At 71.7% G+C, this 57671-nt stretch carries 41 protein-coding genes (2 of these 41 only partly in view); 21 read left to right on the forward strand and 20 right to left on the reverse strand.

Translation table 11 applies throughout. The features are described 5' to 3' along the window. On the forward strand, positions 1-736 hold the 3' portion of the coding sequence (locus tag OHS59_RS08715; protein ID WP_328492803.1) for an acyl-ACP desaturase. Its footprint begins 245 nt before the window's first position; the window shows 736 of its 981 coding nt (coding positions 246-981); its start codon lies beyond the left edge, outside the window; the stop codon is at positions 734-736. A 40-nt stretch (positions 737-776) separates the two neighbouring features. Here OHS59_RS08715 and OHS59_RS08720 read toward each other — a convergent pair whose 3' ends face one another. Both OHS59_RS08720 and OHS59_RS08725 read right to left on the reverse strand, forming a co-directional pair. Continuing rightward, positions 777-4229, reverse strand: coding sequence for a hypothetical protein (locus OHS59_RS08720; RefSeq protein ID WP_328492804.1), 3453 nt, complete (start codon positions 4227-4229; stop codon positions 777-779). 110 nt (positions 4230-4339) lie between these two features. After that, positions 4340-4585 (reverse strand): WhiB family transcriptional regulator, encoded by a 246-nt coding sequence (locus OHS59_RS08725; protein WP_328492805.1) that lies wholly within the window; start codon positions 4583-4585, stop codon positions 4340-4342. 416 nt (positions 4586-5001) lie between these two features. Here OHS59_RS08725 and OHS59_RS08730 point away from each other — a divergent pair, with 416 nt between their 5' ends. Both OHS59_RS08730 and OHS59_RS08735 read left to right on the forward strand, forming a co-directional pair. After that, a complete protein-coding gene (locus OHS59_RS08730; protein ID WP_328492806.1) occupies positions 5002-5793 on the forward strand; it encodes a VOC family protein in 792 nt (263 codons plus the stop codon). 293 nt (positions 5794-6086) lie between these two features. Beyond that, positions 6087-7313: a glycoside hydrolase family 64 protein gene (locus OHS59_RS08735; protein ID WP_328492807.1), complete on the forward strand. Its 1227-nt coding sequence runs from the start codon at positions 6087-6089 to the stop codon at positions 7311-7313. Positions 7314-7579: 266 nt separating this feature from the next. Here the strand turns inward: OHS59_RS08735 and OHS59_RS08740 are convergent, their stop codons facing one another. Beyond that, on the reverse strand, positions 7580-8641 hold the full coding sequence (locus OHS59_RS08740) for a LacI family DNA-binding transcriptional regulator (protein WP_443061407.1): 1062 nt from the start codon (positions 8639-8641) through the stop codon (positions 7580-7582). 374 nt (positions 8642-9015) lie between these two features. Then, positions 9016-9984 carry a multicopper oxidase domain-containing protein gene (locus OHS59_RS08745; RefSeq protein WP_328499128.1) on the reverse strand — a complete coding sequence of 323 codons (969 nt, stop codon included), beginning with the start codon at positions 9982-9984 and terminating at the stop codon, positions 9016-9018. A gap of 335 nt (positions 9985-10319) precedes the next feature. Here OHS59_RS08745 and OHS59_RS08750 point away from each other — a divergent pair, with 335 nt between their 5' ends. Both OHS59_RS08750 and OHS59_RS08755 read left to right on the forward strand, forming a co-directional pair. Beyond that, positions 10320-12824, forward strand: coding sequence for a ThuA domain-containing protein (locus OHS59_RS08750; RefSeq protein WP_443061408.1), 2505 nt, complete (start codon positions 10320-10322; stop codon positions 12822-12824). Between the two features lie 38 nt (positions 12825-12862). Next, entirely contained in the window at positions 12863-15061 is a 2199-nt protein-coding gene (locus OHS59_RS08755) for an OmpL47-type beta-barrel domain-containing protein (RefSeq protein WP_328499130.1), read from the forward strand. Between the two features lie 26 nt (positions 15062-15087). Here the strand turns inward: OHS59_RS08755 and ligD are convergent, their stop codons facing one another. Continuing rightward, positions 15088-16101 carry a non-homologous end-joining DNA ligase gene (gene ligD / locus OHS59_RS08760; protein ID WP_328492809.1) on the reverse strand — a complete coding sequence of 338 codons (1014 nt, stop codon included), beginning with the start codon at positions 16099-16101 and terminating at the stop codon, positions 15088-15090. Between the two features lie 93 nt (positions 16102-16194). Here ligD and OHS59_RS08765 point away from each other — a divergent pair, with 93 nt between their 5' ends. Continuing rightward, a complete protein-coding gene (locus OHS59_RS08765; protein WP_328492810.1) occupies positions 16195-17265 on the forward strand; it encodes an ATP-dependent DNA ligase in 1071 nt (356 codons plus the stop codon). A gap of 348 nt (positions 17266-17613) precedes the next feature. Then, positions 17614-18579 carry a DUF3048 domain-containing protein gene (locus OHS59_RS08770; RefSeq protein ID WP_328492811.1) on the forward strand — a complete coding sequence of 322 codons (966 nt, stop codon included), beginning with the start codon at positions 17614-17616 and terminating at the stop codon, positions 18577-18579. 187 nt (positions 18580-18766) lie between these two features. Here the strand turns inward: OHS59_RS08770 and OHS59_RS08775 are convergent, their stop codons facing one another. Next, entirely contained in the window at positions 18767-19243 is a 477-nt protein-coding gene (locus tag OHS59_RS08775; RefSeq protein ID WP_328492812.1) for a MarR family winged helix-turn-helix transcriptional regulator, read from the reverse strand. Positions 19244-19450: 207 nt separating this feature from the next. On the opposite strand from OHS59_RS08775, the gene OHS59_RS08780 reads away from it, so the two are divergent. From OHS59_RS08780 to pcaDC, 7 genes are all read left to right on the forward strand, one after another. Further along, a complete protein-coding gene (locus tag OHS59_RS08780; protein WP_328492813.1) occupies positions 19451-20233 on the forward strand; it encodes a CoA transferase subunit A in 783 nt (260 codons plus the stop codon). Further along, positions 20233-20904 (forward strand): CoA transferase subunit B, encoded by a 672-nt coding sequence (locus OHS59_RS08785; protein WP_328492814.1) that lies wholly within the window; start codon positions 20233-20235, stop codon positions 20902-20904. Before OHS59_RS08780 ends, OHS59_RS08785 begins: the two co-directional genes overlap by 1 nt. After that, positions 20901-22103 carry a thiolase family protein gene (locus tag OHS59_RS08790; protein WP_328492815.1) on the forward strand — a complete coding sequence of 401 codons (1203 nt, stop codon included), beginning with the start codon at positions 20901-20903 and terminating at the stop codon, positions 22101-22103. Before OHS59_RS08785 ends, OHS59_RS08790 begins: the two co-directional genes overlap by 4 nt. 8 nt (positions 22104-22111) lie before the next feature. Further along, complete coding sequence (gene pcaH, locus OHS59_RS08795) at positions 22112-22882, forward strand: protocatechuate 3,4-dioxygenase subunit beta (RefSeq protein WP_328492816.1); 771 nt, start codon at positions 22112-22114, stop codon at positions 22880-22882. 2 nt (positions 22883-22884) lie between these two features. Next, positions 22885-23457, forward strand: coding sequence for a protocatechuate 3,4-dioxygenase subunit alpha (gene pcaG / locus OHS59_RS08800; RefSeq protein ID WP_328492817.1), 573 nt, complete (start codon positions 22885-22887; stop codon positions 23455-23457). 95 nt (positions 23458-23552) lie between these two features. After that, positions 23553-24839 (forward strand): 3-carboxy-cis,cis-muconate cycloisomerase, encoded by a 1287-nt coding sequence (gene pcaB / locus OHS59_RS08805; protein ID WP_328499131.1) that lies wholly within the window; start codon positions 23553-23555, stop codon positions 24837-24839. Next, positions 24836-25993: a bifunctional 3-oxoadipate enol-lactonase/4-carboxymuconolactone decarboxylase PcaDC gene (pcaDC, locus tag OHS59_RS08810; RefSeq protein ID WP_328492818.1), complete on the forward strand. Its 1158-nt coding sequence runs from the start codon at positions 24836-24838 to the stop codon at positions 25991-25993. The genes pcaB and pcaDC overlap by 4 nt, the downstream gene beginning before the upstream one ends. Positions 25994-26251: 258 nt before the next feature. On the opposite strand, the gene OHS59_RS08815 is transcribed toward pcaDC, so the two are convergent. Continuing rightward, entirely contained in the window at positions 26252-28933 is a 2682-nt protein-coding gene (locus tag OHS59_RS08815) for an ATP-binding protein (RefSeq protein ID WP_328492819.1), read from the reverse strand. A 271-nt stretch (positions 28934-29204) separates the two neighbouring features. Between OHS59_RS08815 and OHS59_RS08820 the strand changes: the two genes are divergently transcribed. From OHS59_RS08820 to OHS59_RS08830, 3 genes are read left to right on the forward strand one after another with little or no spacing between them, the layout of a single operon-like run. Then, complete coding sequence (locus OHS59_RS08820; RefSeq protein WP_328492820.1) at positions 29205-30593, forward strand: MFS transporter; 1389 nt, start codon at positions 29205-29207, stop codon at positions 30591-30593. Positions 30594-30597: 4 nt separating this feature from the next. Continuing rightward, positions 30598-31827 carry an anhydro-N-acetylmuramic acid kinase gene (locus tag OHS59_RS08825; protein ID WP_328492821.1) on the forward strand — a complete coding sequence of 410 codons (1230 nt, stop codon included), beginning with the start codon at positions 30598-30600 and terminating at the stop codon, positions 31825-31827. Between the two features lie 54 nt (positions 31828-31881). Next, positions 31882-32847 carry a DUF2510 domain-containing protein gene (locus OHS59_RS08830; protein ID WP_328492822.1) on the forward strand — a complete coding sequence of 322 codons (966 nt, stop codon included), beginning with the start codon at positions 31882-31884 and terminating at the stop codon, positions 32845-32847. 219 nt (positions 32848-33066) lie between these two features. On the opposite strand, the gene OHS59_RS08835 is transcribed toward OHS59_RS08830, so the two are convergent. Beyond that, positions 33067-33690, reverse strand: coding sequence for a TetR/AcrR family transcriptional regulator (locus OHS59_RS08835; protein ID WP_328492823.1), 624 nt, complete (start codon positions 33688-33690; stop codon positions 33067-33069). Positions 33691-33872: 182 nt separating this feature from the next. Between OHS59_RS08835 and OHS59_RS08840 the strand changes: the two genes are divergently transcribed. Both OHS59_RS08840 and OHS59_RS08845 read left to right on the forward strand, forming a co-directional pair. Next, positions 33873-34736, forward strand: a complete 864-nt coding sequence (locus OHS59_RS08840; RefSeq protein ID WP_328492824.1) for a phosphatase PAP2 family protein — start codon at positions 33873-33875, stop codon at positions 34734-34736. Further along, positions 34733-35707, forward strand: a complete 975-nt coding sequence (locus OHS59_RS08845) for a DMT family transporter (RefSeq protein ID WP_328492825.1) — start codon at positions 34733-34735, stop codon at positions 35705-35707. Before OHS59_RS08840 ends, OHS59_RS08845 begins: the two co-directional genes overlap by 4 nt. Before the next feature lie 72 nt (positions 35708-35779). On the opposite strand, the gene OHS59_RS08850 is transcribed toward OHS59_RS08845, so the two are convergent. From OHS59_RS08850 to OHS59_RS08900, 11 genes are all read right to left on the reverse strand, one after another. Beyond that, complete coding sequence (locus OHS59_RS08850; protein WP_328492826.1) at positions 35780-36601, reverse strand: phospholipid scramblase-related protein; 822 nt, start codon at positions 36599-36601, stop codon at positions 35780-35782. 127 nt (positions 36602-36728) lie between these two features. Then, entirely contained in the window at positions 36729-38780 is a 2052-nt protein-coding gene (locus tag OHS59_RS08855; protein WP_328492827.1) for a phosphocholine-specific phospholipase C, read from the reverse strand. A gap of 188 nt (positions 38781-38968) precedes the next feature. Further along, positions 38969-41944: an AfsR/SARP family transcriptional regulator gene (locus OHS59_RS08860; RefSeq protein ID WP_328492828.1), complete on the reverse strand. Its 2976-nt coding sequence runs from the start codon at positions 41942-41944 to the stop codon at positions 38969-38971. A gap of 455 nt (positions 41945-42399) precedes the next feature. After that, positions 42400-42930 (reverse strand): sigma-70 family RNA polymerase sigma factor, encoded by a 531-nt coding sequence (locus OHS59_RS08865; protein WP_328492829.1) that lies wholly within the window; start codon positions 42928-42930, stop codon positions 42400-42402. A 273-nt stretch (positions 42931-43203) separates the two neighbouring features. Next, positions 43204-43845, reverse strand: coding sequence for a hypothetical protein (locus tag OHS59_RS08870; RefSeq protein ID WP_328492830.1), 642 nt, complete (start codon positions 43843-43845; stop codon positions 43204-43206). Between the two features lie 44 nt (positions 43846-43889). Then, positions 43890-44900, reverse strand: a complete 1011-nt coding sequence (locus tag OHS59_RS08875; RefSeq protein ID WP_328492831.1) for a CHRD domain-containing protein — start codon at positions 44898-44900, stop codon at positions 43890-43892. A gap of 242 nt (positions 44901-45142) precedes the next feature. Beyond that, positions 45143-47488 carry a hypothetical protein gene (locus OHS59_RS08880; protein ID WP_328492832.1) on the reverse strand — a complete coding sequence of 782 codons (2346 nt, stop codon included), beginning with the start codon at positions 47486-47488 and terminating at the stop codon, positions 45143-45145. A gap of 232 nt (positions 47489-47720) precedes the next feature. After that, on the reverse strand, positions 47721-50726 hold the full coding sequence (locus OHS59_RS08885) for a hypothetical protein (protein ID WP_328492833.1): 3006 nt from the start codon (positions 50724-50726) through the stop codon (positions 47721-47723). A gap of 2 nt (positions 50727-50728) precedes the next feature. Continuing rightward, entirely contained in the window at positions 50729-52618 is a 1890-nt protein-coding gene (locus OHS59_RS08890) for an HSP90 family protein (protein ID WP_328492834.1), read from the reverse strand. Between the two features lie 76 nt (positions 52619-52694). Then, on the reverse strand, positions 52695-53681 hold the full coding sequence (locus OHS59_RS08895) for a hypothetical protein (RefSeq protein ID WP_328492835.1): 987 nt from the start codon (positions 53679-53681) through the stop codon (positions 52695-52697). 255 nt (positions 53682-53936) lie between these two features. After that, positions 53937-55142 carry an MFS transporter gene (locus OHS59_RS08900; protein WP_328492836.1) on the reverse strand — a complete coding sequence of 402 codons (1206 nt, stop codon included), beginning with the start codon at positions 55140-55142 and terminating at the stop codon, positions 53937-53939. Between the two features lie 302 nt (positions 55143-55444). On the opposite strand from OHS59_RS08900, the gene OHS59_RS08905 reads away from it, so the two are divergent. Both OHS59_RS08905 and OHS59_RS08910 read left to right on the forward strand, forming a co-directional pair. Further along, a complete protein-coding gene (locus OHS59_RS08905) occupies positions 55445-56425 on the forward strand; it encodes a hypothetical protein (protein WP_328492837.1) in 981 nt (326 codons plus the stop codon). Between the two features lie 223 nt (positions 56426-56648). Next, the gene (locus OHS59_RS08910) at positions 56649-57215 is read left to right on the forward strand and encodes a hypothetical protein (RefSeq protein WP_328492838.1); all 567 of its coding nucleotides are present in this window, start codon (positions 56649-56651) and stop codon (positions 57213-57215) included. Positions 57216-57238: 23 nt separating this feature from the next. Here OHS59_RS08910 and OHS59_RS08915 read toward each other — a convergent pair whose 3' ends face one another. After that, on the reverse strand, positions 57239-57671 hold the 3' portion of the coding sequence (locus OHS59_RS08915; RefSeq protein WP_328492839.1) for a MarR family winged helix-turn-helix transcriptional regulator. Its footprint extends 44 nt past the window's final position; the window shows 433 of its 477 coding nt (coding positions 45-477); the start codon falls outside the window, past its right edge; the stop codon is at positions 57239-57241.

The raw sequence follows: 57671 nt of genomic DNA on the forward strand, positions 1-57671 counted from the left end.
CGTGAACCTCCTGACCGAGGACAACCTGCCCAGCTACCACCACGAAATCGCTTCTCTCTTCGGCCGCGACGGCGCCTGGGGCACCTGGGTGCACCGCTGGACCGCCGAGGAGGGCCGCCACGGCATCGTGATGCGCGACTACCTGCTCGCGTCGCGCGCCGTGGACCCGGACCAGCTCGAAGCCTTCCGCATGATGCACATGAGCGAGGGCTTCGAGTCGGACAACCGCCACTCGATGCTGCACTCCGTGGCGTACGTCGCCTTCCAGGAGCTCGCCACGCGTGTCTCGCACCGCAACACCGGACACCAGTCGGGCGACCCCGTCTGCGACCGGATGCTGGCGCGCATCGCGACCGACGAGAACCTGCACATGGTCTTCTACCGCAACCTCCTCAAGGCCGCGTTCGAGCTCGCCCCCGACCTGACGATGCAGGCCGTGCGGGACGTCATCGTCCAGTTCCGGATGCCCGGACACGGCATGCCCGGCTTCGAGCGCGCCGCCGCGCAGATGGCCATCGGCGAGGTCTACAACATGCGCATCCACCACGACGACGTGCTGATGCCGATCCTGCGCCACCTCAAGATCCTGCAGATCGACGGGCTCGGCCCCGAGGGTCTCAAGGCGCAGGAGGAGCTCGGCATGTACATGGGCGGCCTGGACTCCGAGGCCGCCAAGTTCGACGAGAAGCTCGCGATCCGCAAGGCCCGCATGGCGGCCCGCGCCGCCGCCGTGTGACCTGCCGCCCCGGCGCGTGCGCCGGGGCCGGGGCCACCTCTCACTCGTACGCCGTCACCTGGGCCAGCGCCGCATCGCGGACGTCGGCCACCGGGTGGCGGCGCAGTGCTCTCAGCTGCGCCCGCCACGGCGGCCCCCAGTCCGTACGGGTGCCGAGTGCGCCGGTGACGGCCGTGGCGAGCAGTCCCTCGCCGTGACCGCCGTGAGCGGTGAGCCGCCGGGCGGCGCCGAGGAGGGTCTCGGCGCCGCCCTCGTGCGTCCCGCGGCGCAGCCGGTCGGCGAGGGCCGAGGCGGTCCCGGCCGCGAGCGCCGGCCGCCCGTCCGTCAGCGCGGCGAGGCGGGCCAGCGCCTCGACCACCTGCTCGGACTCCGCCTCGAGGTCGAGATGGGTCACCGTGATCGCGGCGGCCTGCGGCACGAACGCGTCGTACCGCGCCAGCAGCTCGGCGGCTCCGAGGGCCGCCGCCCGAACGGTCCCGGCGTCCGTTGCGGCCTGCCGCGCCAGACGGGCCACTAGGTGGTCGACGCGCTGCCGGGCGGGCCGGTCCCGACGGGGCTCGGCGTCGGCGAGACCTTCGACGGCCGGCCTCTCCTCCCCCTCCTGTTCGGCCTCTGCCGCCGTCTCGGCCTCCGCCAGCGCGCGGAGGGCCTCCCGTACTCCGGCGGCTCCCCGGTCCGAGCCCGCCGCCGCGGCCACCAGACCGTGGGCGGCGGCCCGCCAGCTCGTGCGGTTCGACAGGTCCGCCGAGGCGGCGGCCAGGACGGTGTGCGCGTCGGGGCACCAGGGCGCCCACCGGGCCAGGGCGTCATGGGCGAGGACAGCCGTCGGCGGGTCGTCGGTCGTGGACACGTCGCGGACGAGCCGGGCGTACCGCTCGCGGTGGCGTTCCGGCAGGTCGAGGGGCGTGACACGCAGTACGGCGGCGCGCAGCACGGGTTCGGCCCCGGCGGCGTCATGCAGCAGCGTCCACACGGGTTCCTCGGCGAGCAGCGAGCCCGCGAAGGCGACACAGGCGGCACGGACGTCGAGGTGGGTGCCCGGCCGCCGGTACACCTCGGCGAGAAGGCGGGCGGCCACCGGGGCCGGGAGCCGGACCGCGGCGAGGCGGGCGGCCTCCTTGCGGCTGGTCACCTTGGCGCCCGGCGCGGTCAGCACGTCACGCAGCAGGTCGGCGAGCAGGGAGGGCGCCACGTGCCGGGACGCCCGTGCGGCCGCGTACACGGCGACGCGGGCGTGATCGTCGCCGGCGTGCGCGAGCAGTTCGGGGAGCGCGTCACCGGGCCGGTCGGTGTGGGCGAGCGCGCCGAGCGCGGCCTCCGCGAGCACCGTGTTCCGCGAGCCGGTCCAGTGCCGCGCGAGTTCGGCACCCCGGCCCGGTACACGCGCCGCCTGTTCGACGGCGGCGGCCCTGGCATACGCCGGCAGCCCCGCGTCGGCGGCCGACTCGGCCAACCGCCGCACCACGGCCGCCTGTTGACGCGGCAGCCAGCGTCGTACGTCCTGGTCCACGGGTACGGTCCACGCGCTGCCCCTGGTGAGGAAGCGCCCGTACGGCGGGGTGTCCGCCAGGAGTACGTCGAGGAGGTCGGTACGGCGGCGGGTGATCACGGCCAGGACGGGCCACAGCGCGCCTGCCGAGGGGTCGAGGGCGAGGACGCGCGCGGCTCTTTCGTCCCGGGTGGCGGGTGGTTCCAGCCACAGCTCGACGGCGGAGCGCACGGTCGTGTCGTTCCCGAACCGGACGGCCTGCCACAGGAGTTCCTGGAGGTCGGTCATCGCGGCGGCGCGCCGCCCCACGGATCGGGCCAGCGCGAAGGCGAGGCCGTAGTCGGCCTTCTCCGCCCCGGCCTCGATCCATGGCCGCAACGCCTCGTACACCTGGTGTTCCTGTCCCCGGCGCAGTGTCGCGTCGAGTCGGCCGAGGTCGGCGCCACCGGTGTTGCCGGAGATCCGCACGAGGGTGCGCAGGGACCAGTTGACCAACTCCCGTGAGCCGCCCGCGGCATGCTCCCGGAGTACGGAGACGGCGAGCTCGCCGAGGTTGCGCCGGGTCCCCGGTGAGGAGTCCCGGGCTTCGACGGCGTCGACGGCGATCCTGTCGAGGTGCGGCTCGGCCTCCTCGGTGAGCAGGGCGGGCGGGATCCGGGACAACGCCCACAGGGCGGGCTGCCGCACCGGGTCCTGCTCGTTGCGCAGCCGCGCGGACTCCTCCAGTACGGAGAGGACGGCCGCGGTGTCGCCGGAGCGGGCGGCGTTGCCGATGAGCAACGGCCAGGCCCGGGCGCGGTCTTCGGCGGCGGGCCGACGCGTCGCCTCGACGAGCCGCTCGCGCACCTGGGCGACCGGCAGACAGGACTCGGCGAGCAGGACGGCGTCCCAGGCCGCACCGCTCTCGCGTGCCGCGGCGGCCATCCCTCGCGCCTCCTCCGCGACGCGACTGCGCGGCAGGGCATCGAGCATGGCGGCATCGACGGTGGCGCCCCGCGGGCCCCGGCCGGCCATCACGTCGGTGTAGAAGGCGTGGCGGCGAGCGGGTGGCAGCGCCGCCAGCAGGACGGGGAGATCACCGTCAGCGGCCAACGCGGCGCCGAGCGCGACGAGTTCACCGCCGTCCGATGGACGCGATCCACTCGATTCGCGCGATCTCTCCGCTCGCCCTGCCGCCTCCGGCCGTGCCAGTTTGCGCAGCAGCGAGCGGCTGAGCACGGCGCCGACCGAGGGGGTGTCGCCGGTGAGGAGCAGCCGGAGCACCCGTTCCGGCGCGACGGCCGCGAACGCGCCCAGCTGAGAGTGGAGTTGGTGCGGGAGGCTCACGGGTGCGAAGCGCTCGACCAGCTCCAGCGCACGCAGCGGCTCGACGGGCACGGTGACCGTCACGGCTCGCGCGTACCGTCGCCACCAGACCTCGCGCAGCGACGAAGGCAGGGCGCCCAACTCGCTCTCCACCGCGTCCAGCAGGGCGCCCGTGTGCCGTCTGCCGAGCGACGTCCAGCCCCGTACGGCGTGGAAGAGCGGGGGCAGCAGCCGGGCCACCGTCCCGGGCGAGCACCCCGGCAGCAGACGCGCCGCCTCCGCGTCGTCCCATGCGTCGCGCAGCGGCCCGACGAGCCGGTCGGCCAGCGCGGTGCGCCGCCCCGCGACCACGGCACACAGCAGGTCGCGGCGGATCGCCTCGGGGGCGTCGGCGAGCGCCGACTCGTAGGCGGAGTCGGGCACATGGAGGCTGTCGGCCACTCGCAGCGCGTGTCCGCGCACGAAGGAGTCCGGATCGGCGAGCCGTGCGCCGATCCACTCCGCGTCCCGGCTGACGGCCGCCGCCACGACGGCGAGCCCCCGCCCGTAGTGCCCGCGCGTCTCCAGCTCCTCCAGCAGCGGACGCGCTTCCGTCACCTCCCGTACTCTCGCGGCGAGTTCACGCATGCGCAGGGGGTACGGCAGCGGATCGAGGGCGTTGAGCAGGCTCTCGGCCTGCTGCCGCGGGGTGTGGACCATGCGGTGGATTGTGCCTGCCGGAAGCCGTGACGCGCGCCGAAGCGGGCAATCGTGCCGAAGCCGGAAACGGCGACGGCAGCGGCCACGGCCATGGCGACGAGGCGACGGTCTCAGTGCTGGGCGCGTCGGAGGCTGAGCCGCTCCTTCTCGGAGAGGCCGCCCCAGACGCCGAAGCGTTCGTCGTGGTTCAGCGCGTATTCGAGGCACGCGGAGCGCATCTCGCACAGTCCGCAGATCTGCTTCGCCTCACGGACCGAGCTGCCCGGCTCGGGAAAGAAGAAGTCGGAGCCGGTCTGGGCGCACAGTGCCTGTTCCTGCCAGGAGAGGTCGGGCGCGGCGGCGGTGTCATTGTGCATGCCCGGATCGTGTCGCGTATCGAAAAACGTTCGATCAACGCCGGATCAACGGGCGCCCGCCCGACGCCGCCCCGGACCACGGGACCGACGCCGAACGCGAGGTCCGGGGGCGTGCCAGGACCCGATGATGCACCCGCCGACAGCCAAGAGCACAGCGGCGCGCGGCAGGATCACGACGGATTCGCGGGACCGGCGGGAGGGCGTGAGGTCGCCGCCCACGCTGGGCCCTCCGCCCACGCTGGGGCGTGAGCGGGCGCGCGCCCGCTCACGCCCCAGCGGCGCCCGGTCACCTCGGCGGCCTCCTACCCCGCGCACCCCGCCGAGCCCGCGGCAGCGGCCCGCGCCCGGCGGCGGTTGTCAGTGGGCGGTGCAAGACTCGGCAGTGCAGACCACGGGACCCCTCAGAGGAGGGCAACATGCTCACCACCCGTTTCGTAGCCGGCGCCCCGAACTGGATCGATCTCGGCACCCCCGACATCGACGGCGCCACGTCCTTCTACCACGGTCTCTTCGGCTGGGACTTCCGGTCGGCGGGACCCGATTCCGGCGGTTACGGCTTCTTCCAGGCGGCCGGGAGGACCGCGGCGGGCGCTATGCAGACCACCCCCGAGCAGGGCCCGCCGTCATGGACCGTCTACTTCCAGAGCGCGGACGCCGACGCCACGGCCAAGGCCGTCGAGCAGGCCGCGGGCAGCGTGCTGCTGCCGCCCGACGACATCATGGACAAGGGCTGCATGGCCATCCTCGCCGACAGGGCGGGCGTCTCCTTCGGCATCTGGCAGCCCGCCGCGCTCCGGGGCCTCGACGTGGCCGGCGAGCCGGGCTCCCTGTGCTGGATCGAGCTCTACACGCCGGACATCGCGGCGGCGGCGGCGTTCTACAACCGTGTACTGGGCCTGGAGACCTCGGCCATGCCGTTCCCCGGCGGCACCTACACCTGCGTCAACCCCTCGGAGGGCGGCGAGGACGCCATGTTCGGCGGTGTCGTCCCACTGGCCGACGACCCGACGGAGCAGGAGGCGGGAGCGTACTGGCTGCCCTACTTCGAGGTCACGGACACGGACGCAGTGGTCGCCAAGGCCCAGGAACTGGGCGGCAGGGTCCGGATGCCCGCCACGTCCATGGAGGGCGTGGGCCGGATGGCCAAACTCTCCGACCCGTACGGGGCACGCTTCGCGGTGATCAGGAGCGAGCCGGCAGGGGGCTGACGGCCGGCACGGGGGCCGGTTGCCACCTCTGCCGACCGGCCGACACCGGACACGGGCGGTAACCGGCCGATGACCGCCCGCCCGACCACCTGACCACCCGATCGCCCGATCGCCCGATCGCAGCAGCGCCCGCCGCACCGGCCGTCAACTTCTGAAGGCACGAAGTTTTCGAGAGCGCTCTCAGTCATAACCCTTGACGCTTCAACTCCCCCTGGGAACAGTGGTGCCCCGCGGAGGACCGATGCCCCATACATCGGCCCCCTGCCGTTTCCCCCCACGTCTCAGGAGCCACCGTGATCTCACGCAGGACCTTTCTGACCGGAACCGCGGCCGTCACCGCCGCCGTCGGCTACCCCGTCTGGGGGAGCGCTCTCAGCCCGACGGCCGAGGCCGCCCCCGCGACCTGTGAACTCGCCCTCAAGAACGCCTCGTTGCCCGGTACGGTCCGCGCGTACGTCACCGGTCACGAGCAGTCGACGGGCAACTGGGTACTGCTGCGCGCGGACGGCAGCGTCTACCGGCCCACCTCCCCGTCGGCACCCCAGACCCCGCTGCCCGTCGACTGCGCCATCCCCCTCGGCGCCGCCGGCTCTGCCGCCAAGGTCCTGACGCTGCCTCAGATGTACGGCGCCCGGGTCTACTTCGTACGCGACAGCACGCTCGACTTCTTCCTCAACCCGGGGCCCTCGCTGGTCGAGCCCGCGTTCGCCACGCCCGCCGACGCGAACTACGGCAAGACGTGGTCGTTCTGCGAATTCACCTTCAACACCGAACAGTTGTACGCCAACATCAGCTACGTCGACCTGGTCACCGCGCTGCCCATCGGTCTGACCCTGGAGGGCGACGCCACGCACACGGTGGCCCCGCTGCCCGACGGTGCCGTCGACCGGATCGCGGCGGACCTCACGGCACAGGCCGCCAAGGACGGCCAGCCCTGGGACAAGCTGGTGACCCGGGGCAGCGACGGCTCCGTACTGCGGGTGGTCTCCCCGCAGAACCTGATGGCCCCGTACTTCGACCGGCCCGCCGAGATGCCGTTCCGCGACCTCTGGACCAGCTACATCGACCAGGTCTGGGACAAGTACCGTTCCACCGACCTGGGGATCGACCTCCAGGGCGGCCGGGGCGTGCTCACCGGCCGGGTCAGCGGGGACACGCTGACCTTCGCCGGTGGTCACACCTTCGGCAAGCCCACGTCGAAGGACATCTTCACCTGCAATCACGGGCCGTTCGCCAACAACCCGGGCGACTCCGACGACAAGAAGGCCATCCTCGCCCGCCTCGCCGCCGGCTTCAACCGCTCGATCATGCTCACCCACCCGACCCAGCCGAACGGGACGACCACGTCCGACTACTACACGGGCGCGGTCACCAACCACTGGGCGCGCGTCGTGCACGCCAACTCCCCCATCGGCTACGCCTTCCCCTACGACGACGTACGCCCCGACGGCCAGCCCGACGTATCGGGCGCGGCCCACGACGGCAACCCCCGCCGCTTCACGGTGACGGTGGGCGCGTAATCCCGAGCCCTGGGCGGGGCACCTTTGAGGGCCTGCCCCGCCCAGGGCGCCCCCGCCAGGGGCGCGGGGAACTGCGCGACCAGCCACGACGTACGTGCACCTGTCGACCGGCCCGCCTTCCGGGGGCGCGGGGAACTGCGCAACCTTCAGACCGACAGAGCCCCATCTGCAAAGCCCCGCCAGGCCATGGCACCCAAGGGGCGCGGGGAACGGCGCGACAAGCCCCCACCAACCCGCACCCAACCACCAAGCCCCCAGCGGAGCGCCTACGCCGAGACCCGCCGAACCAACGTCGTAGGCAACACAACACTGGCCGGCGCCCCCGCCAACCCCTCCGCGCCCCCCGCGGGAGCCCCCCGTTCCAGCCCCCGCAACAGCAACCGCGCCATCAGCCGCCCCATCTCCTCGATGTCCTGGCGAACCGTCGTGAGCGGCGGGTCGGCCTGCTCGGTGAACGGCAGCATGTCGTCGAAGCCGACCACCGCGACATCCTCGGGCACCCGCCGCCCCCGCTCCCGCAGCACGCGCATCGCGCCGACCGCCGTGAGGTCGTTGGCGGCGAACACCGCGTCCACGTCGGGGCAGCGGTCGAGAAGTTCCCGCATGGCCCGCTCGCCGCCACCCGGGGTGAAGTCGCTCTCCACGATCAGCCTCGGATCGGTGTCCACCATGACGTCACGGAACCCGTCGAGCCGGTCGGCCGCCGAGGTCTGGTCGAGGGGGCCGGTGATGTGGGCGACGCGCGTGCGTCCGAGCCCGACGAGGTGCTGGACGGCCTCGCGGGCGCCGCCCCTGTTGTCGCAGTCGACGTAGACCACGCCGCGTGACCCGTCGCTCCAGCCAGGGCGCCCCCCGTACACGGTCGGCACTCCGCGGATCAGGCCCGGCAGCGGGTCGTCGAGGTGCAGCGAGAAGACGAGCGCGCCGTCGACATGGCCGCCGGCGAGATAGCGCGCCACGCGGGCATGGTCGTCGCGTCCCTCCGTGAGCAGCAGGACGAGCTGCGAGTCGTGGGCGGTCAGCTCCTTGCTGATGCCCCGGAGCTGAAGGGCGAAGAAGGGGTCCGCGAAGACCCTGGTCTCCGGTTCGGCGATGACCACGGCGACCGCGTCGTGCCGTCGGGTGACGAGGCTGCGGGCGGCCTGGTTCGGGACGTAGCCGAGCTCCTCGACGGCGCGCCTGACCCGCTCTACCAGGGGTTCGCGTACGCCCTCGCCGCCGTTGACGACACGCGACACGGTGGCCCGGGAGACTCCGGCCCGGGCGGCCACGGCCTCCAGTGTCGGGCGTGGCTCTGTCGACTGCTCGGTCACCTCGGGGCTCCTCATGGCGGCGGTTGCCGCTCAGGATAGCCCTGGTTCAACGCTTCGTTGAGAGCGCTCCCCGATCGTGAAGCCGCTGGCTGTGGGACGTGCGCCGGAGTGGGCGTGGGTGCGCTTGCCCGGCGGGGCTTTACGGGGGAGGCCCTGTCGGTCTGCACGTTGCGCAATTCCCCGCGCCCCCAAAAAAGGCAGCCCGGCCGTCGAGTGGGGGCGTGCCGCTCCCCGCGCCCCTGAGGTGCCCTTGCCGGGCAGCGCCGAAGAGGTGCAGCCCCGCCGGTCCGAAGGTCGCGCAGTTCCCCGCATCCCCAAAAAGGCAGGCAGGCCGTCGAGTGAGGGCGTGCCGCTCCCCGCGCCCCCCTTTGCTGCTCGGCGCGGAGCGCTCAGTGCTCGTGGGGCTCGTAGCCCGGGATCGTGCCGTCCGTCTTCTTCACCAGGAACAGGCCCGCCATTCCCATGTCCGAGTGGCTCTGGACGTGGCAGTGGTACATCCACGCGCCCGCGCCGACGCCCTCGCCCGCGATGACCTGGAAGCCGAACGAGTCCGCGGGGCCCACGATCAGGTTGTCGACCACCCGGCTGGGGTCGTCGGGGCCGGTCAGCAGACCCGTGCGGTTGTCCGCCCAGCGGTGACCGTGCACATGGAACGTGTGGTAGTACTCGCCGTGCGTGATCGAGACGAACTCGACCCGATCCCCCACCGTGGCCTCGAAGTTGGGGCTGTCGTGCCCCGGCCTGTTGTTGATCGTCATGTCGTTGAAGACGATGGTGTGGGTCTTGTCCGGGAGGATGTCACCCTGTCGACGGACGATCACCGGCCCGTACAGGCCCTTGCGGATGCCGGTCGTGCCGTGTTCGGTGCCGACGACGTGGTCGTGGTAGTGCCAGTAGCCCGCGCTGCCCGCCCGCCAGGTGCCGTCCTTGCGGCGGCCGGGCGCGTGGGTGCGCCAGGTGTACGTCCGGGTGTCGCCCGGCTCGACATGGGACTTGCTCAGTTTCGTGCCGTCGCTGGACACCTCGTAGTCCAGGCCGTGGACGTGCAGGCTCGCCGCCACGTCCAGCGTGTTCTCGACCTCGATGTACGCGGTGTCGCCCTCGTTGAGCTCGATCAGCGGGCCGGGTATCGAGGCCGCGCCCTTCTCGAACCCGTAGCCCAGCTGACCGTCGGCGAGCTTCTCGATGTAGAGCTTGAAGCGCCTGACCTCGCCGCCCGCGGGGGCGGTCCGGAGCGCGGTGCTCGCGCTGTCGGCGGAGGTCGCGTCCTTCGCGGCGACGAGCGACAACGATGTCGCGACCGTGGCGACGGCGGCCCCGCCCAACATCATCCGACGACTGAAGCCCCGCCTGTCCATCGCGTTCGTGGTGGTCGCGACCGTGGTCACGTCTGTGGTGGCCGCATCCGTCGCGCCTTCATCCGTGGTGGCCATGTCGTCCGTGGTGCCCATGCCGAACTCTCCCAACCTGCAACGCGGTCAACGGAATTGACGGATCTGACGGCGGATCTGTTGGCGGATCTGACGGAACCGAGTGACAGAGACGAACTGGGGAGACGGTAGTGGCATCGCCTTCGTTTATCCACACTCAGGACAAAGTTTGTGCGATCCCGGTCATACCTATTGGCGAGTTCCGCGAAAAGGTCTAGCTTCCATGGCGCTGTTGCTGTGACCGAGGAGGATGGGGTGACCACATGCGGCCCACACCGCATCAAACGCCACTGACCGTACGGAAGTTGGGCAGAGCAAGACGCAGAGGCTGGGCAGCCGCGCTGGCCGCCGGAGTCGTCGCCGCCGGTGTCCTCTCGGGGCCGGCCGCGAGCGCGCGCCCGGCGCCCGAACCGCTGACAACGATGTCGATCAAGTCGCCGCCCGGCGGCGCCGACGTGAAGGTGCTGATCTTCCACGGGTCCGCGGCCGGCGGCGAGGAGTCGCCCGTCGTCAACGCCGGTATCGAGGCGATCGAGGACATCGGCCAGTCCGGCCCCACGGCCGGGCGTTTCGCCGTGACGGCCACGGACGACGCCTCGGTCTTCACGGACGAGACGAAACTCGGTCTCTACAACGCCGTCGTCTTCCTGACCGGCGGCGGAGACGTCCTCGACCCGGAGCAGGAGGCCGGTCTGGAGTCGTACATGGAGGCCGGCGGCGGCTTCCTCGGCATCCATGACGCGGCCCGTGCCGAGCCGTACTCGGACTGGTTCAGCGGACTCGTCGGCGCCCGTCCGGCAGCCGGCAGCCCGACCAACGTACAGCGGGCCACCGTCGAGGTCGGCGACCGCCGGCATCCGGCCACCAAGGATCTCCCGCTCCAGTGGAAGCGCCCCGACCAGTGGCTGAACTGGGCCAAGAACCCGTCCGGCGACGTGCACACCGTGGCCCGCGTCCGAGAGTCGACGTACACGCCGGGCACCGGTGCGAACGGCGCCGACCACCCGGTCTCCTGGTGCCGTGACTACGACGGCGGCCGGTCCTTCTACACCGGTATGGGCGGTACGGAGTCGTCGTACGACGAGACGGAGTTCCGGTCCCATCTGCGCGGGGCGCTCGCCTGGACGAGCCGGATCTCGCAGGCCGACTGCAAGGCCACGATCAACGCCAACTACAAGGCGGAGCGGCTGACCCAGCCCAACCAGCCCGGCCAGAACGACCAGATCGGTGAGCCGCACGGCCTGGTCACCGCACCTGACGGCCGGGTGTTCTACATCGGCCGCGGCGGCGCCGACTCCTCGCAGCCGGTCATCACGGACTGGAACAACCCGGACGTCGGCAAGGGCAAGGGCGAGATCCACGTCTACGACCCGAAGACCAAGAAGGTCACGCTGGCCGGCACGCTCAACGTCTTCGGCAACAAGGGCGGCGGCGACGAGCTGATCAAGGTCGAAGAGGGCCTGCTCGGGATTGAGTTGGACCCCCGGTTCGAGGACAACGGCTGGGTGTACCTGCACTACACGCCGCACTCCCGGATCGACCGCGACAAGCGGATGGCCGAGCGCTACGTCTCCCGCTTCACGTACAACTCGGCGACCAGCAGGCTGGATCTGAACAGCGAGAAGGTCCTGCTGAAGTGGCCGGTGCAGATCCACAGCTGCTGCCACGCGGGCGGCGGCCTGGCCTGGGACTCCAAGGGCAACCTGTACATCGCCACGGGTGACAACAACTCCAGTGGCTTCAGCGACGGTTACTCGGGCAACAACCCGCAGCCGAACTACAAGGGCGTCTCCTTCGCCGACGCGCGCCGCACGGCGGGCAACACCAACAACCTGAACGGCAAGATCCTGCGCATCCACCCGGAGCAGGACGGCACGTACACCCTGCCCGAGGGAAACCTCTTCACGGGCAAGGAGACCGCCGAGGGCGGCGGCAAGACGCGTGGCGAGATCTATGTGATGGGCGTCCGCAACCCGGCGCGCATCTCCATCGACAAGAAGACCGACACGCTGTACGCGGGCTGGGTCGGCCCCGACGCCGGGTCGCCGTCGACGACCTGGGGTCCGGCGAAGTACGACACGTTCGCCGCGATCACCAAGCCGGGCAACCACGGCTGGCCGTACTGCATGGGCAACAAGCAGCCCTACCGGGACCGCAATCTGCCCGATCCGACGAAGCCGCTCGGCTGGTACAACTGCGACGCCCCGAAGAACGAGTCGCCCAACAACGACGGTCTCGTCAACCTTCCGCCGGTCACCTCGAACACCATCTGGTACTCGCCCCAGGGCGGCGGCCCGGACTTCCCGCGTGACGCCAACGGCATCCCGTCGTACAAGACGGCGGAGCAGAAGTTCCTTCTGCCCTGGCTGAAGGGCGGCGGCCAGGCGGCCATGGACGGGCCCGTCTACCGGTACGACGCGAACCTGGCGAACGCCGCCAAGTGGCCCTCGTACTGGGACGGCAAGTGGTTCGTGGGCGACTTCTACGACGCCGACCAGCCGCGCCACGCCGTGCTCCTCGACCCGAAGACGGCCGGGCAGGGCGGCATTCCGGTGCACGCCGAGTCCCTGAAGAAGATCATTCCCATCGGCAACGACGGCATCAAGAACCTCATGGACTGGAAGTTCGGCCCGGACGGCACGCTGTACGTCCTCGACTACGGCCGTGGCTTCTTCACATCGGACTCCAAGTCCGCGCTGTGGCAGGTGACGTACAAGGGCGGCGGCCCCACTCCCGCCGCCGATCAGCTGGTCAGGGAGGCGCAGTGACGAGCGTGACGAACATCCGCAGGCGAAGAACTGGACGGCTGTGGACGGCGCTGCTCGCGTCGCTGCTCATGGTGCTGGGGCTCGCCTCCACCTCGGCGTCCGGCCAGACCGACAACACCCCGTCCAAGGCGGCCGCCGCGGCGCAGACGCTCACCTGGACGGCCGGTGACGACATCACCAAGTACGCGTCCGCGCCCGCCACGGCGGTCGCGGGCCCGACGACGATCGTCTTCGAGAACAGCGAGGCGACCGGCAACACCATGGGCATGCCGCACACGTTGACGTTCGACGTGTCCGACCCGGAGTACCAGAACGACGTACCGCTGAACATCCTGGCCAACCCGAACGACGACCAGGGCGGCCGGCACACGGCCGAGGTGACCCTCACGCCGGGCCGGTACCGGTACTTCTGCACCATCCCCGGCCACGGCCAGATGCAGGGCATCCTCGTGGTCACCGAGGGCACCGGCGAGGACACCACGGCGCCGGAGACCGCGGCCGAGGTCACCGGCACGAAGAACGCGGACGGCGCGTACGTCGGTTCGGCGACCGTGGCGCTCAGTGCGACGGACACCGGCGGCTCGGGCGTGGAGCGCATCGAGTACGCGATCGGTGACGCGGGCGCCTGGCAGCCGTACACCACGCCCGTGGTGATCGACCAGGTCGGCGCCCAGAAGGTCCGCTACCGGGCGATCGACAAGGCAGGCAACACGGCCGCGGAGAAGGCCGAGGAGTTCACGGTGGTGGCCCCGCCGACGGACGACACGACCACGCCGGACACCTCGGCGACGGTGACCGGTGAGAAGAACGCGCAGGGTGAGTACGTCTCCATGGCGACCGTCACGGTGACGGCCTCCGACACCGGTTCCGGCGTCAACACCATCGAGTACGCGCTCGGTGACTCCGGCGCCTGGCAGGCGTACACCGCTCCGGTGATGGTCCACGAGGTGGGCGCGCACAAGGTGCGGTTCCGCGCGACCGACAAGGCGGGCAACGTGGCCGCCGAGAAGTCCGTGTCGTTCACCGTCGTCGCGCCGCCGGTGGAGGACACCACTCCCCCGGTGACCGGTGTGAGCGTCGAGGGCACGAAGAACTCGGCCGGCGCGTACATCAACACCGCCAAGGTGACGGTCACCGCGACCGACGCGCACGGCGGCTCGGGGGTGGACAGGATCGAGTACTCGCTCGACAGCGGCCCCTACCTCGCGTACACCGCTCCCGTGGTGGTCGACCGCGTGGGCGCGCACACGGTGGCGTACCGGGCGAGCGACAAGGCGGGCAACACCTCGGCCGCCCGGACGGTGAGCTTCACGATCGCCCCGGGTGGTGGCGTTCCCGCGCCCAACTGTGCCGAGTACGACGAGCGGTTGACGGTCATCGTCGGCACGGTCGACTCGGGTGTGCCGAACCGGATCACCAACAGCCGGTGCCGCATCAACGAGTTGATCGAGGACGAGAAGGAGTGGACGTCCCACGCGCTGTTCCTCAAGCACGTGACGACGGTCCTCAAGACCCTCCTCAAGGACGGCGTCATCGTCCAGCGCGAGTACGACCTGATCAGCGAGGCGGCCGACGAGTCGGGCATCGGTGATCCCGGGCAGACCGAGGGCTACCGGACGATCATGGACGGTACGCAGGACACCTTCGGCAAGTGGCAGCACGTGGGCGGCGGTTCGTTCGGCCTGAACGGCGACGGCTCCATCACGTCGGGCACGTCGAGGGACGGACTCGGCATGCTGTGGTTCCCCGAGCGCAAGTACGGGGACTTCTCGCTGAAGCTCCAGTGGCGTGACGACGCGCCGGGCACGGGCAACGCCAACTCCGGTGTGTTCGTGCGGTTCCCGCAGGTCCACAACCACCCGGAGGAGTCCCGGCCGGAGTGGGTCGCCATCAAGTACGGGCACGAGATCCAGGAGTTCGACAGCCCCACCGGCGACATGTACAAGACCGGTTCGGTCTACGGCTTCGACCGGGTGGGCCTGGCCGGTGCCGGTGTCACCCAGAAGGGCACCTGGAACGACTACGAGATCCGCGTGGTGGACCAGCACTACTCGATCTACCGCAACGGCGTGCTGATCAACGAGTTCGACAACATCAGTGGTCAGGACTTCACCCCGCCGCGCTCGGACGACCCGGGCACGGACGGGCGGCGGTTCTCCTCCGGCTACATCGGGCTCCAGGTGCACGGCACGACGGACGTGGTGTCGTACCGGGACGTCCGGATCAAGGAGCTGTGATACCGGGCTAGTCGCCCCGTCACGGCTCAGCTCTCCTTCTTGGCCCTGCTCGGCTGTACCCGCTTCGGCTCGCCCGGCATCTTCGGGTACTCGGGCGGGTACGGCAGGTCGCCCATCCCGTGATCGTGTTCGTCACGGTCGGCGAGCTCGAGCAGGGCTTCGAGGGAGTAGGCGTGGTCGTCCATGTCCGCGTGCACGTCGCCGAGTTCGGCGAAGCGCGCGGGCATGGTGACCAGGTCGAAGTCCCGGGGTACGGCCTCGCCGACCTCCTCCCAGGTGAGGGGCGCCGACACCGGCGCGTGCGGGCGGGGGCGTACCGAATAGGCGGAGGCGATGGTGCGGTCGCGAGCGGTCTGGTTGTAGTCGACGAAGATCTTCTCGCCCCGTTCCTCCTTCCACCAGGCCGTGGTCACCTGATCCGGCATCCTGCGCTCCAGCTCCCGTCCGACGGCGATCGCGGCCCGGCGGACCTGGGTGAACGTCCAGCGCGGCGCGATCGGCACGAAGACGTGCAGGCCCCGGCCGCCGGACGTCTTGGGAAAGCCGCGCAGATCCCCGTACGCGTGGAGCACCTCGCGCAGCTCATGGGCGGCGCGCACCGCGTCGGCGTAGTCGGTGCCCGGTTGCGGGTCGAGGTCGATGCGCAGTTCGTCGGGCCGGTCGACGTCGTCGCGGCGCACGGGCCAGGGGTGGAAGGTCAGCGTGCCGAACTGGGCGGCCCACAGGACGGCGGCGACCTCGGTGGGGCACATCTCGTCGGCGCTGCGGCCGCTCGGGAAGGCGATGTGCGCGGTGGGGATCCAGTCGGGCATGTTCTTCGGCGCCCGTTTCTGGAAGAAGGACTCGCCGCCGACCCCGTCCGGGTAGCGCTCCAGGGTCGTGGGCCGGTTCCGCAGCGCGCGCAGGATTCCGGGGCCGACCGCGAGGTAGTACCGCGCGAGGTCCAGCTTCGTGAAGCCGCGCTCCGGGAAGAAGACCTTGTCCGGGCTGGACAGCCGTACCGTCCTGCCCGCCGCCTCCAGCTCCACCGCGTCTGCCATGCGAGCCACGGTAGGCGCACCGCGTATACCTCGCACATCAGGATCCAAGGTGCACATCGGGCGAATCTTCGCCGGTCCGCGCAGAATCGGAGCATGGATCTGCCGGTGATGCCGCCCGTGAAGCCCATGCTCGCCAAGTCCGCGGCGCGGATTCCACCGGGCATGCACTACGAGGCGAAGTGGGACGGGTTCCGGGCGATCGTCTTCCGCGACGGGGACGAGGTCGAGATCGGGAGCCGTAACACGAAGTCGCTGGTCAGGTACTTCCCCGAGCTCGTCGAGGCACTGCGGGAGCGGTTGCCGGAGCGCTGCGTGGTGGACGGTGAAATCGTGATCGCGCGGGGCGGACGGCTCGACTTCGACGCCCTCTCCGAGCGCATCCATCCGGCGGCCTCCCGGGTGAAGACGCTCTCGGAGCGCAATCCCGCGTCGTTCGTGGCGTTCGACCTGCTCGCGCTGGCCGACGAGTCGTTGCTGGACGTCCCCCTGTCCGACCGGCGGGCCCTGCTGGAGACGGCACTGTCCGACAGCACGGCTCATGTGCACGTGGCGCCGGCGACGACAGACATCGAGGTGGCGCGACGGTGGTTCGAGCAGTACGAGGGCGCCGGACTGGACGGAGTGGTCGCCAAGCCGCTCACGCTGCGCTACGGGCAGGACGAGCGGCTGATGTTCAAGATCAAGCACGAGCGCACGGCGGACGTGGTGGTCGCGGGCTACCGGCTCCACAAGAGCGGGCCCGTCGTCGGTTCGCTGCTCCTCGGCCTGCATGACACCGAGGGCACCTTGCAGCACGTGGGGGTGTGCGCGGCCTTCACGATGAAGCGGCGCGAGGAGCTGATCGCGGAGCTGGCCCCGCTGCTGATGGAGTCGGCCGCCGGGCACCCGTGGGCGGCGTGGGCCGAGGAGTCGGCGCACGAGTCGGCGCGACTGCCGGGCGCGCCCAGCCGGTGGACGGGCAAGAAGGACCTCTCCTGGGTGCCGCTGCGGCCGGAGCTGGTGTGCGAGGTGGCGTACGAGCACATGGAGAACGGTGAGCGCTTCCGGCACATGGCGCGTTTCCGCCGCTGGCGCCCCGACCGCACGCCGGAGAGCTGCACCTACGCCCAGCTGGAGGAGCCGGTCGGCTACGACCTGGCCGACATCCTGGGACCGCAGGGCTGAACGGCCCCGCCGACTTGCGCCTTCCGGGCGAACACGTCCAAGTCGGCTTTCCGGCTCCGCCCCGGCCTCGGCGCCCCGGCGGCCTCGATCCGAACTCCCCCCAACGCCCTTACCGAGCGGGCCGGTTGGGTACGGAACCCGCGTGGGCCGGAAGCGTCGCTCCGTGACACCGCCGGCCGGACCGCCTCGGGCTCACGCCCGCGCCCATGACCCGCTCGGACCAGCGCACGCCTTCGATCCTGGCTCATTGGGTACGTACCTATTGAACCTATAACCTGAAAAACGATGAAACGGGGCATGGTGGGCACGGTGCGCATGAGACGGACGGGGCGTTCGAGACGCTCAGCCATGACGACGACGCTGCTGGCCACCCTGCTGGTGGGCGCCGCGGCGACAGCCTGCACGAACGGTGATCCCCTCGACGACAAACAACGCGGGAACATGCCGCCCCGCGCCGACAGCACCGGGGACACCAGCGCCCCGGCGAGCCCGGCGCCCCGCGCCGCCTCCCCGCTCGCGGTGAAGATCGACAACGTGCCGGGCGCCCGGCCGCAGACGGGCCTGGACGCCGCGGACGTCGTGTACGCCGAGCAGGTCGAGGGCGGGCTCAGCCGGCTGATGGCGGTGTTCGCGACGCGGTTGCCGGACGCCGTCGGCCCCGTACGCAGTGCGCGCGAGTCGGACCTGGAGCTGCTGCGCCAGTTCCACGAGCCGACGCTCGCCTTCTCGGGGGCACAGAAGAAGCTGCTGCCGCTGATCGACGAGGCGCCGCTGCGGACCGCCCTGCCGGAGGAGCGGGCGAACGCGTACTACCGGGGCACCGACAAGCCCCAGCCGCACAACCTCTATGTGCGCCCCAACCGGCTGCTGGCGTCCGCACCGGGGGCCGACGCGCTGACGACGGGCTTCCGGTACGGCACCGCGCCCGCGGGAGGCACCGCCGAGAGCACGCGCACGGTCCGCTTCCCGGAGGCCCGCTTCACCTTCGACTGGTCCGGGGACCGGCAGCGCTGGCTGGTGTCGATGGACGGCACGCCGACGGTGACGACCGGCGGGAAGCGGGTGGCCGCCTCCACGGTCGTCGTGCAGTACGTGAACATCCGCACGTCGCGGTACCACGACTATCTCGGCAACTACACGCCCTACACGGAGACGGTCGGCTCGGGCACGGCGAAGGTGCTGCGTGACGGCAAGGCCTTCGACGCGACCTGGAAGCGGCCCCTCGCCAAGGGAGGCACGGAGTTCACGGCGGCGGACGGCACGCCGATGAACTTCGCCGAGGGTCAGGTGTGGGTGGTGTTCGCGAAGGCGTGACCCACTGCTCCGCAGCCGGCCGGCGTATCGCCTTCGTCCGCGGGTGCGTCGTGGCCGGTCGCGCAGTTCCCCGCGCCCCCAAGAGATTGCGCCGTTCCCCGCGCCCCTGAAAGGGCGCCCTTCGGCGGCGCGGCCGGCCCCCACCGGACCTGCAGACGACAACGGACCCCACCGCGCCCTCGCCCCGTCAGGGCGCCCGGCTGACAACCGGCTCCCCCGCGGCACCCGGATTGCGCAGACCCTCCGCCGCGTCCGATACGCGCTGGATCAGATCGAAGAAGAGTGCCTGCTCCTCCCCGGAGAGCGGGGCGAGGAAGACCTGGTTCATCCGAGCCGTCCGCACGGTCAGCTTGCGATGGACGCGCAGCCCCTCGTCCGTGAGGCGCAGCAGGGAACGGCGGCCGTCCTGGGGGTCGCGGACCTTGTCCAGGAGTCCGCGCCGCCCCAGCCGGCTGATGACCTCCGCGATGGTGGACCGGTCGAGCCCCACCCGCTCCCCTACGGTGCGCTGGTCGAGGCCGGGCTCGGCGACGAGCGCGTTCAGGACCGCGAACTGGGGCGAGGTGATCTCCTCGGAGACCATCGTGTTCCACAGCAGGTAGTGCGCCTGCTGCAGCCGCCGGGCCAGGTGCCCGGGGTGGGTGGAGAGGTCCACCGCGGCCATAAGCGCTCCTCAATCGTTGGTGCACTGAACGATAGCGGCCAGCGACGCTCCCCGTCCCGAATCAGCGATGATTCTCTGACCTGCGATGTCAACGAGGGTCTTGACGGTTCACGGCCGGAATGGCAGCGTGTTCGAAACCTCGTAGAAATAGTCAGTGCCCTGATTAATCGGGGCCGCAGGACGCTCGGGAGAGATGGGGCTTCGCAGATGGACAAGGTGGTCTCCACAGCCGCCGAGGCTGTGGCCGACGTACCCGACGGCGCGACACTCGCCGTCGGCGGTTTCGGTCTCAGCGGTGTGCCGAACGTGACGATCGAGGCGCTCCACGAGCGCGGGGTCACCGGCCTGGGCGTGGTGTCCAACAACTGCGGGGCCATGGAGTCCGGCCTGGCGGTCCTGCTGGCGGCGGGCCGTATCGCCCGGGTCACCGGCTCGTACATCGGGGCGAACAAGGAGTTCGCCCGGCAGTACCTGGGCGGGGAGCTGGAGGTCGAGATGATCCCGCAGGGCACCCTGGCCGAGCGGCTGCGGGCGGGTGGCGCAGGCATCCCCGCCTTCTACACGCCGGCCGGTGTGGGCACACAGGTCGCCGACGGCGGACTGCCCTGGCGCTACGACGGCAACGGCGGCGTCGCGCTGGCCTCGCCGCCCAAGGAGGTACGGGACTTCGACGGCACCCCGTACGTGCTGGAGCGCGGTATCCGCACCGACTTCGCCCTGGTGCGGGCCGCCAGGGGCGACCGGCACGGGAACCTCGTCTTCAACAAGTCCTCCCGCAACTTCAACCCCCTCGCGGCGATGGCCGGACGGGTGACCATCGCGGAGGTGGAGGAGCTCGTGGAACCCGGCGAGATCGATCCGGACGCGGTGCACCTGCCGGGCATCTTCGTGCAGCGGGTCGTCGCGCTCACCCCGGAGCAGGCGGGCGCCAAACTGATCGAGAAGCGGACCGTCTCGGCGCCCGCGGCAGAGGGGACGGTGGGCCGGTAATGGCCTGGAGCAGGGAAGAGATGGCCGCCCGCGCCGCGCGCGAACTGGCCGACGGTCAGTACGTGAACCTGGGCATCGGGCTGCCGACGCTGATCCCCAACTACCTCCCCCGGGACGTGGAGGTGATCCTGGAGTCGGAGAACGGCATCCTGGGCACCGGCCCGTACCCGACCGAGGAGCAGGTCGACCCGGACCTGATCAACGCGGGCAAGGAGACCGTCACGGTCCTGCCCGGTGCCTCCTACTTCGACTCCTCGCTGTCGTTCGGGATGATCCGCGGCGGGCACATAGACGTCGCCGTCCTCGGCGCGATGCAGGTCTCCGCGGGCGGCGACCTGGCGAACTGGGCCGTGCCCGGCAAGATGATCACCGGCATCGGCGGGGCCATGGACCTGGTGCACGGCGCCCGTACCGTGATCGTCGTGATGACCCACACCGCCAAGGACGGGTCACCGAAGGTCCTCGACGCGTGCACGCTGCCGCTCACCGGCAAAGCCTGTGTCAACCGGATCATCACCGACCTCGGTGTCCTGGACGTCACCGACGAGGCTTTGGTACTTGTCGAAACGGCGCCCGGTGTCACGGTCGATGAAGTCGTGGCGAAGACTGCCGCCAAGGTCCGTATCGCCGAAGAGCTCGTCGAGGAGCTCACCGAGGAGAAACAGCCGTGAAGGACGTCTACATCGTCGACGCCGTCCGTACCCCGTTCGGCAAGTACAACGGAAGCCTCGCCGCCGTCCGCCCGGACGACCTGGCCGCCCACGCCCTGCGCGAACTCCTGGCCCGTACGCCGGAGTTGGACCCGGCCCGGATCGACGACGTGTACTTCGGCAACGCGAACGGCGCCGGTGAGGAGAACCGCAACGTCGCCCGCATGGCGGGCCTGCTCGCCGGTCTGCCCACCTCCGTACCGGGCGTGAGCGTCAACCGGCTGTGCGCCTCCGGCCTTGAGGCCGTCATCCAGGCCGCCCGCGCCATCGCGCTCGGCGACGCCTCCGTCGCCCTCGCCGGCGGTGTCGAATCGATGACCCGCGCCCCCTACGTCCTGCCGAAGAGCGACCGGCCCTTCCCCGCCGGGCACACCGAGCTGTACTCCACCACCCTCGGCTGGCGCATGGTCAACCCGAAGATGGACCCGCAGTGGACCATCCCGCTCGGCGAGTCCGCCGAACTCATCGCCGACAAGCACAAGATCAGCCGTGAGCAGCAGGACGAGTTCGCCCTGGCCAGCCACCGCAAGGCAGCCGCCGCCCAGGCCGCGGGCCTCTTCGACGGCGAGATCGCCGCCGTCTCCATCCCGCAGCGCAAGGGCGACCCGGTGCCCTTCGGTGCCGACGAATGCGTACGCGCCGACGCCTCCCTCCCCGCGATGGCCCGGCTCAAGCCGTCGTTCCGCACCGAGGGCGGTACGGTCACCGCGGGCAACGCCTCCCCGCTCAACGACGGCGCCGCGGCCCTGCTCCTCGTGGACGAGGAGGGCCTGGCGGCCACCGGTCGCGAACCCCTCGCACGGGTCTCCGCGTCCGGCGTCTCCGCGCTCGACCCCGACTACTTCGGGCTCGCCCCCGTCGAGGCCGTCAACCGAGCACTCGCCAAGGCGGGCAAGACCTTTGACGACCTGTCGACTCTCGAACTGAACGAGGCATTCGCCGCCCAGGTCCTCGGCTGCGTCGCCGAGTGGCCCGAGTTCGACCCGGCCGTCCTCAACCCGCAGGGCGGGGCCATCGCCCTCGGCCACCCCCTCGGCGCCTCCGGAGCCCGCCTCGCCGGGACCGTAGCCCACCAACTGGCCCGCAAGGGATCGGGAGTCGGCGTCGCCACCCTCTGCATCGGCGTCGGCCAGGGCCTCGCCCTCGTACTGGAGCGTTAGGAACTCTCATGGCTCTCACCCAGTCGGACATCGACACGGAGATCAAGGACCAGCAGGACGCGTACGACAAGGCGGTCGCCGGTGGCGCCCCGGTCCTCGACCACCCGCGACGCGACTACGCCCCGTACCGCAGTTCGCTGTTGCGGCATCCGAAACGGCCGCTGGTCGCCGTGAGCGGCGGCGATCCGGAGACCGTCGAGCTGTCGGGTCCCGTGTTCGGCGTCACCGACATCACCGACCACGACAGCGACCTGACCATCCATCACCGGGGCGAGCCGATCGGCGAGCGGATGACCGTCTCGGGCCGGCTGCTCGACCGCGACGGCCGCCCCGTGCGCGGCCAGCTCGTCGAGATCTGGCAGGCCAACGCCGCCGGCCGGTACGCCCATCTGCGCGAGCAGCACCCGGCGCCGCTCGACCCCAACTTCACCGGCGTGGGACGGACTCTGACGGACGATCAGGGCCGGTACTCGTTCACGACGATCAAGCCCGGTCCGTACCCGTGGGGCAACCACACCAACGCGTGGCGCCCCGCGCACATCCACTTCTCCGTCTTCGGCTCGGCGTTCACCCAGCGGCTCGTGACGCAGATGTACTTCCCCAGCGATCCGCTGTTCCGGTACGACCCGATCCTGCGGTCCGTGACGGACGAGGCGGCCCGCAACCGGCTGGTCGCCGCGTACGACCACGACCTGTCGCGGCCCGAGTTCTCGATGGGTTACGCCTGGGACATCGTCCTCGACGGTCCCTCCGCCACCTGGATCGAGGAAGGCCGGTGACCATGGCCGAGCGACTGCTCCCCACCCCGTCCCACACCATCGGCCCGTTCTACGGGCACGCCCTCCCCTTTCCCGACGGCGACCGAATAGCCCCCCAGGGCCACCCGGACGCGATCAGCCTGCACGGGTACGTGTTCGACGGCGCGGGCACGCCGGTCCCCGACGCCCTGCTCGACTTCTGGCAGGCCGCCCCCGACGGCTCGCTGACGGGGGCCCCCGGTTCGATGCGGCGCGATCCGTCGACCGGCGGCTTCGTGGGCCGCAACGGCGTCGACTTCACGGGGTACGGGCGGGTCCCCACCGACTCCGACGGGCGCTACGCGCTCCACACGCTGGTGCCGGGCAACTCCGGGCTGCCGTACATCAGTGTGTGCGTGTTCGCCCGCGGGCTGACGCACCACCTCTTCACCCGCGCCTACCTCGCCGACGGGCCTGACCCGCTGCTCGACTCGCTGCCGGCCGAGCGGCGCGCCACGCTGATCGCCACCCAGGGGACGAACGGGATCAACCGGACGTACCGTTTCGACATCCGTCTTCAGGGCGAAGGCGAAACGGTCTTCCTGGAGTTCCAGTGACAGCAGTCGAACCGACCGGTTCCGCCGGTCCCGGCAGACCTGACGGGCCTGATGGGTCCGTCGGGTCCGACGTCGGGCTTCTCGCGCCGGGGCGGGTGGGGTCGGCCGCCGAGGCCGCGACCGGCGACCCCGCCTTCCTGCGGGCGCTGCTCGACGCGGAGGCGGCGCTCACCCGTGCGCAGGCCTCGCTGGGGCTCGCCCCGGACGAGGCCGCCGCCGCGGTGACCACCGCCGCCGGGGCGGCGCGTTTCGACGTCCACGCGCTCGCGCTGCGCGCACGGGCCGGCGGCAACCCGGTGATCCCCCTCGTGGCCGACCTGGGCGCGGCGGTCGGCGCCGGGCACTCCCCGTACGTCCATCGCGGCGCGACCAGCCAGGACATCATGGACACGGCCACCATGCTGGTCGCGGTACGGACGCTGGACCTCGTCCTGGCCGACCTCGCCCGTACGGAGCGCGCGCTGGCCCGCCTCGCGCGCGAACACCGGGACACGGTCATGCCGGGGCGGACGCTCACCCAGCACGCCGTCCCCACCACCTTCGGTCTGAAGGCGGCGGGCTGGCGGTCCCTGGTACTGGACGGCAGGGACCGCGTCCGGGCCGTACGGGACAGCCTGCCGGTCCAACTCGGCGGCGCGGCGGGCACCTTGGCCGCCTTCGTCGCGTACGGCGCCTCGGACGCGGGCGCGCTCGTCGAGGCGTACGCCCGCGAACTGGGCCTCGCCACGCCGGTGTTGCCCTGGCACACCCTGCGGACACCGGTCGCCGACCTGGCGGGCGCGCTCGCCTTCACCGCGGGCGCGCTGGGCAAGACGGCCGTCGATGTCCTCACCCTCTCCCGTACGGAGATCCGCGAACTGAGCGAGGGCACGGGCGGCGGGTCCTCCGCCATGCCGCACAAGGCGAACCCCGTGCGGGCCACGCTGATTTCGGCCGCGGCCCGCCGGGCGCCCCAGCTCGCGGCGACGCTGTACGGGTCCTTGGCAGCCGAGGACGAACGGCCCGCAGGAGCCTGGCACGCCGAGTGGGAGCCCCTGCGTGATCTGCTCCGGCTGGTGGGCGGTGCGGCCCGGGACGCGGCCGAGCTGACCGAGGGTCTGCAGGTCCACGCGGACGCGATGCGCGCCCATCTGGACCTCACGCACGGCCTGATCGTCTCCGAGCGGCTGTCGGCCGAACTCGCGGCGGTGCTCGGACGTGCCCGCGCCAAGGAGCTGCTCACCGGGGTCGCGCGGCGGGCCACCTCGGAGAGCCGGCCCCTCGTGGAACTCCTCACCGAGGAGCCCGGGCTGAAGGACGTCGATCTGGTGTCCCTCACCGACCCCACCCAGTACACCGGCTCCGCGGGAGCCCTCACCGACCGTGCTCTGGAGCGACGTTGACCAGCCGGACCGCTCAATCCCCCTCGCCCGACGGCACGTTGTTGCATCACCGTGCCGAGGGTCCCGCCTCCGCTCCCCCGCTGCTCCTCGGCCCCTCCCTCGGCACGTCGACGGCCCTGTGGGACAAGGTCGCGCCCGAACTCTCCGTCACCCACCGGGTGGTGCGCTGGGACCTGCCGGGTCACGGCGACTCCCCCGCCTCTCTGATCGGCCCGGGTGCGACCGTCGGCGACCTCGCGGCGCTGGTGCTGGCGCTCGCCGACTCGCTGGGCATCGACCGGTTCTCCTGTGCCGGTGTCTCGCTCGGCGGCGCGGTCGGACTGCATCTCGCGGTCCACCACCCGGACCGGGTGGAGAAGCTCGCCGTGATCTGCTCCTCGGCACACTTCAACGGCTCGAAGCCGTGGGAGGAGCGGGCCTCGCTCGTACGGGCCGAGGGGCTGGCCGAGTTGGCGAAGGGCGCCGACTCGCGTTGGTTCACGCCCGGGTTCAGCGTTCCCGAGCTGGTCGAGGACCATCGGACAGCCGACCCGGACGCGTACGCCGCGTGCTGTGACGCGCTGGCGGCCTTCGACATCCGGGAGCTGCTGCCGCGCATCGGCGCGCCCACGCTGCTCGTCGCCGGGCGCGAGGATCCGGCGACGCCGCCCGCGCATCTGCGGGAGATCGCGGACGCGGTGCCGGGCGCCGGGCTCGTCGAGATCCCGGGTGCCTCGCATCTCGCGCCCGCGGAGCGGCCGGAGGCCGTACTCACCGCGCTGCGCGCGCACTTCGGCGGTGACGCGGGGCGGGGGATGGAGGTGCGGCGGCAGGTGCTCGGTGACGAGCACGTGGATCGGGCGCAGGGTCGGCAGTCGGCGTTCACGGCGCGGTTCCAGGACTTCATCTCACGGTACGCGTGGGGCGAGATCTGGACGGACGAGACGCTTTCGCGCCGTGAGCGCAGCATGGTCACCATGACCGCGCTCGTGGCGCACGGGCACTACGACGAGCTGGCGATGCATGTCCGCGCCGCTCGCCGTAACGGGCTCTCGGCGGATGAGATCGGCGCGGTGCTGTTGCAGACGGCGGTGTACTGCGGGGTTCCGGCGGCGAACTCGGCGTTCGCTGTGGCCCAGCGGGTCCTCTCCGAGGAGGGACGGCCGACGGGGTGACCTGCCGGTGCGGGCGGGCCCCATAGGGGGCGGTCGCCCCCCCCTACGCGCCCGCAGTGGATACCCGGACCGGTCCGGCCCCGACCTGCACCCCGCATGCCGACTGCGGGTATGCGGGGGCCGGCCGCGCAGTTCCCCGCGCCCCTACGGGGCCCGCCGAGCCCGCAGTTCGGTTCGAGTCCCGCGGCTCATCCGTCCAGGCACCCCCGCATGCACACTGCGGGTACGTGAAGGCTGGACGCGCAGTTCCCCGCGCCCCTACGGGGGCGGGGGCGGGGCGTCCGGGCCCAGTGCCTCGCGGGCTCGGGTTGCCAGGCCGTCCGCTCCGCAGGATTCGGCCAAGGTCAGGCCCCGGTTGATTTCCGAGGGCGAGCGGGACGCGATGCCGTACTCGACGCGCGCCGCGGCGTGTTCGTAGGCGCAGGGGGACGATTCCAGGTACGCGACCGCCTGACCGTACAGGGCGACCGAGCGCTGACCCGTCTCCAGGACGGCGGCGCAGCGCAGGGCCTCGCCGATGGCCGTGTCGGTGCCGAAGCGCTCGGCCTGGACGCGGGCGTCGGCCGCGACCTCCGCGGCCCGGCGCGGGTCCTCGGCGGCGAGGGTCCGGGCGAGATCGCCCGCCCAGGGCGCCATCACCGTGTTGTGACCGCCGCGGGCCGCGGACATCTTCTCCGCGGTCTCCAGTTCGTTCACCCCCTCCTCGACACGACCGGTGGCGATGAGCAGCCGGCCCCTTATCGAGTGGGTGTCCGGCAGGACGATCGTGGACGGGTGCGGCGGCTCGAAGGAGTACCGCTCGGCGATCTCCTCGGCCTCGGCGACATGGCCGCGGGCGAGCAGGGTGTCGATGAGCATGCACGCCGCCGACCAGTGCATGGGCAGTCCACGGCCCACCCGGTCCGCGAGCCGCAAGGCCTCGCGCAGCGCCTCGTCCGCTTCTCTCAGGCGGCCCCGCCTGCGGAGCACGTACCCGCCGAACGCGTGCGCGAGGGCCAGATGGCCACCGCTCCAGCCGGCGGACTCGTACGTCCGCCGGGCCTCGGTGAAAAGGCTCTCGGCACGGTCGAGCCGGTCCGCGTACGTGTACGAGATGCCGAGCATCATGAGGAGCTCGAAGCTCCACTCGGTGTCGGTCCAGCCGAGTCCGGGCGCGAGACGGCCGTTGACGAGCGAGCGGTCGCAGAGTTCGGCGACCTCCTCGGCGTTCTCCCCGCGGGTCATGGCGTCGAAGGCCCGCAGGACGAGCAGGGCGCGCTCGGAGTTGTCACGGCCGGTGAGGGGCTTGACCAGCTGGGCCAGCCGGCGCGAGCGGCCGGGCGCGTCCTCCTCGCCGGCGTGGATGCCCTCCCACATGTAGTGCACGGCCTGCAGCCGCATCCTCGCGGGACCGGCTTCGAGCCGGTCGGCCTCCGCGTCGACCACCGCGACGGCCTCCTCCAGCTGGTCGTTGTGGACGAGTGCCGAGGACAGGCGGCAGACCGCGTCGACCCGCAGTTCCTCCTCCAGGCCGTGCACCGTGAGCGCCTGGCGCAGGTATCCGATCGTGGTCGCGGGCGAGGTGAGGAGCGTGGCGCAGCCCAGTTCGTAGAGCACGCGCGCGTGGACCTCCGGGAGCGGCGGTTCCACCAGGGCGCGCTCCAGGCATCGGCGGGCCGCGTCCGGGGCGCCGACGGCGAGGTGTTCGCGGGCGGCCTCGCGCATCTGCTCCACGAGTTCGGGGTCGTCGTCCGGATGGACCTCCAGCAGATGGCGGGAGGCCGCGGCGGCGCCGAGCCCCGACGCGGTGACGACCGAGGCGGCCACGCCGTGCATGGCGGTGCGCAGCGCGTCCGGGATCGAGCGGTAGACGGCGGTGGCGATGAGCGGGTGGACGAACTCCAGCTCGCCCTCGTCGGCCCGTCCGGGTGACCGGTCGGCCTCGGTGAGGATGCGTGCGACGCTCAGCCGCACCGCGCAGCGTTCCGCGTCGTCGCGTTGCATTCCGGCCAGTTCGGCGGCGAGGTCCACGGAGATCTGTGTGCCGAGGATGGCGGCGGCCCAGGCGAACTTGGTGGCGTCGACGCCGAGGCCCTCCAGCCGGTCGACGAGTCCGCGGCCGCGTGCCGCGCGGTTCAGGGCGCGCAGTTCGGCAGCGGAGTCCTCGACGGGTTCCAGTTCGCTGTCCTGGACCTTGGCGAGGAGTTCCACGCTCTCGTAGGGGTTGCCGCCGGTGACCGCCCAGACCTCGCGGCAGAACGGGGCGTCGGCGTGCGCGCCGAGTGTGGCGCGGGTGAGTCCGGCCGTGGCGTCCGGGGTGAGTGCGCGCAGGCTGGGCATCGGGCGGGCCAGCGCGCCGAGCGTGTCGAGGTGGCGGGCGCTCTCGCCGGTGGCGTCCCCGGGGCGGCGGGCGACCACGACGAGGACGGGCAGATCGTCGAGGCGCTCGGCGAAGGCACCGAGCCAGTGCAGGGTCTCCTGGTCGGCCCAGTGGGCGTCGTCGATGATCAGTACCAGCGGCCACTCGCGGCGGGCGAGTCTGCGCACGGCGGCGACCAGGCCGTCGCACACGCCCTGCGGGTCGGCCTGGCGTGCGCCCGGCTCGGCTATGCCGAGTGCGGGTCCGGCGATGTCGTACCAGTCGCCGAAGTACTCGCGTGCCTCGTCGGGCATGAGTGCCACGAGTGCGGGCTGCAGCAGCTGCCGGACGACGTTGAACGGAACGGACGTGATCGTCTCGCCGCCGCGGGCCGACCAGACCGTGCAGCGGCTCTCCGCGACGGCGCGGACCTGGGCGAGCAGAGCGGTCTTGCCGATGCCCGCCTCGCCGGTGAAGACCAGCAGGCTGCCGGCGGCGGAGCCGGCGCACAGGGCGTCGACCGCCTCCGCGACCGCGGCGAGTTCCGCGTCGCGCTCCCAGAGCGGTGCCGAGGCGGCCGCATCCGGCCGTGCCTCCGTCATCCCGCTACCTCCCCAGGTTCGCCCGAACGACGTGCAGACTTCGAGCCTAGCCCTCCGGAAGGCGCGATGGAGCCTGGTCGGGACACCTGTTGCCGTCACGGATGACGGTGGAGGACGGGAGGCGACGGGCCGGGCCGCCGACCAGCAAGGGTGAAAGTTATTGACTGTCAGCTGCCGTGAACTGAAACTAACTTTCAGCATCGTCGGCGGAATCGCCGGGCAGGCCTTTCACCCAGGCCCTCCGGGCACGACCCAGTACGGGAGGAACGGTATGGGTGCCCCGGCGCACGCCTCCGGGCTGTCGGCCGACCGGCCGGAGCGTTCCCGCCGGGCACTGGTCGCGGGGTCGGTGGGCAACTTCATCGAGTGGTACGAGTTCGGTGTCTACGGCTATTTCGCGACGGTCATCGCGGCCCGGTTCTTCACCCCGGAGGGCGGCACCGAGGCCGAGGCCCTGGTCCGGACGTACGCGTCGTTCGCGCTCGCGTTCTTCTTCCGGCCCGTGGGCGCCGCGCTGTTCGGCCGGCTCGGCGACCGGGTGGGCCGCCGTCCCGTGCTGGTCCTGGTCATCGTCCTCATGACGGCCGCCACGACCCTGATCGGCGTCCTGCCCACGTACGACACGGTGGGCGCTCTCGCTCCCTGGCTGCTCACCCTCCTCCGGGTGGTCCAAGGGCTGTCCGCGGGCGGGGAGTTCGGCGGGGCGGTGTCGGTGATGACGGAGTTCGCGCCCCCGGGCAGGCGAGGGCTGTACGGGTCGTGGCAGTCGTTCACGGTGGCGCTGGGGCTGTTGGGCGGGGCGGGAGCGGCGGCGCTCCTCGCGACCCTGCTCACCGAGGCGCAGCTGAACTCCTGGGGCTGGCGGCTGCCGTTCCTGCTGACGCTGCCGATGGGGCTCGGGGCCCTGTGGCTGCGGCTGCGCCTCGACGAGACACCGTCCTTCCTGGCCCTCCGGGCGCACCGGTCCGGTGAGGAGGAACAGCGGCCCGAACGGCCTCCGGGGCGTGCGGTGGTGCGGGCGATCGCGCTGGGCGCGGGGCGCGTCATGGGCTGGGCCGCCGCCGGTTACACCTTCCTCGTCGTGCTCCCCTCGTATCTGCAGACTTCGCTGAACGCCACCTTCCAGCAGGCGCTGGTGGCCACGGTCCTGGCCAACCTGGGCTTCGCGGCCACGATCATCCCTGCGGGCCTGCTGAGCGACCGCATCGGCCGGCGGCCGGTGATGGTCACCGGCGCGCTGCTGGTCTCCGTGCTGGCCGTCCCGCTGCTCGACCTCCTTCAGGACGGGGGCACTTCGAACGCGCTCAAGGGCGCCGCCGTGTTCGTGGCGGGGGCGACCGTGGGCCTGATGGCGGGCCCCGGACCCGCGATGCTCTCGGAGATGTTCCCGACGAGCGTGCGGTACACGGGCCTGGGACTCGCCTACGCCCTGTCCAATGCCGTGTTCTCGGGGTGCGCGGGCCTCATCATCACGGAGACGATCGAGCGGACGGGCAGTGTGGACATCCCGGCGTACTACGCGGCGGCCACCTGCGCGGTCAGCGCGGTCGCACTCCTGACACTCCGTGAGAAGCGGACGGCCGCCGGGAACGCGCGCGCACAGAAGAAGCGGACAGGGAACCGGACAGCACGGACAGAGCAGGCAGAGAAGGGGAGTTGAGCAGGTGCGGGTGATCGGTCTGATGTCCGGCACGTCGTACGACGCGATCGACGCGGCAGCCGCCGACCTGCACCTCGACGGGGAGAGCCTGGTGCTCCGGCCGCTCGGGATGGTGAGCGAGCCGTACGGGGCCGGACTGCGCGAGGCGCTCGCGGCGGCGCTGCCCCCGTCGGCCACCACCCTCGCCGAGGTGTGCCGGCTGGACACACTCATCGGGCAGGCCTTCGCCGGGGCCGCCGTCCGCGCCCAGCGCGAACTGTGCGACGGGCGGGCCGAGTTGATCGCCTCGCACGGCCAGACGGTCTTCCACCGGGCCGACGAGGGGCAGGTGCGCGGCACCCTCCAGATCGGGCAGCCGGCCTGGATCGCGGAGGCGACCGGACTTCCCGTGGTCGCCGACCTCCGGCCGCGTGACATCGCCGCGGGCGGCCAGGGCGCGCCCCTGGTGAGCCTGGTCGACCTCCTGTGGCTGCGCGGGCGGCCGGGCACACCGGTCGCGCTGAACCTCGGCGGCATCGCCAACCTCACCGCACCCGACGGCACCGCCTTCGACACGGGCCCCGCGGGCGCGCTGATCGACGCGGCCGTACGCCGCTTCACCGGCCGCGACTTCGACGCCGACGGGGCCATGGCCGCCCGGGGCACCGTGCACGAGCCCCTGCTGCGGCGCCTGCTCGACGAGCCGTACTACGCGCGGCCGGCCCCCAAGACGACCGGAAAGGAGCTGTTCCACGAGGGCTACCTGCTCGCGGCGCTCGCCGATCTCGCCGCGTCGCCCGACGCGGACGTGACGTCGCCCGACAAGAACGTGACATCGGCCCGTGCGGATGTGCCGCCGACCGCCGAGGACGTGGTCGCGACGCTCACCCGGCTCACCGCGCGGACGGTGGCGGACGCCGTCCGTTCCCTGAGCGCCACCGGGTCCCCGCGCGCCACCGAGGTGATCGTCTCGGGCGGCGGGACGCGCAATCCCGTTCTCATGGAGATGCTCGGCGCGGAACTGCCGGGAGTGCCGCTCCGCGTCTCCGACAGCCTCGGTCTGCCCGCGGCGGCCAAGGAGGCGTACGCCTTCGCCGTTCTCGGATTCCTGACGCTGCACGGGCTCACGGGCACCGATCCGAGGAGTACCGGCGCCCGGCACGCCAGTGTGCTCGGCTCGCTCACGCCGGGGCGGGACGGATTCCCGCCGATGCCCGCAGGCGCGAAACAGCCGGTGCGCCTGGTGCTGGTGTGACCTGAATCGGGGTCCTCTCATACGGCTTTCACCCACACCTCATACGGTGGGGCCATGACGCAGGCGACTCCCCCCGGCTGGTATCCCGACCCCGGGCAGACAAGTGACGGTCCCGCCACGCAGCGCTGGTGGGACGGCAGTACATGGACGGACCAGACCCGCCCCGCGGAGTCGGCCGCCGCATGGGGTGGTCCCCCGGCATATCCGCCGGGCACCCCGTACGGGGGCGCGAGCCCGGGCGGGCCCCGGCGCGGAGTGCGTACGGCGATAGCCGTGGCCGCCGCCATAGCGGTGCTCGCGGGCATCGGCGGCGGGGTGTACGCGCTGACCGCCGACGACGGTTCGGACAGCCCCGAGCAGAGCAACGCCCAGCCCACGCCGTCGCTGCCGGGCGGCCCGCAGGGCCAGGACGGCGGCGGCCAGGGCGGTCCGGGCGGCCAGGACGGCGGTGAGAGCGGGGTTCCGCAGCCACAGCAGTCCGAGGACGGCTTCGCCGCCGACCCCGTCAACGGCATCAGCCTCCCGGTGCCCGACGACTGGAGCGGCTCGACCATCCAGGTGGGCGCCCAGGTGACGTCCAAGGACTCCTACAAGTGCCCGGGCGACGCCTCGGCGACCTGTACGCGCGGCGGCGCCTACTCCGCTCCCGCGCTCGCCCTGGAGCTCAAGGCCACCACCGTCGAGGCGGCGGCCAAGGAGGACATCTCCAAGAACGCCGAGGAATCCTACGGCGGCAAGAGCTACGGCAAGATCACCTCGCACGACGAGCTCTCCTCGAAGGCCGTCACCGTGGCGGGGCAGAAGGGCTACGCGGTCCGCTGGAAGGTCGTCACGAGCAAGGGCGCCGACGGCTACGTCGAGTCGCTGGTCTTCCCGGCGCCCGCCAACGCCAAGCAGCTCGTCGTCGTGCGCTTCGGCATCGACGTCGGCTCCGGGGCGCCCAAGCAGTCGGTGATCGACGACATCACGAAGGGCATCAAGGAGTCCGCCGGCGGCGGTGGCAACGGCCAGGACGTCTAGGACGCAGGACGTGTAGGACGCAGAACGTCTAGGACGCAGGACGTGTGCAGGAAGTACGAGGGTGTGCGGGACACGACCCCCGCACACCGATCGGCCGGGTGGGGCGCCTCTCCGCTCAAGAGGAACCCCACCCGGCCGGGGGGTGCGCGCCGCCCCCGTCCCCACGGTGCGGCGCGATCAGGTCACCGTCCAGTCATCCCATGGACGGCGGCCTGAGTTCTAAGGGGGGTCCGACAGCCCGAGGGCGGGCAGCAGGGCCACTTCCACGTAGCGCAGCAGATAGTCCGCGTCCGCGTGCCGCCCTTCGAGGATGGGTCTGACCCGGAGCACGCCGAGCAGCTGCGCCGGCACGAACTCCAGTACCGGATGGTCGGCGGTGATCTCTCCCCGCTCGACCGCGCGCCCGATCATCGCCCGCAGCGCGTCGAGTTCGGGTTCCACCAGGGCGTCCCGCAGGGCGCGCTTCAGTTCCTCGTCCTGCATCACGGACTGCCCGAGCGCCTGCATGAGCCGGGTGTCCTCGTCGGACCGCTCGCCCGCCGTACGGGCGACGGCGCGCAGGTCACCGGCGAGCGAGCCGGTGTCGATGCCGATGAACTTGGGGCAGTGGTTGGCGCGCAGCGCGGCCGCCACGAACTGCGGCTTCGTCTTCCACTGCCGGTAGAGCGTGGACTTGCTGCACCGGGTGCTGGTGGCCACGCCCTCCATCGTCAGCGCGTCGTAGCCGCACTCGCGGACCTGGTCGAGCACGGCGTCGAAGAACTCCTGCTCACGCTCGGGCGTGATCTTGGAGCGGCGCGAGGCGGCGACCGTCTCCGGTCCCTCCGCTGCCTGCGACGTCATGGCGCTTCCCCTCGCTCGTTTTCGGCACCCTATCGATACGCCAGTGTACCGGAACGGCTTCGTATCGGTACACTGGCGTATCGATGAGCCTTGGACAGGACCCACCCCTGTGTCGAGTGGATCCCCTCCTGGGCTCACCACGCATCAGCACCGTTGAGACCGTCAAGCAAAGGGGCCGGGGGATGAGACTCCCAACCGAGCCTGCACAGAAGGGATCCGCCGCGATACCGCGGCCACCCCTCGTCCGTGAGGTCCTGCTCGTCGCGGGACTCTTCCTCGTCTACAAACTCGGCCGGCAGCTGGCCACCGGCCACACCGCCGAGGCCTTCGGCAACGCCCACCGCGTGTGGGACCTGGAGCGGTTCCTGCACCTGCCCGGCGAGGGCTCCGTACAGACCGCGATGCTGCACGGCGACACCCTCGTCCACATCGTCAACACCTATTACGCGACAGTGCACTTCCCCGCCACGGCGGCCTTCCTTATCTGGCTGTACCTGCGGCGTCCGGGGCACTACAGGTGGGCCCGGCGGGTCCTCGCCGCGGTCACCGCCGCAGCCCTGGTGGTGCATCTCACATTCCCGCTCGCACCGCCGCGGATGCTCGCAGCGACGGGCCTCGTCGACACCGGGCAGGTGTACGGGCCCACGGTGTACGGCGCCTCCCCCGAGACCGACTCCCTCTCGAACCAGTTCGCGGCGATGCCCTCGCTGCACTTCGGCTGGGCCCTGATGGTGGCGATCGGCCTCATCGCGGCGACCCGGTCCCGGTGGCGGTGGCTGTGGCTGCTGCACCCGCTGCTGACGCTGGCGGTGATAGTCGGGACGGCCAACCACTACTGGCTCGACGCGATCGTGGCGGCCGCGATCCTCGGCATCGTCCTCGCCGTCGTCCGCCCGCCCCGCGGGGCACCGGCGACCGCCGAACCCGACCGGGAGGCCGGGGACGCCGACAGCCCCGTACCGCTCGCGTCGGGCGGCCCGGCATCCGGCGTACCGCATGCTCCGGACGTGCCGGAAGCGTCCGGCCTCGTGGGAGCGCGGCGATGAGCGCGACCCTCCTCGCCGTCGTCCTGTCGCTGTTCTCCGCCGTCGCGTACGCGGCCGCCGCGGTGGCGCAGGAACGGCTGGCGTCCCGGACCGGGGACTCCGGAGTGCTGCGCCTGCTGGGCGACAGCGCCTGGTGGTGGTCGGTCGGCCTCAACGCGGGTGCCGCGCTGCTGCACGTGGCCGCCCTCAAGTACGGGACCCTCACCCTCGTCCAGCCGCTCGGCGCGCTCACACTCGTCGCCGCGGTGCCGCTGGGCGCGCGCCTGGCGGGGCGGCGGGTCAGCACGGTCGAGTGGCGCGGTACGGCCCTGACGCTGATCGGGCTCTCCGCCGTACTCGTGACGGCGTCCGGGCCCGCGCCCGACGACGTGCTGAGCGTCCCGCAGGCGCTGGCCGTGGCGGGCGCCACCGCGACCCTGATCGGCTTCCTGGCCCGGCCGGGCGCCCGTCCCGGGCTCCGGCACGCGTCCGCGTCCGGTTTCGCCTCGGGTGTCGCCTCGGCGCTCACGCAGACCGTGACGGTCGCCGCTACGGACCGCTCGGGTCCGCTGCTCGGCGGACAGGTGATCGTGGTGGCCGTGCTGGTCGCGGCCTTCGCCGCGGGCGGACTGCTGCTGTCGCAGACCGCCTACAAGGGCGGGCTCGGCGCGCCGCTGGCCGTGGTGACGCTGGCCAATCCGATCGCCGCCGCGGTGATCGGCCTCTCGCTCCTCGGCGAGCGGCTGCAGGGCGGGGTGGCGGGGCTGCTCCTGGCGGGGGCCGGGGCGGCGGTCTCGGCCTGGGGCGTGGTGACGCTCTCGCGTTCCACGCCTGATCCCGTGCCGGCGCCCGTACCCGTGCCCGTGCCTCCGGCGGTGGAGGAGGAGCCGCATCCCGTGGCGGCGGTCCTCGCGCTGGAGGCCGAATCGGCAGCGTACGAGCGCTCGCTGCTGCCGCGGCAGCCGAAGCCGGGGCATCTCACCTCGCTGTAGAACCGCCCCGAACGGACATGAGGAGGGCGGTCGCGGAGATCCGCGACCGCCCTCCTCATGTGTACCGGTGGCTCAGCCCAGGCCGCGCGAGTCCTGCTTGAGCGCCGTGTCGACGGTGAGCGCCGTCGCGATCACGAGGCTCAGCAGGGGCTCGGGAAGCTGGAAGTGGATCTGCAGGACGTAGTTGTCCGCAGTGGTGAACATCGTCTTCGCGAGACCTTCCCAGGTCTTGGTGATCCGGGCGACCTCGGTGTCGGTGTGGTCGACGATCGCGAAGTTCCAGGCACGCCAGTTCTCCGCCTTGATCGCGCCGACCTGCTGACCATCGACCTTGATCGCGAAGTTGATCTTCCCGAACATGTTCTGCTGGGCGATCTCACCGATCGGCGAACCGTCCGGACGCGCCACGAGCACCCGGGACTTCAGGAACTTGCGGGGCCGGGTCAGCAGCAGTTGCGGCTGACCGTACGCGTCACGGATCTCCAGCTTGTGCGTCATGAACTGGTCGATGCTGGCGACGAAGCGCAATATCTTCTTCAGCGCGTTCTGCCCGACCTGGACGACCGAGCCGAGCTGGTTGCCCTGCTGGTCCATGACCTTGTACTCGTTGGTCAGCTCGATCAGCTTGGCCTTCTGGTTCACCACCAGGACCGGCTCGGTGAACAGGGTCCCGCCACCGGCCGAGTTCGGCGCGACACCGGCCCGCTGCTGCACCTGCTGCTGGACGCGCGGATCGGCGCCCGCGGGCGCCGGCACCTGCTGGGCAGGCTGCGCCTGCTGCTGGTCCTGGTTCGTGTGCTCGGTCCACTGGGTTCCGTCCCAGTACCTCAGGGTCTGGGGCGCGCCCTGCGGATCCGGATACCAACCTGCAACTGTGTTCGAATGCGTGGTCACCGGGGCACACTACCGCGGTCCCGCAGGTACATGACCAGTCCGTCCCATGTGGTACTCATCGCATCTCCCGTGCACTGTCGCCTCACCCGTACCACCTCTCCTGTCCCTGCTCTCCCGGCGGTCTCTCCTAAGCCGTCGCGATCGCCGGGTCGCTGACGCCCGCCCGGCCGTTCTCGACATGCCCGGCGAACCGGCGCAGGAACGAGGTGTCCGCGTCGGAGACGACGGTGAGGTCGTACCAGCGCCTGCTCGCCCGCAGGTCCACGGTGTGCTTCACGGTCGCGCCGGGCCGCACCTTGAACGACCTGGGCCTGCCGCCGTAGCCGTCGGTGAGCTTCAGGTTCACCGTGCGGGCGCCCTTGTTGGTGAGGGTCAGCCCGATGTCGTCCCCGTCGTGGCGGGCGGTGACCTCGGGTCCCGCGCTCTTGCCGGGGCCCTTGAAGACGCGGACGAAACCGTTGGGCCCGTGCACGGTCAGGTCGTACGAGCCGTTCGAGTACGCGGAGTTCCAGGTGTCCGAGACGCTCTTGCCCGCCTCGGTGGTGTACATCCAGGGGCCGTCGGCGCGGTTCGCGGAGGTCACGTGGAAGGAGGCGCCGGCCTTCTTGCCCGAGGCGAAGGTCAGCGTGAACTTCCCGGCCTTCGCGTCGGCCGAGCCGTCGATCCAGGGTGCGTACCGCAGCGGACGGGCGGGCCGCAGACCGCGCTCCTGCCGGGGCAGCTTCGGGTCGGCGGGCGGGGTGGGCTTGTAGTCCGGGTGCCGGTCCTTGTCCGGCGGCTCGTACGCGTCGGTGTCCGGGAGGTGGGCGGGCTTGCCGTCCTTGCGGGAGAAGTCGAACGCGGAGGTCAGGTCGCCGCAGATGGCCCGGCGCCAGGGCGAGATGTTGGGCTCCTCGACTCCGAAGCGGCGCTCCAGGAACCGGACGATCGAGGTGTGGTCGAGGGTCTCGGAGCAGACGTAACCGCCCTTGCTCCAGGGCGAGACGACGAGCATCGGCACCCGCGGGCCGAGACCGTAGGGTCCGGCGACGTACTTCGAGCTGCCCGCGAAGAGGTCCGGGCCGACGTCGACGGTGGACCTGCCCCGGGCGGCCGAGGCCGGCGGCAGCGGCGGGACCAGGTGGTCGAAGAAGCCGTCGTTCTCGTCGTACGTGATGAACAGGGCCGTCTTCGCCCACACCGCGGGGTCGGCGGTGAGCGCCTCCAGGACCTGGGAGATGTACCAGGCGCCGTAGTTGGAGGGCCAGTTGGAGTGCTCGGAGAACGCCTCGGGGGCGGCGATCCAGGAGACCTGCGGCAGCTTTCCGCCCACGACGTCGGCGCGCAGCTGCTCGAAGTAGCCCTCGCCCTTGCGGGCGTCGGTGCCGGTGCGGGCCTTGTCGAAGAGAGGGTCGCCGGCCTTGGCGTTGCGGTACTTGTTGAAGTAGAGCAGCGAGTTGTCGCCGTAGTTCCCGCGGTAGGCGTCCGAGATCCAGCCCCAGGAGCCGGCCGCGTCCAGGCCGTCGCCGATGTCCTGGTAGACCTTCCAGGAGATCCCGGCCTCCTCCAGCCGCTCGGGGTAGGTCGTCCAGTCGTAGCCGAGCTCGTCGTTGCCGAGCACCGGCCCGCCGCCCTTGCCGTCGTTCCCCGTGAAGCCCGTCCACATGTAGTAGCGGTTCGGGTCGGTGGAGCCGATGAACGAGCAGTGGTACGCGTCGCAGACGGTGAAGGTGTCGGCGAGCGCGTAGTGGAACGGGATGTCCTCGCGGGTCAGGTACGCCATGGTCGTGGCGCCCTTCGCGGGGACCCACTTGTCGTACTTGCCCCCGTTGTAGGCGGCGTGCCCGTCGGGCCAGCTGTGCGGCAGGCCCTCCAGGAACTGCATGCCGAGGTCGTCGGCCTCCGGGTGGAAGGGCAGCAGGTCCTTGGTGCCGTCGGACTGGTGCCACACGGACTTGCCGTTGTCGAGCGCGACCGGGTGCGGATCGCCGAAACCGCGGACCCCCCGCAACGCACCGAAGTAGTGGTCGAAGGAACGGTTCTCCTGCATCAGGACGACGACGTGCTCGACATCCTCGATGGTCCCGCGGTGATAGCCCGCGGGGATCGCGGCGGCCTTGGCGATGCTCTCCGACAGCGCGGTGAACGCCGCGGTGCCGCCTGCGAGTTGCAGGAAACGGCGCCTATTCACTTCGGTCATGACTGGGTGACCTCTCGTCCTGACGGGTACGGGTGCGACTGACGGACGGACCTGCGCACACCCGAAACGTGCGCGAAGCGAGTGTTCCAAGCGCAACAAACGTCAGGGAAGGGCCGCGTGGCGCCTGTGTGAAAGACGGCGGTACGTGAGGTGCCGGTGGCCTCGGAGCGGAGGAGGCCGGGCCGGTCTCAGATGTTGATGGTCACCGGCCCGTTCCTTGCGGGATCCCCGTCGTGTTCCTCCAGCAGCTCGCGCAGTCTGTCGGCCTCCGTGTGGCCGAGGGTGTCGAGGATGCCGAGTGCCTCGTTCCATGCCCGGCGGGCCTCCTGCGGGGAGGTGACGGCGAGTGCTTCGCCCCGGTGGATGAGGGTGTCGGCGATCAGCGAGGCGTCGTTGAGGTCGCGGTAGTGGGTGAGCGCCTGGTCGAAGGCCTCCAGGGCCTCGTCGTGCTGTCCGAGGCGGTGGTGTGCGACGCCCATGGTGTCCCAGGCCGCCGCCTCGATGTTCCTGTTGCCCGACCTGTTCGCGATGCGGACCGCGCGGCGGCAGTCCCCCAGCGCCTCCTCGTACTCGTGCAGGAGAAGGCGCGTCCAGGCCACCTCGTTGGTGACGCTCGCGATGCCGACGTAGGCCCGCGTGCTCGTGTAGAGGGAGCAGGCGATCTTGTACTGCGCCAGGGCCTCGCGGTGGTCCTGCCGGGCGTTCGCCAGGAACGCCAGGTAGCGGTGCGTCAGCGCGGTGAAGGGGACGTCTCCCCTCTCGGTGAACAGCTCCAGCGCCCGTTCCAGGTGCGCGGCACCCCGCTCGTGGTCGTTCGTCCTGACGTGGGCGAAGCCGAGCACCCGATGCATGTGGGCCTCGCCCAGCCGCTCCCCGAGTCGCTGCGCGCCGGCGAGCGCCGTGGTGTGCAGTTCGATCTGCTCCTCACGGCGTCCTCGCCGGTCGAGGACGAGTTCGAGGGTCGCCGCCATCCGCCAGGCGTGCGCACCGGTGCCCTGACCGCTGTCCCTGGTGATCACCGCCTCCAGCGCCGGCATCTCCCGGACGAGCCACTTCGCCGCGCTGTCCGTGTCCGTGAACGCGATGACCTGCGCACCGGGGGCGGCCGGGGGCAGTGAGAGAGGTTCGCGATGCGTGTACAGCAGAGTGGCCGCGCCGCGCGCGCTGTGCAGGTAGTGGTCGAAGAGCCGGGCACGGGCGTCCTCGCGGGCGTCGGCGGAGTCCTCGGCCAGGGAGAGCTCCTGGCTGAAGGTCCGCAGCAACTCGTGGGAGCCGTAGAGACCGGGCGCGGGTTCGGTCCACAGGCTGGCCCGGGTGAGCTCGGACAGCACCGGACGCGTCTGTGCGGTCGTCAGCCTCGCGAGGCTCGCCACGGCCTGCAGGGAGACGCCGTGGGGCGGGCACATCCACAGCAGCCGGAAGAGGCGGGCCGCCTCCGGGGTCAGTGTGCGGTACGACCAGGAGAAGACCGAGCGCGTGTCGGTGGCCGGATCCCCCACGGCGAAGACACCGAGGTCGTCGCGGCTCTCCGCGAGCTCCGCGGCGATGTCCGCGAGCGGTGCGGAAGGATGGCCCTCCGCACGCGCGCACACGATCGCCAGGGCCAGGGGCAGCCGGCCGCACTGCTCGGCGATGTCGATCGCCGCCGGCCGGTCGGCCGCGACGCGCGCGGCGCCCAGCCGTTTCGACATGAACTCGATGGACTCGGCGACGGTGAGGATGTCCAGCCGCAGGGAACGCGCTCCGTTGGCGGCGACGAGTCCGGGCATCTGCTCCCGGCTGGTGATCACCGTGAGGCACGTCGGTGTTCCCGGCAGCAGCGGGCGTACCTGTTCGGCGTTGCGGGCGTTGTCCAGGACCACCAGGACGCGCCGTCCGGCCAGCACGCTGCGGTACAGGGCGGCCTGGCCGTCGAGGCTCGGCGGGATGTCCTCCGCCGGTACGCCGAGTGCCTCCAGGAAGTAGCAGATCGCGGTCGACGCGCTGAGCGCGACGCCTGCCGGGTCGTATCCGCGCAGGTTGACGTACAGCTGTCCGTCGGGGAAGTGGCGGGCGTTGCGGTGGGCCCAGTGCAGGGCGAGCGTGGTCTTCCCCACGCCCGGCGCACCGCCGATCGCGCTGATGACGACGGCTGTCGGCGTGCCGCCGTCGGCCGGCAACAGGTCGCGCAGCCAGTCCAGTTCGGGCTTCCTGCCGGTGAACGTGTGCAGGTCTGCGGGTAGTTGGGCGGGTCGCACCCCAGGGGAGGCCCCCGTGGAGGCCCCTGGGGATGACCCACCGGCGGCGTACGCGACCTTCGTATCGCCCAAGCCGCCGAAGCCGCCGGAGTCTTCGAGGTCCGCGGAGCCTTCGGAGCGGAAGGTCCTCGCCGGTGCGACGGTGCCGCGCAGTACGCGGATCTGGGCGTCACGCAGTTCGGGGCCGGGATCGACGCCCAGCTCACTCGTGAGCCGGGACCGGACGACCTGGTAGTGGTCCAGGGCCTGGGCCGCCAGGCCCTCGGCGGCGAGGACGAGGATGAGCCGCGCCTGGAGGCACTCGTTCAGGGGGTCGCTCTCGGCCGCCTGCCTGACCAGCGGGAGCACCCTGGACGTGAGTCCCGCGGCCAGCGCCGCGTCGGCGGCGTCCCTGGCCGCGTGCAGACACTCGGCGTCGACTCCGGCGAACACCGAGTGGGAGTACGCCGTACGGGGAAGTCCGGCCGCGGTGTGGCCGAGCCGCAGGGAGAGCGCCCGGACGAACAGGCCGGTGGCTTCCGCCGGCCGCCCGGCGGCCGAGGCGGTCTGCGCGGCGTCGCGCAGCGTGCGGAACCTCTGAAGGTCCAGTGCCTCGTCCGCGGTGTTCAGCCGGTAGCCGCCCGCCGCGCGCACCAGGACGCGGGCCCGGGTTCTCTGGGTCAGCTCCGGTTCGAGCAGTCTCCGGAGTGCGCCGACGTGCCGGTGGACGACGTTGACCGCGTGCTCCGGCGGATCGTCGTCCCATAAGGCGTCGACTATCTGGTGCAGCGGTACCGGCCGGTCGGCCTGCACCAGGAGCAGTGCCAGCAGCGACCGCTGCTTCGGCGGCCCCAGGCTGAGTTCCGTCGTGTGCCGCCAGGCCCTGAGGGGCCCGAGCACCGCGAAACGCAGTGCGACGTCCGCCGTGGGCTGGTTCTCGGGGCTCACTTCTGGTTCTCCCTACGAGTGCTGCGAGTGACACGAGTGCTGGTCCGGTCGAGGGCGTGAAGTGCGCCGCTCGTGCGCTGGTACGGGGCATGATCCTGAAGCCCTCACCCGGTTGCCGCCGCGTGGCACGGCGGCGACAGAGCGGAGACACTCCGTACACGAACGCGACATCGGGCGGCCTTCCCGACCCCGTGGGTCACCTGCGGGCGACCGCGCCCCACACTGTGCGGGACGCGGTCGAGTGGACGCCAGACATGGCCATTTGCGGCCAGTCGAGAAGAAAACGCGCTCCTCGGTCACGTCCGGCTCGCGAGGGACGCCCACGAAGGGCGCACACGAGGGGCGCACATGCCGAAGGGCCCCACTGCGACCAGTGGGGCCCTTCAGTACGTACAGGGGAGCGACGGGGTCGGTACCCCGGCGCCGGACGGGGTCGGTACCCGGCGACGACGGGGTCAGTACCCCAGCGACGAGCGGCGGTTGCGCAGGGCGCGGAGTGCCAGGTGGCGACGTGACCTCACCGTGCCCGACGGCACGCCCAGGATGCGTGCGGTCTCCTCGACGCTGCATCCGTAGATGTAGAGGTAGACGAGCACCTTCCGATGCTCGGCCGAGACGTTCCGCAGCAGGGAGACGGCTTCCATGGACGCGTGCGCCGGTTCGGTGTGGTCGTCCTGGGCCGGGTCCCCGCTGTCGGTGGTCACCGTCTCGTGCCGCGCGTAGGCACTCCGCGACCGGTCGATGATCAGGTTCCGCGCGACCTTGAACAGCCAGCCGCGTACGGACCCTTCCCGGTTGAGGAGTCTGTCCGTATGACGCCATGCCCTGATGAACGTCTCCTGGACTATGTCCTCGGCGAGGTGGTGGTCCGAGAGCAGCCTGTGCGCGTAGGCGTGGAGTGCGTCTCTGTGCTGCTCCACCAGGTCGTCCACGGCGTCGGGAGCCGCGGAGGTGGTCGATGGAGCGATGCCCGCGAGTAGCGTCATGGTGACTTGTTCCCGGTTCTCTGTCGCACCGGTGCTCCGTCCGGACAGGCGGGGGACTGTCCGGTCGCGGTAGCACGCGGGGAGGTATCTGGATTCGGGACCGACCGTAGGCAGCGGCCAGTGCCGAAAGAGTGACGAGCGGGCCACCACGGCCGTCACCATCCGCCGACCTGCACCTTTGCCCGACTCGTGGGGCCTCTGCGACGCACGAGGCCCCACCTGTCACCCGAGGATTCCCTCGCCCTCATCCCTTCGCCGCGGGCACGGCCGTCCTCATCCCTTCGCCGCGGGCACGGTCCTTCCGCGGTCGCTCCGGGGGATGTCCGCCTTGATCGCGAACCACACCCCTCCCACGCCCTGTCCGTTCGTGTCCCCGGGCCTCTTGTCACCCTTGAAGGTGTACGCGGGCCAGCAGTTGAAGGACTCCTGCCTGCCACCGTCCGGCGTGGTGAACGGGAACAGGACCTGGGGATCGAGCCCCGCGGCCTTCGCGTCCGCCGCCGTGACGGGCTCGCTGGGCGTCCACTTCTCCAGGCACTCGGCGTCACAGGCCGTCTTCATCGGCCACGGCGTGTCCTTCGTGAACAGATACAGCGTCCGGCCGTTCCTGTCCTGCAGCACCCGGCCGAGCCCGGGACTGTTCAGAACCCCCAGGGCGGGCCGCCCCGCACCCGCCTCCGTGCCGTCCGGAGCCGCGGCGTACGAGTCGTCGGAACGCAGGGGCACAGCCGGTTCCTCGACCACCTCCAGCGTGATCTTCGCCGACGGCTCCGCCCCGGCCGCCCGCGCGGCATCGCCCTCGCCCGGCCGGTCCGCGCCGCAGGCGGACAGTGCCAGCGCCAGCGCCACGGCTCCCGCGGCGAACCCGGTTCTCCGGTTGTGCGCGTGACTGCGTGTTCGGTTGTACGTGTTCATGGCCTTCCTCGCTTCGTCCGTACGCGGCACCTCACCCCGAGGTGTCACTGGGTGGCGAGGAAGAGATAGTCGGCGGTGTAGGGCACCTTGGCCGTGGGGTGGGTACCGGCGTCGCAGTTGCCGGCGGGTGCCACCCCGCCCTCGGTGTTGAGCCGCAGGACCGTCCGGGTCTTGGCCAGCAGCCCCTTGTCCGCGCCCGTCCGCGTCGCCTTCAGGACGAGTTCGGGGATGTTGCCCTCACCGTTGTCGAACTTGTTGACGACGCTGCCCGTGACGGAGGAACCGTCAGGGGCGATCCACTGCGGGGGCCCCGCGGGGCCGGGCTTGGCGAAGGTGTGGTCGATGTCGCCCTGGAGGGTGGCTTCGACGTTGTCCTGGGTGAAGGCGTAGGTGCCGTCGGGCTGCTCGGTGCAGGCGTAGACCTGGGATCCCTTGACGACACCGCGCAGGGCCGAGTCCCGGATCGTGTCCGGCAGATTGACGCTGCCGGGGAGGGCGAACGCCTGGCCGCGGACGGCGCCGCCGGGGAACTCACCGGTGTGCAGGTTGAAGTAGAACTTCTCGGGGTGTGCCTTGATGTCACGCAGCAGCGCGGCGTCCCGTACCTTCACGGTGCCGTAGACGTGCTTGGTGCCGTCCTTGAGCTTCTCGGTGAAGAACGGGATCTTCACGTCGCCGTTGACTCCGCGCCCGCCCTGGTGCAGGTGTGCCAGGGTCGGAGTGGCCGTACCGCTCCACGCCAACGCGAAGGAGACGTCCTGGCCCTGGACGCGCATGAACGCCACGGCGCGGCCGTCCTTGTCACCGACCGCCGGCTTGCCCTCCACGGGCACCTCGTTGTCGCCGGTGAGGGCCGAGGCGAAGAACGTCGCCCCGGCCGCGTCCTTGCCGTACCGGCCGATCGCCCCCGCGGCCTGAGCCGAGTCCGCCGACGCGTGCCCGCCCGCCGACGCGTGGGCCCCGCCCGCGTCGATGTCGTCGCCGTTGCAGGCGGTCAGCATCAGGGCGCTGGTCATGGCGGCCGTGGCGATCAGCGCGAAACGCTTGCTGTTCATGAGGTTCTGCCTCCCCGTGGATGTCACCGCGGGTGTGTCCGCGGCCTAACACCCGAGACACGGGATGCCCCTGCGCCCCGGGTCACCCGGTGACACTTCTGAGACGTTCCTGGAACCGGCTGAGGCCAATTGGGGAGCGTCACCACGTCCGGTCCCCGGTTCGGACAGGTCGTCGCGGAGAACGGGACGTTCAGGGAGGCTGCTGTCACCCGGCCGGGTCACCGAAGGAACCTACGGCGGTGTTACGCGGTGGGCGGCCGGTAGGGCGGGGCCGTGAAACCGGACGTGATGCCGACGGCTCCGACCAGAGAGATGCACGCGATCGAGAGGGCGAGTGCGTTCTGTACCGCGGTGTGGCCGCTCAGCCGGACGATGAAGTGGTCGGCGGTCCGGTCCTCTTCGGATATGCCTTCACCGTTCGCCACGGCTCGGCGGTAACTCCGCATTCTTCCGGGCAGACCGGCGATGCGCTGGATGGACGCGTCGGCGAAAGCCGGGCCGTGAGCGGGTGCTTCCGTCGCGCCCCGGATCCGCCGCTGCCTGCACACGTGCGTGTCGTTGCTTTCGATGGCCCACAGGAACGGCGGGCAGAAGGTGAGCATGAAGCCGGCAAGGATGGTCCCGATCGCCGCCCATCGCTCCGGGGCGGTCTCCGGAACATGCGTCAGCACGGTGTGCGGGGCCCACCCGAGGGCCAGCCAGAGAATGGTGAGCAGGAAGATGTCCTGAACAGCGCATTTCAGTGGAGGGTAGTCCGTCTGGTAGGGCCGCCCGCCTGCCACATAGACGGCCGCGGTGGTGGACGCGACCAGAGCGAGGACCGAGAGCGCGGCACAGAACCACGCGAACAACGACGGGCCCAGGCCCGCTCCGGCTCCCTCCGGGCGGATGAGACACGTCAGGGACCAGTAGATGCTCAGTCCGACGGCCGGCACCACCGTCGCGAGGGCACAGCGGGAACTCGGTCTCAGCCGCGTGAAATGCAGCCACATCCCGTTGCCGCAGATCGCCTCGGCGGCAAAGAGCGCCATGACGATCGACTGCACCACCGCCGGCACGTTGACGGCACCGCCCCGCCGGACCTCCAGTGCCGCAGCGACGCACACCAACAGCCCACAGGCTGCGCACGACCACGCCGGGGCGTCCCCGCGCACCGGTACGGTCCTGGGCTCCCCTTCGGTGTGTGTCCGCCACGCGGCTCCCAGCGCCCCGGCTGCGAGGACCACGCAGACGGCGGCGGCAGCGGCGACCACCGCCACCGTGCGCCAGCCGATCGGTGCCCGCCCCGCGTGCCAGCCCAGCGAAGGAGCGAGGGAGATCGTCAGTACGAGAATTCCCGAGAACGCTGCCACGGTGAAACCGGCGAGCCTGATCCAGACTCGCGTGGCCACGTCCCGCTGTGCGGCGCCTGGCAGTCGACCCGCGGAACGGAGAGCAGGATCGCCCTCGACGGCCATGAGTTCTTCGAAGTCGGACTTGAAGTACTGGAAGAAGGCGCCGCCGAGTACCGCGCCCACGATGGTGAGGACGAACCCACCGGTGATCTCGTAGTTCTCCCGCTCCCCCAGCCACGCACCGAAGGTGGAAGCCGCCAGCAGACAGGCGGCGATCCCGGCGCCCGTGAGGTACTGACCGGTGATGGGCGCCTGGGACGGCGGACGAGTGACCTTCGAGCGGAGCCACCGCAGAGCGACGGCGCCCGCGACGGCCAGCAGAGGGGACGCGAACACCGTCCAGAGGGTGGCGGACTGGATCGTCGAGACGAACACGGTCACCAGCCCGAAGAGCCCGCACACCCCCAGCGTCTCCACGGCGGAGATGCTCGCGCCGACCGTCTTCGTCCCCGCCAGTCCGACCGCACAGGCCATGGCACTGACGAGCGCGGCGTAGGTCAGTGCTTCCACGTGCGGACGGGCGTCGACGAAGACGATCAGACACACGGTGAGGATCGACGAGGTGAGCAACACATCGACGTATCGAGGATGGAATCCCCCGGGGACGAAGAACATGGCACAGCCCACCAGGACCGCGGCGCCCACCAGCATCACGAGGGACGTCGTCCCGCCTACGCTCCCGCCCGAGCCCAGTGCGTCGGAGATGCCGAATGAGGCGTATCCCGCCGTGCACGCGAGGGCCACGGCCGCCCAGGACGACGAGAGCGACCGTCTGACGGCGGCCTCGTCGCTGTGCCGCAGGTGCAGTGCCAGGTCGGTCACCAGCCAGGCGAAGAACGCGCACGCCGCGACGAGGAACACCGCGTGCCACGTCCCGGCCGCTGTGAAGGAATGAGGCTTCTGCATCGTCCAGTTGAGCGCCGGCCGGTCCTCGACGAACCAGGTGACGATCACGGACACGCCGACGGCCGCCCCTGTGAGAGCGCCCGCCGTCACGGTCCTCCCACGGTGGACGATCCCTCCCGCCGGTCGCAGCCGTTCTGTCATCACGCGCAGGCAGAGGGCGAGGAGCGGCAGGAGAATTCCGTCGCCCCATGTGGCACTGCGGAATTCGAAGAGGCCGGGAAGGCCGGGCCGCCCCCGCTCCGCGACGTGCCAGAAGACCCACAGCGCGGCGAAGCCTGGAAGGAACACGATCAGAGGCCACAGCGCCAGTCGTGCCTTCGACACCAAGCCCCCAGCCGTAGGTGTTCGACGTCCGGCCAGGTCAGCCCGACAGGCGCTGAGCGTCACCGCTAGATGCCCGGTGCCCGCGCCTGCCGAGGCGGGGTGCGGCGTTCACCGCAAAGTAGCAGGCGCCGTCTCCGGCCCACCAGCAGTGCCACCGACCCCAACTGCCTTCGCGCAGCGGTCACCTGTCGCCCCCTCACTCCTCGTCCCGAAGCCGGTTCGCCAGGGAGAGCAGTTGTTCGGCCTCCTCCGTGTGGCCCGAGGTGGTCAGGCGGGAGATCGCCGTGTCGAGGCGGGTCAGGGCCAGGGCGGGGCGTTCCAGGTAGATGCCCTCCACGGCGGCCGCGAGGCGGACGCACTCGGCCCACTCCTCGGCCCACTCCGCCGTGCCGTCCCGCTCCGGTCCGCGCTCGCCGAGCAGGGTGAGGGCCTTGTCCAGGGCGGTCAGGGCGGCCTCGTACTCACCGGCGTAGGCGTTGACCCGCCCGTGTTCGTACGCCAGGGCGGAGTCCAGGGAGCGGCCGCGTGCCTCGTACTCGGCGACGCGGGCCTCGTCGGCGACGCGGCCCGCGTCGGAGAGGAGGGCGAGGGCGTCGGCCAGGCCGTCCGCACCCTGCTGCTGGGCCCGGAGGCGGGCCAGTTCGCGCAGGCAGTTGCTGAGCTGCTCGTAGCGCGGGACCCGGGCGTGGGCGGCGAGTGCCTGGTCCGCCGCCTCGCGGGCCCGGCCGAACTCGCCGGACTCACCGAGGAGTGCGGCCGTCTCCGCGGCGATCATGGCGTGGCTCCCCAGATCGTCGTCCCAGTCGGCCGACTCCGCCGCGAGGGCGACGAACTCCGCCGTGGCCGCCTTGAGGTCCTCCCCCGCGTGCAGCGCGCGGGCGCGGGTCAGGCGCAGCTGCGCCACGATCCGGTCGTTCATCTCTCCGGCGACGACATCAGGTTCGGCCAGCAGGGAGTCGACCAGCGCGATGCAGTCCTCGACGCGGCCCAGGTCGAGGCTGAGCTGGGCCGCGTTGCCGTACGCGCAGAACGCGTCCGTGCGGCTGCCGCGGCGCAGGTCCACCTCGGCCGAGCGTGTCAGGTGCCGCAGTGCCTCGTCGGGGCGGCCCAGGCGCATGCAGGCTTCGGCCAGATCAGCGTGGAGGCGGCTGGTGTCGATCGCGTCGGCCGGCCAGTCGGCGGCCAGTCGCAGGCCCTCGGTGAGGTCCGCACAGGCGCTCTCGGCGTCCCGGAGGCCGAGTTGGAGCCGGCCGCGCAGGCCGAGCGTGCGCGGCAGGTGCCAGGCGGGACCGTGTGCCTTGAGCCGGTCGAGGGTGGCGTCGATCCCGGTGACCGCGGCGGGCAGGTCGCCGGCGAGGGCGTGGGTGCTGGCCCGCAGCAGCAGGGCGCCGGAGATCTGCCCGGCGATGTCGTGCCGGACGGCGAACTCGTGCAGCAGCTCCGCCTCGGCGAAGACCGGCGCGACGTGCTCCTCGCTGCCCGAGGTCTGCAGGCGCAGGCCGAGCGCGGTCGCCCGCATCCGCAGCAGGCGTGCTTCCTGGTAGGGAGCGAGGCCGGGGGTCTCCTCGTACAGGCGGACCATGGAGGCGTGGGCGGCGGTCAGGGCGGCGGCCTTCGCCTCGGCCGCCTCGGCGGCCGTCGCGGCCGATCCGTCGTCCGGCGCGTCGGGGGCCGGTGCGGGGGTCCCGGCGGTGGCGAGCAGGGCGCCGGCGCGGGCGAGCGCGGCATGGCCCGGCGCTCCGGCGTCCTCGTACAGAGCCGCGGCCTCCTCGTGGAGGTCGGCGGCGTCGGCGAACTCGTCCTTCTCGCCCGCCCGGCCCGCCTCGTCGGCCAGCAGGTCCGCGCGCAGCTGTACGAGCGGGCCCACGGCCGGGTCGTCGGGGTGGACGTAGTCCCGGGACGCGGTGAGCGTACGCAGCCGCGCCCAGCAGGCCACCACGTCCGGATGCCCCTGCTCCTCCAACTCCCTCGCGCGCAGGATGAGTTCGGGCAGCGAGTCGGGGACGGCGGCGACCGTACGGGCGGTGGCCGCGACGGGCGCGGCCACCGGGGCCGCCGAGGCCGTCGCGGCCACGTCGTCCAGGCTGCGGGAGCGCAGGGTCAGTTCCAGCGATTCCAGGAGCGGGGCACGGCCGAGCCGGGACCGGCGACGGTCGGTGTGGGCCGTGGTTCCGTTGCGGGCGTCGAAGCGGGCGGCGAGGTCGTCGGCACGGCCCTTCACCTCGGCGCGCAGGCCGGCCACCATCCAGGTGCGGCCCGCGTATCCGGCGGCGGGCAGTTCGTCGTGGCCGAGGAGTCCGACGCGCTGGAGGAGGACTTCCGCTCCGGTCAGGAAGTCGAGCTGGTCCAGCGGTGATTCGACCTCGTCGAACAGGTTCCGGTTCTCGGACAGCAGCTCCAGGCCGCGGGCCTCGTTGCCGGTCAGCGCGCAGAACTCCAGGTGCCGGCCGACCTCCCCGGCCATCGACGGGTTGCGGCGGCAGCCGCGGTACCCGGCGAGGTGCAGTTCGCGTGCCCGGTCGGCGCCGCCGGTGCGCAGCAGGGGCAGCAGCGCGTACGACAGGGAGCGGGCCGGCTCCTCCTGGCAGGACTCCTTCCCGGCCAGGACGGGTTCCCAGGCGCGCAGCGCCCGCTCGTCGTCACCCGCCGCGAGATGGAACAGGGCGCGCTCGCAGATCTCGCAGGCCTCGCAGTCACTGAGCCGGGTGCGGGTGCGGGCCGCCCACAGCTCGTACGCGGAGACGGTGTCCTCGCCGACGTGGGCGGCGAGCTGGTAGGCCTGTCCGTAGTAGGGCTGGAGATCGAGGCCGGCCTTCTCGTAGCGGGCGCGCATCTCCGTCAGCCACTGGCGCAGGCTGGTCAGCGGTATCTCGGGCAGCGCGCGCAGGGCGTTGGCCACCCACTTGAACCGCCAGAACAGCATGTGGCGCAGGCGCTCGTCGAAGGCGTCGGGCTGCTCGTCGAAGAGCGTGAGCAGACGCGCGAAGACGACGGGCGACTTCCTGGGTTCGGAGCCGTAGGTGTACGCCTCCTGGAGTTCGAGGAGCGCGTGCACGAGTGTGACGGGATCGTCGAACCGCTCGGCGGCGTCGACGATTTCCTCGGCGGTGACGGTGCGGGTACGGCCGTAGGGGCGCCGGTCGTTCTCCTTGAGCGCCTGGTACAGCTCGTCCGTGTTCTGGGGGTGGGGTGCGGTGGGCATCGTCAGCTGTCCTTGCGGAGGGCGTGGGCGAGCAGGTCGAGGAACGAGCGGTTGATGAGGCTCGATTCGGCGGGCCTCAGCGGACGCCGGGACAACATCGCCGCCTGCCCGTACAGGGCTTCGGCGCTGGTGCGGGCCAGCTCGGGTTCGCCGATGGTGACGGCGGTGCGCACCAGCGGGTTGAGCTGGTTGAGGATCAGCTGGGCCCGTGGGGCCTCCTGGCGCAGGGCGCCGAGGATGTCGCCCCACACGCCGCCCTCCTGCTCGCGGGCGAGCTGGGAGCGGGTGCGCTCGTGCCGGGCCTCACGGCTGTCGACGAGGAGGGCGGGGGCGGAGGCCGGGTGGAAGGTGCGCAGCGCGACGTCGCAGTCGAAGACCGCGAGGGCGTCGCGGGCCTGGGCGAGGTAGGCCGCGGCGGCGAGTTCCGTCTCCCGGTCGACGGGGTCGAGGTGGGCGGTGAGGGTCTCCGGGTCGAGGTCGGCGACGGTGGCACCGGGCCTGATCTCGGGCAGCCGGTGGACCAGTTCGCGGTCGTAGGTGTAACCGCCGTTGACGACGCCGAGTCCGGCGGCCGAGGCGATCGCGGCGACCTGCCGGAACTCCTCCACGCTCGATGTCACGAGCACGGTGCGGTGGGTGCGTGCGAACTCGTCGAGGGTGGTGTGCCCGTCGGTGGTCTCGAACGGCAGCCAGGGCAGCAGCATCCGCAGGATCTCGTCGTCGTGCACCGCGAGCGACTTCACGGCCAGGTGGTGGGCGTGGAGGAAGCGGGCGAGCAGGTCCGGGTCGCTGGCGGCGGCCCGGGCGATCCACCCGCGCAGCCGCTCGGCGAGAGCGTCACGGACGGCGGCGAGCGTGTCGTCCTCGTACAGGGACTCGCGGGACGCCGTCGGCCGCAGGTTCTCGGCGTCGACGACACAGCGGACGAAGAACGCCCACTCGGGCAGGATCTCCTCGGCCTGCTCGGACAGCAGCATGCCCTTGACGTGCACGCGGTGGCCGTTGCGGCGTCCGGCCGGCACCGTCTCGGGCAGCACGCACGCGATGCCCTTCAGGCCCACGGCCGGCAGGTCCAGTTCGATGGTGTCCAGCGGCGTGAACCCGAAGACCTCCTTGCCGTACGCGGCCAGCGCGCGGGAGCGGGCTCCCGGGGTGGGGTACGTACGTGCCCAGGGGGCGGGCTCGGGGTTGACGGGCGCGCCCGCGCCGCCGCCGGCCGTGCCGTCGTCGAAGGTCACCGGGTGGCGCAGCAGGGAGCCGAACTGCCGTGCCAGCGCGTGCACCTGGGCCGGGCGGGTCCACTCCCCCGCGTCGGCGCGCGGCGTCAGTGTGACGGTGGTGCCGGGCCGGGGGCGGGCGGTCGCGGGCAGGGTACGGACGGTGTAGCTGCCGTCGCCGCGTCCCCGCCATTCGACGGCGGGTGCGTCGGGGGTGCGGGCGGAGCGGCTCAGTACATGGATCTCGTCCGCGACCAGGAAGCAGGAGAGCAGGCCGATGCCGAACTGGCCTATGAAGTCCCCGCGTTGCTCGGTGATCCTCCCCCAGCCTCGGACGGGTTCGTCCCCGGAGGCCTCCGTGGCTCGCTTGCTGCTGCGGCCGATGGTGGCGAGGAAGGCGTGCACGTCGTCCTCGGTGAGACCGACGCCGTCGTCCTCGACGCGTACCACCGAACCGTTCGCGTACAGGCGGATGCCGAAGGCGTCGGCGGGCGCGGGCTGTTCGAGAGTGTGCCGGGCGGTCAGCGCGTCCACGGCGTTCTGCAGGAGTTCGCGCAGGTAGACGCGGGGGCTGGAGTAGAGGTGGTGGGAGAGGAGATCGACGAGGCCGCGCAGGTCCACCTGGAAGGTGCGGTCGGCGCCGGCCGGGTTCGACGCGGTTTCGGGCAGAGTCATCGGGCAGTCCGGGGTGGGAGGGGCAGGGGATGCCGGGGCGTCAGATGCCGGAGCGGGAATCGGGGCCGGTCTGCGCTCAGGCGCGGCGGTGGTGGCGGGTGAAATGCTTCTCGGGCTCCGCGAAGTAGGTCCAGGGCCACTTGGTGTAGGCGCCGTCCAGCGTCCGGAAGACGCGTTTGACCGTGTGGCGTTCGCCGGCCAGCGACAGGGCCATGGCGAACATGCTGAAGTCGTGCTGCCAGCCCGGGCGCCGCACGTAGGCGGGGTGGAGGATGCTGTGGTCCGCGGCTTCGCGCAGCTGCGCCTGGATCTCGGAGGTTTCGAGGTGGTCCCCGCGCTCCGACTCGACCCACTCCTCGATGTACGCCATGGCGATCACGCAGCCGAGGCGGTGGCCGTGCGGGGCGCGGGCGGCCGCCTCCTGGGCGAACGCCAGTGCCTGGCCCGGCTCGCCGCCCCAGCGGGGCTGCAGCTGCGACACCCACCCGATGTGGGTCTCCAGGTCCAGCGGGTCACGGCGCAGGGCCGCGTCGCGGCGGATCTCGTTCACGGCGGAGCCGAGGGACATGCCACGGCCGGAGGTGAGCAGGAGGCTCCACGGCGTGACCCATTCGGGCCGCAACTCGGCTGCCGCGAGCAGTTGTTCCTCGGCGGTGCCGAGCCGCTCGTGGAAGATCCGCCACTGCTCCTGCGAGACGTTCACGGCGCGGTCGGCGGTGCGCGCCTCCCAGCCCCAGTCGATGTGGCGCGCCCCGGATATCAGCAGGGCCGTCGCCCGGTGCTCCTTGTCCTCCTCGGCGGCCCGGCCGGTCCAGTCCTGCACGCCGTCCAAGCCGGCCAGCTCGTCCAGGACCAGGTGGTCGCGGCCGAGGTCGAAGGGGGCCAGCGCCGCCTTGACCGCCTCCCAGTCACCCGCGTCGGCGGCCTCGACCAGCGCGAGCACCCGTACGTCTCCGAGTGCGCGCAGCGTGTACACGCCGTGCTTCTGCCTCCGCGGGACGGGAAGGGCGTGCGGATCCGCCGCCGGTCTTTCCGCACCCCCGCCGAACAGCTTGCCGAACATGCCGCGCCCTCCCGTGGTCCCGCGTGATCTTCGGGGTGCAGCATAGACGGCCCCACCGACACCATTTCCACAGGTATTTCACCGGCCCTCCACGGACCCGGCACCCGCCCTCTCCCCCCCGTCCCGGGGGTCGTCGGCGTCTCGCGACCGGGGTCCGATGAGACCGGTCCGTGCTGCGAGTGCGCGTTCGTTCCCCGCCATGCCGGCGGTGCCGAGGCCGAGCGGGCCGGGCCGTACCCGACCGGCTCTCCGGGATCAGGCGGCTCCGCCGGCCTCCGTCGCGGGCATCGGCCGTCGGCGCAGGTAGACGCCCGCGATCGACACCAGGAGAGCCATGCACGCGATGAACACCAGCCCGGCGTTCTCCAGGCCGATCGGTTCCGCCAGCAGCCCCACGCCGATGACCGGCAGCGAGATGCCCACGTAGGCCACCACGAACAGTGCCGAGATCACGGCCGCTCGCCGGTCCGCGTCGGACGCCTCGGCCACCGCGGACAGCGCCCCGCGGAACGCCAGGCCCTGCCCGGTCCCGCCGACGATCGCGCTCAGCACCACCAGCGGCAGCAGGTCCCAGTGCAGCGCGCCCGCGAGCAGGGCCAGCCCGGCGAGGAGCGCGACGCAGCCCAGGGGCAGCGACCGGCCGACGCCGACCCGGCCGGCGGCCAACTGCCCGCCGGTCGAGGCGAAGAAGGCCAGCGCGACGATCAGTCCGATCAGCGCGTGGTTGTGCACGTCCAGGGACTGGGCGAGGAAGGCCGGGCTGACCGAGGTGAACACCCCGAACAGCGCGAACCCCACGAAGGAGGCGGCCGCGGCCGGCCAGAAGACCACCCGGACCCGTGGCGGCAGAGCGGGCCGTTGCGGCCGTACGGTGCTCAGTGGCCGCTGCTGCCGCACCGTCTCCGGAAGCCGCAGCAGGACGACGGCCGAGCAGGCCACCAGGGCGAGATGGACGGCGAACGGCAGGTGGAGCGGCCGGTCGGCGTACTGCGCGAGCACTCCGGCGAGCAGCGGACCGCAGCCCAGCCCGCCCATGTTCGCCGCGGTCGCCACGAACGTGGCACGCGAGGCGCCGCCGTGCGGTGCCAGCTCCATCACGTACGCGGTGGCGGCCCCGGCGAACAGACCGGCGGACAGACCCGACAGCAGCCGCCCCGCGTACAGCCAGCCCATCGCGGTGGCGCACAGGAAGCAGACGGCGCTCGCGGCCGCGAAGCCCAGGCCGCACAGGAGCACCGGGCGCCTGCCCAGGGCGTCCGAGGCGTTGCCCGCGAGCAGCAGCACCCCGATGACTCCGACGGCGTAGACGGAGTACACGACGGTGACGGTGAGCTCGGAGAAACCGAACTTCTCCTGGTAGAGGCCGTAGAGGGGGGTCGGCAGGGTCGTGCCGGCCATGCATACGGCGAACACCGCCCCGCCGAGCAGGCACCGTCGCATGCCTCGAAGATCACCGGCCATACGGCCGACGGTAACCTCGCCCGGCGCCGCACGCGTCCTGACGACGCCCGCACGGTGGACAGGGCGGACGGCGGTCAGGCGGCGGGCCCGCCGGAAGCGCTTCCGGTCGGGGACAGCAGCCGCCCGAACGACTCCAGGGCCTCGCGTCGGCGGCCGGTCCGGCGCATTGCGGCACCTGCACGAACGTTGCCGGACGGGGCGTCCGGGGCCGCGATCCCGGGCGCGCACCGAACACCGGGCATCCGCGCTCGTCAGCGTGGGGCCTATGTGCCGCTGTCACAGCCGCATGGCATCCTGCCGCCATGATCATGGGGCGCGGGACGCCGGCGGACGGTCTGGACGACGTGGACTGGGCGGGTCTGTCGCATGCGTACGGGTCGGCCGAGGACGTTCCCGGCCAGATACGTGCGTTATGCGGGGAGGACGAGGCCGCACGGAAGAAGGCGTTCGGCAGCCTGTTCAGCAACATCTTCCATCAAGGCAGCCGGTATCGGGCGTCCCCGGCCGCGGTGCCGTTCCTCGCCCGGATCGCGGTCGCCGGCCCGCCGGCCGCCCGCGAGGAGACGATGTGGCTGCTGACCCGCCTCGCGGTCGACTGGCACGACGAGTACCGGCTCACCACCGGGATCGACACGGCGGCCTGGCGCGCGGCCGCGTCCGAAGGCTCCCCGGAGAAGATGCTGCTCTGGTACGACGAGCAGCTGGCCGCGGAGACGGACGAGCAACAGCGCCGGCAACTGCTGGACGTACGCGACCGGGTGGCGGCCGGCGACTCGCCCGACGCACGGTGGACGGCACTGTGCTCGTACGACGCGGTCCTCGCCGAGTTGCCCGGGCTCCTGGCCCTGCTCGATGACGGCGATCCCCGCCTGCGTACCCGTATCGCCTATCTGAGCGCCTGGTTCCCCGAAGCCTCGGCCGTCACGCTGCCGCGCCTGCTCGCCCTGGTCGAGCGCGAGGACGATCCTGTCGCGGCGGCCACCGCCCTGGTCGCCGTCGGCCTCGTCGGCACCAGCGCGCAAGTCGCCGACCTCGCCCCGCACTTGGACAGCGGGGACCGGCTGGTGCGGTGGGCGGCGGCCACCGCGCTCGCCCGCATCGCCTGCGCCAGTCCCGCAGGCAGCCCCGCAGGCATCGGGTCCGCCCTGGTCGGCCGCGCCGTCGCCGAACTCACGGCCGCGTCCGCCGCCCCCGCTCCCGCCTCCACCACCGACTACAACGAGGGCGACTTCCACGGCCACGTGGAGCGCACACTGCGCACCCTCGCTCCGGGCGCGCCGTAGGCGGTCGAGGCCACCCGGGACCCGGACAACCCACTCCGCCACAACGAGAACATCACCCTGTCGTCCACCTGACAGCCCGAGCACCGGTCGCCGACATCCGCAGCGGCCCACCACGCCGTTACCTTACGGATGAAAACTTATACGCGCTCCCTCTTGCCCCGATCGCCTTACGCTCGTAGCCTTACATGCGTTAGCCGCACGGGACGAGCAGATCGGAAGCAGCATGAGCAGCATCACCAGCGCCGAGACGGTGGACGAGGCCGCTTCCGGGTCCGGGGCGTTCGCCTCCTTCGTGCGGTTCGTGGTGTGCGGCGGCGGTGTCGGGGTTCTTTCGAGTGGTGCGGTGGCGCTGCTGGCGGGGGCGCTGCCCTGGGTCGTGGCGAACGCGGTGATCACCGTCGCGTCGACCGTCCTGTGCACCGAGCTGCACGCGCTGTTCACCTTCGGGACCGGGAAGCGGGCCGGATGGCGCCGGCACTGGCAGTCCGCCGGGTCCGCCACGGCCGCCTACGCGATGACCTCCCTCGCCGTGCTCGTCCTGCACCTGGCGCAGTCGTCGCCCGGGGTGCTCACCGAGCAGATCGTCTACCTCGGCGCCTCCGGACTCGCGGGGACCGGCCGGTTCCTGGTCCTGCGGCTGTTCGTCTTCGCGGAGGACCGGCGCGGTCGGGTGGCGGGCGAGGCCGCCTCCTGGCCGATCGCCGCACCGGCCATCACCCCGGTCGCCGTCACGCGCGTGCCGCTCGCACGGGTGTCCCGTTCTCGGCTGACACTCGCCGCCGGGGCCTGACGAGTCGCGGACGGGGGAACGGACTACGCGCCGTCGTCGCCGTCGCCGTCACCGTCGCCGTCACGCAGGGAGCGGATCATGCTCTGCAGACTCCGGAACGCGCCCGCCCGCTCGGCCTCGGTCAGGCCGGCCAGCATTCTGACCTCGACGGACCGGACCGCCACGGTCGCCTTCTCCAGGCTCCGTCGACCACGGGGCGTGAGCCGCGTGGGAAGCACCTTCCCGACGGGCGCCTGCGCGGGCCTGGTCACGTGGCCCTCTCGCTCCAGGGCCTGAAGCAGCACGTTCATCGACTGCCGCGTCACGAACGCGCCACGCGCCAGCTCGGAGTTCGACAAGCCCGGCCGCTGAGCCAGCAGTTCGAGACAGGAGTAGTGCGTCACGCTCATCCCGAGCGGCCGCAACACCTCCTCCATTGCTGCGCGCAGGACGCTCGACGCCTCTTTCAGCAGGTAG

Origin of the sequence: Streptomyces sp. NBC_00414 (assembly GCF_036038375.1) — a bacterium.
In the GTDB taxonomy this organism is placed as follows: domain Bacteria; phylum Actinomycetota; class Actinomycetes; order Streptomycetales; family Streptomycetaceae; genus Streptomyces.

Excerpts from the sequence above, each read along its gene's own strand:
- OHS59_RS08720 (WP_328492804.1), bottom strand. The coding sequence starts at position 4,229 with ATGGTCCACACCCCGCGGCAGCAGGCCGAGAGCCTGCTCAACGCCCTC.
- OHS59_RS08725 (WP_328492805.1), bottom strand. The coding sequence starts at position 4,585 with ATGCACAATGACACCGCCGCCGCGCCCGACCTCTCCTGGCAGGAACAG.
- OHS59_RS08730 (WP_328492806.1), top strand. The coding sequence starts at position 5,002 with ATGCTCACCACCCGTTTCGTAGCCGGCGCCCCGAACTGGATCGATCTC.
- OHS59_RS08740 (WP_443061407.1), bottom strand. The coding sequence starts at position 8,641 with ATGAGGAGCCCCGAGGTGACCGAGCAGTCGACAGAGCCACGCCCGACA.
- OHS59_RS08745 (WP_328499128.1), bottom strand. The coding sequence starts at position 9,984 with ATGGACAGGCGGGGCTTCAGTCGTCGGATGATGTTGGGCGGGGCCGCC.
- OHS59_RS08750 (WP_443061408.1), top strand. The coding sequence starts at position 10,320 with ATGCGGCCCACACCGCATCAAACGCCACTGACCGTACGGAAGTTGGGC.
- ligD (WP_328492809.1), bottom strand. The coding sequence starts at position 16,101 with ATGGCAGACGCGGTGGAGCTGGAGGCGGCGGGCAGGACGGTACGGCTG.
- OHS59_RS08765 (WP_328492810.1), top strand. The coding sequence starts at position 16,195 with ATGGATCTGCCGGTGATGCCGCCCGTGAAGCCCATGCTCGCCAAGTCC.
- OHS59_RS08770 (WP_328492811.1), top strand. The coding sequence starts at position 17,614 with ATGACGACGACGCTGCTGGCCACCCTGCTGGTGGGCGCCGCGGCGACA.
- OHS59_RS08775 (WP_328492812.1), bottom strand. The coding sequence starts at position 19,243 with ATGGCCGCGGTGGACCTCTCCACCCACCCCGGGCACCTGGCCCGGCGG.
- OHS59_RS08780 (WP_328492813.1), top strand. The coding sequence starts at position 19,451 with ATGGACAAGGTGGTCTCCACAGCCGCCGAGGCTGTGGCCGACGTACCC.
- OHS59_RS08785 (WP_328492814.1), top strand. The coding sequence starts at position 20,233 with ATGGCCTGGAGCAGGGAAGAGATGGCCGCCCGCGCCGCGCGCGAACTG.
- pcaH (WP_328492816.1), top strand. The coding sequence starts at position 22,112 with ATGGCTCTCACCCAGTCGGACATCGACACGGAGATCAAGGACCAGCAG.
- pcaG (WP_328492817.1), top strand. The coding sequence starts at position 22,885 with ATGGCCGAGCGACTGCTCCCCACCCCGTCCCACACCATCGGCCCGTTC.
- OHS59_RS08815 (WP_328492819.1), bottom strand. The coding sequence starts at position 28,933 with ATGACGGAGGCACGGCCGGATGCGGCCGCCTCGGCACCGCTCTGGGAG.
- OHS59_RS08820 (WP_328492820.1), top strand. The coding sequence starts at position 29,205 with ATGGGTGCCCCGGCGCACGCCTCCGGGCTGTCGGCCGACCGGCCGGAG.
- OHS59_RS08830 (WP_328492822.1), top strand. The coding sequence starts at position 31,882 with ATGACGCAGGCGACTCCCCCCGGCTGGTATCCCGACCCCGGGCAGACA.
- OHS59_RS08835 (WP_328492823.1), bottom strand. The coding sequence starts at position 33,690 with ATGACGTCGCAGGCAGCGGAGGGACCGGAGACGGTCGCCGCCTCGCGC.
- OHS59_RS08840 (WP_328492824.1), top strand. The coding sequence starts at position 33,873 with ATGAGACTCCCAACCGAGCCTGCACAGAAGGGATCCGCCGCGATACCG.
- OHS59_RS08845 (WP_328492825.1), top strand. The coding sequence starts at position 34,733 with ATGAGCGCGACCCTCCTCGCCGTCGTCCTGTCGCTGTTCTCCGCCGTC.
- OHS59_RS08855 (WP_328492827.1), bottom strand. The coding sequence starts at position 38,780 with ATGACCGAAGTGAATAGGCGCCGTTTCCTGCAACTCGCAGGCGGCACC.
- OHS59_RS08865 (WP_328492829.1), bottom strand. The coding sequence starts at position 42,930 with ATGACGCTACTCGCGGGCATCGCTCCATCGACCACCTCCGCGGCTCCC.
- OHS59_RS08870 (WP_328492830.1), bottom strand. The coding sequence starts at position 43,845 with ATGAACACGTACAACCGAACACGCAGTCACGCGCACAACCGGAGAACC.
- OHS59_RS08875 (WP_328492831.1), bottom strand. The coding sequence starts at position 44,900 with ATGAACAGCAAGCGTTTCGCGCTGATCGCCACGGCCGCCATGACCAGC.
- OHS59_RS08885 (WP_328492833.1), bottom strand. The coding sequence starts at position 50,726 with ATGCCCACCGCACCCCACCCCCAGAACACGGACGAGCTGTACCAGGCG.
- OHS59_RS08890 (WP_328492834.1), bottom strand. The coding sequence starts at position 52,618 with ATGACTCTGCCCGAAACCGCGTCGAACCCGGCCGGCGCCGACCGCACC.
- OHS59_RS08895 (WP_328492835.1), bottom strand. The coding sequence starts at position 53,681 with ATGTTCGGCAAGCTGTTCGGCGGGGGTGCGGAAAGACCGGCGGCGGAT.
- OHS59_RS08900 (WP_328492836.1), bottom strand. The coding sequence starts at position 55,142 with ATGGCCGGTGATCTTCGAGGCATGCGACGGTGCCTGCTCGGCGGGGCG.
- OHS59_RS08905 (WP_328492837.1), top strand. The coding sequence starts at position 55,445 with ATGATCATGGGGCGCGGGACGCCGGCGGACGGTCTGGACGACGTGGAC.
- OHS59_RS08910 (WP_328492838.1), top strand. The coding sequence starts at position 56,649 with ATGAGCAGCATCACCAGCGCCGAGACGGTGGACGAGGCCGCTTCCGGG.